General features: G+C 55.3%; 39 protein-coding genes, 1 tRNA gene and 1 other RNA gene (2 of these 41 cut by a window edge). 19 read left to right on the top strand and 22 right to left on the bottom strand.

Annotated elements, in window-relative coordinates; translation table 11 throughout:
- From HMPREF2554_RS08570 to HMPREF2554_RS08560, 3 genes are all read left to right on the top strand, one after another.
- A protein-coding gene (locus HMPREF2554_RS08570) for a DUF6531 domain-containing protein (RefSeq protein ID WP_070554743.1) crosses the window boundary here: on the top strand, nt 1–1,618 show its final stretch. It extends 4,691 nt beyond the left edge of the window; 1,618 of the gene's 6,309 nt are visible here — the last part of the coding sequence; its start codon lies beyond the left edge, outside the window; it ends in the stop codon at nt 1,616–1,618.
- A 22-nt stretch (nt 1,619–1,640) separates the two neighbouring features.
- Nucleotides 1,641–2,312 (top strand): hypothetical protein, encoded by a 672-nt coding sequence (locus HMPREF2554_RS08565; protein WP_141744380.1) that lies wholly within the window; start codon nt 1,641–1,643, stop codon nt 2,310–2,312.
- Nucleotides 2,313–2,384: 72 nt separating this feature from the next.
- Nucleotides 2,385–3,029, top strand: a complete 645-nt coding sequence (locus HMPREF2554_RS08560) for a hypothetical protein (RefSeq protein WP_070554740.1) — start codon at nt 2,385–2,387, stop codon at nt 3,027–3,029.
- A gap of 121 nt (nt 3,030–3,150) precedes the next feature.
- On the opposite strand, the gene HMPREF2554_RS08555 is transcribed toward HMPREF2554_RS08560, so the two are convergent.
- Both HMPREF2554_RS08555 and HMPREF2554_RS08550 read right to left on the bottom strand, forming a co-directional pair.
- On the bottom strand, nt 3,151–3,633 hold the full coding sequence (locus HMPREF2554_RS08555; protein ID WP_070554738.1) for a hypothetical protein: 483 nt from the start codon (nt 3,631–3,633) through the stop codon (nt 3,151–3,153).
- Between the two features lie 151 nt (nt 3,634–3,784).
- Nucleotides 3,785–5,647 carry an alpha,alpha-phosphotrehalase gene (locus tag HMPREF2554_RS08550; RefSeq protein ID WP_070554736.1) on the bottom strand — a complete coding sequence of 621 codons (1,863 nt, stop codon included), beginning with the start codon at nt 5,645–5,647 and terminating at the stop codon, nt 3,785–3,787.
- Nucleotides 5,648–6,023: 376 nt separating this feature from the next.
- Here HMPREF2554_RS08550 and ilvD point away from each other — a divergent pair, with 376 nt between their 5' ends.
- Entirely contained in the window at nt 6,024–7,868 is a 1,845-nt protein-coding gene (ilvD, locus tag HMPREF2554_RS08545) for a dihydroxy-acid dehydratase (protein ID WP_070554734.1), read from the top strand.
- Nucleotides 7,869–7,969: 101 nt separating this feature from the next.
- Here the strand turns inward: ilvD and HMPREF2554_RS08540 are convergent, their stop codons facing one another.
- Nucleotides 7,970–8,266 (bottom strand): putative quinol monooxygenase, encoded by a 297-nt coding sequence (locus tag HMPREF2554_RS08540; protein ID WP_070554731.1) that lies wholly within the window; start codon nt 8,264–8,266, stop codon nt 7,970–7,972.
- Nucleotides 8,267–8,534: 268 nt separating this feature from the next.
- Between HMPREF2554_RS08540 and HMPREF2554_RS08535 the strand changes: the two genes are divergently transcribed.
- Nucleotides 8,535–9,731 carry an RNase H family protein gene (locus HMPREF2554_RS08535; RefSeq protein WP_070554729.1) on the top strand — a complete coding sequence of 399 codons (1,197 nt, stop codon included), beginning with the start codon at nt 8,535–8,537 and terminating at the stop codon, nt 9,729–9,731.
- A gap of 256 nt (nt 9,732–9,987) precedes the next feature.
- On the opposite strand, the gene cls is transcribed toward HMPREF2554_RS08535, so the two are convergent.
- Nucleotides 9,988–11,466, bottom strand: a complete 1,479-nt coding sequence (gene cls, locus HMPREF2554_RS08530) for a cardiolipin synthase (RefSeq protein ID WP_070554727.1) — start codon at nt 11,464–11,466, stop codon at nt 9,988–9,990.
- A 109-nt stretch (nt 11,467–11,575) separates the two neighbouring features.
- On the opposite strand from cls, the gene HMPREF2554_RS08525 reads away from it, so the two are divergent.
- From HMPREF2554_RS08525 to HMPREF2554_RS08485, 9 genes are all read left to right on the top strand, one after another.
- Nucleotides 11,576–12,247 (top strand): TetR/AcrR family transcriptional regulator, encoded by a 672-nt coding sequence (locus HMPREF2554_RS08525; RefSeq protein WP_246826041.1) that lies wholly within the window; start codon nt 11,576–11,578, stop codon nt 12,245–12,247.
- A gap of 2 nt (nt 12,248–12,249) precedes the next feature.
- Entirely contained in the window at nt 12,250–14,016 is a 1,767-nt protein-coding gene (locus HMPREF2554_RS08520; protein WP_070554722.1) for an MDR family MFS transporter, read from the top strand.
- Nucleotides 14,017–14,155: 139 nt separating this feature from the next.
- The gene (locus tag HMPREF2554_RS08515; RefSeq protein ID WP_070554719.1) at nt 14,156–15,109 is read left to right on the top strand and encodes a phosphoglycerate dehydrogenase; all 954 of its coding nucleotides are present in this window, start codon (nt 14,156–14,158) and stop codon (nt 15,107–15,109) included.
- A gap of 526 nt (nt 15,110–15,635) precedes the next feature.
- Entirely contained in the window at nt 15,636–16,631 is a 996-nt protein-coding gene (locus HMPREF2554_RS08510; protein WP_013398417.1) for an ABC transporter permease, read from the top strand.
- Nucleotides 16,628–17,701, top strand: a complete 1,074-nt coding sequence (locus HMPREF2554_RS08505; RefSeq protein WP_004006524.1) for an ABC transporter permease — start codon at nt 16,628–16,630, stop codon at nt 17,699–17,701. The genes HMPREF2554_RS08510 and HMPREF2554_RS08505 overlap by 4 nt, the downstream gene beginning before the upstream one ends.
- A gap of 5 nt (nt 17,702–17,706) precedes the next feature.
- The gene (locus HMPREF2554_RS08500) at nt 17,707–19,821 is read left to right on the top strand and encodes an ABC transporter ATP-binding protein (RefSeq protein ID WP_070554717.1); all 2,115 of its coding nucleotides are present in this window, start codon (nt 17,707–17,709) and stop codon (nt 19,819–19,821) included.
- 241 nt (nt 19,822–20,062) lie between these two features.
- Nucleotides 20,063–21,778: an ABC transporter family substrate-binding protein gene (locus HMPREF2554_RS08495; protein WP_070554715.1), complete on the top strand. Its 1,716-nt coding sequence runs from the start codon at nt 20,063–20,065 to the stop codon at nt 21,776–21,778.
- Nucleotides 21,779–22,160: 382 nt separating this feature from the next.
- A complete protein-coding gene (locus HMPREF2554_RS08490) occupies nt 22,161–23,879 on the top strand; it encodes an ABC transporter family substrate-binding protein (RefSeq protein WP_070554713.1) in 1,719 nt (572 codons plus the stop codon).
- A 362-nt stretch (nt 23,880–24,241) separates the two neighbouring features.
- Nucleotides 24,242–25,960, top strand: a complete 1,719-nt coding sequence (locus HMPREF2554_RS08485) for an ABC transporter family substrate-binding protein (RefSeq protein ID WP_048753393.1) — start codon at nt 24,242–24,244, stop codon at nt 25,958–25,960.
- Nucleotides 25,961–26,049: 89 nt separating this feature from the next.
- Here HMPREF2554_RS08485 and HMPREF2554_RS08480 read toward each other — a convergent pair whose 3' ends face one another.
- Nucleotides 26,050–27,156 carry a hypothetical protein gene (locus tag HMPREF2554_RS08480; protein WP_070554710.1) on the bottom strand — a complete coding sequence of 369 codons (1,107 nt, stop codon included), beginning with the start codon at nt 27,154–27,156 and terminating at the stop codon, nt 26,050–26,052.
- 248 nt (nt 27,157–27,404) lie between these two features.
- Here HMPREF2554_RS08480 and HMPREF2554_RS11450 point away from each other — a divergent pair, with 248 nt between their 5' ends.
- Together HMPREF2554_RS11450 and HMPREF2554_RS08475 are read left to right on the top strand one after the other, a co-directional pair.
- Entirely contained in the window at nt 27,405–27,653 is a 249-nt protein-coding gene (locus HMPREF2554_RS11450; protein WP_141744379.1) for a hypothetical protein, read from the top strand.
- Between the two features lie 317 nt (nt 27,654–27,970).
- On the top strand, nt 27,971–29,677 hold the full coding sequence (locus HMPREF2554_RS08475; RefSeq protein WP_070554709.1) for an ABC transporter family substrate-binding protein: 1,707 nt from the start codon (nt 27,971–27,973) through the stop codon (nt 29,675–29,677).
- A gap of 108 nt (nt 29,678–29,785) precedes the next feature.
- Here HMPREF2554_RS08475 and HMPREF2554_RS08470 read toward each other — a convergent pair whose 3' ends face one another.
- The 6 genes from HMPREF2554_RS08470 to HMPREF2554_RS11950 form a co-directional block, all read right to left on the bottom strand.
- Entirely contained in the window at nt 29,786–31,861 is a 2,076-nt protein-coding gene (locus HMPREF2554_RS08470; RefSeq protein ID WP_041321676.1) for a glucose PTS transporter subunit IIA, read from the bottom strand.
- Nucleotides 31,862–32,325: 464 nt separating this feature from the next.
- Complete coding sequence (locus HMPREF2554_RS08465) at nt 32,326–34,887, bottom strand: HAD-IC family P-type ATPase (RefSeq protein ID WP_210396039.1); 2,562 nt, start codon at nt 34,885–34,887, stop codon at nt 32,326–32,328.
- A 247-nt stretch (nt 34,888–35,134) separates the two neighbouring features.
- Nucleotides 35,135–35,896, bottom strand: coding sequence for a heme ABC transporter ATP-binding protein (locus HMPREF2554_RS08460; protein ID WP_070554707.1), 762 nt, complete (start codon nt 35,894–35,896; stop codon nt 35,135–35,137).
- Nucleotides 35,896–36,978, bottom strand: coding sequence for a FecCD family ABC transporter permease (locus HMPREF2554_RS08455; protein ID WP_070554705.1), 1,083 nt, complete (start codon nt 36,976–36,978; stop codon nt 35,896–35,898). Before HMPREF2554_RS08455 ends, HMPREF2554_RS08460 begins: the two co-directional genes overlap by 1 nt.
- 12 nt (nt 36,979–36,990) lie before the next feature.
- Nucleotides 36,991–38,175, bottom strand: coding sequence for a heme/hemin ABC transporter substrate-binding protein (locus HMPREF2554_RS08450; protein WP_083297456.1), 1,185 nt, complete (start codon nt 38,173–38,175; stop codon nt 36,991–36,993).
- Nucleotides 38,176–38,375: 200 nt separating this feature from the next.
- Nucleotides 38,376–40,988, bottom strand: coding sequence for an HtaA domain-containing protein (locus HMPREF2554_RS11950; protein WP_041321677.1), 2,613 nt, complete (start codon nt 40,986–40,988; stop codon nt 38,376–38,378).
- A gap of 203 nt (nt 40,989–41,191) precedes the next feature.
- Here HMPREF2554_RS11950 and HMPREF2554_RS08440 point away from each other — a divergent pair, with 203 nt between their 5' ends.
- Complete coding sequence (locus tag HMPREF2554_RS08440; RefSeq protein ID WP_013398432.1) at nt 41,192–41,899, top strand: biliverdin-producing heme oxygenase; 708 nt, start codon at nt 41,192–41,194, stop codon at nt 41,897–41,899.
- A 288-nt stretch (nt 41,900–42,187) separates the two neighbouring features.
- On the opposite strand, the gene HMPREF2554_RS08435 is transcribed toward HMPREF2554_RS08440, so the two are convergent.
- The 9 genes from HMPREF2554_RS08435 to ffs form a co-directional block, all read right to left on the bottom strand.
- Nucleotides 42,188–43,513, bottom strand: coding sequence for a glycosyltransferase 87 family protein (locus tag HMPREF2554_RS08435; RefSeq protein ID WP_244864652.1), 1,326 nt, complete (start codon nt 43,511–43,513; stop codon nt 42,188–42,190).
- A 228-nt stretch (nt 43,514–43,741) separates the two neighbouring features.
- Nucleotides 43,742–46,060 carry a phosphoribosylformylglycinamidine synthase subunit PurL gene (purL, locus tag HMPREF2554_RS08430; protein WP_070554703.1) on the bottom strand — a complete coding sequence of 773 codons (2,319 nt, stop codon included), beginning with the start codon at nt 46,058–46,060 and terminating at the stop codon, nt 43,742–43,744.
- A 29-nt stretch (nt 46,061–46,089) separates the two neighbouring features.
- Complete coding sequence (purQ, locus tag HMPREF2554_RS08425) at nt 46,090–46,902, bottom strand: phosphoribosylformylglycinamidine synthase subunit PurQ (protein ID WP_070554700.1); 813 nt, start codon at nt 46,900–46,902, stop codon at nt 46,090–46,092.
- A gap of 4 nt (nt 46,903–46,906) precedes the next feature.
- The gene (gene purS / locus HMPREF2554_RS08420; protein ID WP_004006543.1) at nt 46,907–47,158 is read right to left on the bottom strand and encodes a phosphoribosylformylglycinamidine synthase subunit PurS; all 252 of its coding nucleotides are present in this window, start codon (nt 47,156–47,158) and stop codon (nt 46,907–46,909) included.
- A 1,014-nt stretch (nt 47,159–48,172) separates the two neighbouring features.
- Nucleotides 48,173–49,126, bottom strand: a complete 954-nt coding sequence (locus HMPREF2554_RS08415) for a 3-methyladenine DNA glycosylase (protein WP_070554698.1) — start codon at nt 49,124–49,126, stop codon at nt 48,173–48,175.
- Between the two features lie 9 nt (nt 49,127–49,135).
- Nucleotides 49,136–50,431, bottom strand: a complete 1,296-nt coding sequence (locus tag HMPREF2554_RS08410) for an aspartate kinase (RefSeq protein WP_004006547.1) — start codon at nt 50,429–50,431, stop codon at nt 49,136–49,138.
- A 189-nt stretch (nt 50,432–50,620) separates the two neighbouring features.
- Complete coding sequence (recR, locus tag HMPREF2554_RS08405) at nt 50,621–51,757, bottom strand: recombination mediator RecR (RefSeq protein ID WP_070554696.1); 1,137 nt, start codon at nt 51,755–51,757, stop codon at nt 50,621–50,623.
- Between the two features lie 42 nt (nt 51,758–51,799).
- Complete coding sequence (locus HMPREF2554_RS08400; RefSeq protein WP_070554695.1) at nt 51,800–54,673, bottom strand: DNA polymerase III subunit gamma and tau; 2,874 nt, start codon at nt 54,671–54,673, stop codon at nt 51,800–51,802.
- A 564-nt stretch (nt 54,674–55,237) separates the two neighbouring features.
- Nucleotides 55,238–55,332: signal recognition particle sRNA small type (ffs, locus tag HMPREF2554_RS08395), an RNA gene on the bottom strand.
- Between the two features lie 151 nt (nt 55,333–55,483).
- Between ffs and HMPREF2554_RS08390 the strand changes: the two genes are divergently transcribed.
- Nucleotides 55,484–55,568, top strand: a tRNA-Ser gene (locus tag HMPREF2554_RS08390).
- A 136-nt stretch (nt 55,569–55,704) separates the two neighbouring features.
- Nucleotides 55,705–56,013 carry a type II toxin-antitoxin system VapB family antitoxin gene (locus HMPREF2554_RS08385; protein WP_004006550.1) on the top strand — a complete coding sequence of 103 codons (309 nt, stop codon included), beginning with the start codon at nt 55,705–55,707 and terminating at the stop codon, nt 56,011–56,013.
- Nucleotides 56,014–56,132: 119 nt separating this feature from the next.
- Here the strand turns inward: HMPREF2554_RS08385 and HMPREF2554_RS08380 are convergent, their stop codons facing one another.
- A complete protein-coding gene (locus HMPREF2554_RS08380; RefSeq protein WP_070554692.1) occupies nt 56,133–56,819 on the bottom strand; it encodes a TetR/AcrR family transcriptional regulator in 687 nt (228 codons plus the stop codon).
- A gap of 142 nt (nt 56,820–56,961) precedes the next feature.
- Nucleotides 56,962–57,671: the 3' portion of an alpha/beta hydrolase gene (locus HMPREF2554_RS08375; protein ID WP_070536675.1), read on the bottom strand. 184 nt of this gene lie beyond the right edge of the window; only the last 710 of its 894 coding nucleotides appear in the window; its start codon lies beyond the right edge, outside the window; it ends in the stop codon at nt 56,962–56,964.

Raw genomic sequence — 57,671 nt, 5'->3', positions numbered from 1 at the left:
ACGTGAGTACTCGTGGGGTGTGTGGGATTCTCTTGCTGCCGTTACGGATAACGCCGTGGCAGGGCACTCGACGGAAGCATACTCTCATGTGCGCTTGGTGACGGATGCCGTGGGCGATCTTGCTCAGGTGACGGGGCTTGACGGTCGGTCCGTGCCTTTGCTCTGGGACCCAACCGCACCGATTCCTCAGATTTTGGGTGCCGGTTCTGTTCCTGCACCCGGTCATGACGGTGGGTTCTCGCAGGTGAGCGTTCCGGGCGGGTTTAACCCGTGGGGCGTGGGAGCTCCCTCACAGCAGGAACCTTGGGGACAGGCTCCTTCCGTGGTGGAGTCTCTTCTTCCTCAAGGCTTCGCCTTTTCGGGTGCCGGTAGCGTACATGTTGCCGGTCTGGACGTCATGGGTGTGCGTACCTTCGATGCTGCATCGAAGCATTTCCTCTCGCTCGACCCGCTTGAATCGGTCCCAGGTACCGGCTGGTTTGCAGACTCGTATTCCTTCGTTGGCAATAACCCCGTGGGTCTCATGGATCCTTGGGGCACGCGGCCCGTGTCGATTGAGGAATACGATAAGTATTTGGAGCATGCAGAAGAGCGCGGTCGGTGGAAAGCATTTTTTACTGTGGTAGCTGTGGTTGCCACCGTAGCTGCGGTAGCAGTGACAGGACCGGTGGCGGTTATTGCGTTGGGCGCGATTGCTGGTGCAGCTTCCGCTGCATCATCGGCGGTAGATAAGGTCGGACCTGATGGTGGTATTGATTGGGGTGCTGTCGGAAAAGACGCTCTCATCGGCGGTATAGTGGGTGGAGCCACCGGTGCCGCAACAAAGATCCTTTCGGTGGGTCGTGGAGGTTTCCTCTGGGAGAAAGGACAGGTTGCCCAGAAGGTTCAGGGATATCGTTTCTTGGCGAATAAAGCACCGGGTCGATGGGCAAATAAAACCATTGATAGTATCAAATCAAAAAATCCAGATATCTTGAAAAAAGAATATATCAAAGATCATACAACGTTCTTGGGGAAAGAAGGTGGTGAGATTACAGGTGATATGGTCTCGGGCGCGATTGAGGGGGCATATGACTATAGCAAGAACGCTGGGGACGACTGGAGTGTGCGTGGCATGATGCTGAGTGCTGCAACCGGAGGCACGATGAAAGGACTCGGATCTGGCATCAAGACAATCCCTAAAATGAAGCTTGATAGCACCGATTACACAAAGTTCCCCATAGTCCGTAATGCAAAAGAGGGGAGCAAATTGCAGCGCTGGGGTTCCGCTACCCTTAAGAATACGGCATCCGAAGGGCTAAATCGTATGGTCGATATTCCTCAGTCTGCAGCTACAGCTCCTTTACAGAATGAAATTCTGCGTAAGGACAGGGATGAATATATGGCAAAGCATCCAGGGGAAAATCCTGATGCCCGTAATCGTGCTCAGGTTAAGGATAAAAACGCGTGGGAGATTGCGAGTGATACAGCGGTGGATGAGTTGAAGAAGCAGTGGGATCCCAAAACCGTTGCCAAGTTTAATGCAAATATTAAGAAAGACTCTAAACCATCAAATAGTTCCAATTCTTCTAATACAATAGAAAGTCATAACGCAACTCCAGAGAGCACCTCAGAATAGGGATAAAAAGGAGTGATTCTACGTGGATAATGCATTTTTAGGTCCTATAATCTCTGCACTAGGTAGAAGTTTTCAGTCGAAACGTAATCGAGGGAAGTCTACAGGTAAAAAGAATATCCATCGGATGGGTTTTCTTCTTTTGGCTGCATACGGATTTTGGGCTGTTTCTCTTGTGGCATTAGTGTTATTTCTGTATTTTTATTTCCGTTTTAATCGTTTTGACGGTATATGTCAGGGAATTTTGATGTCATGTCCTGTAGCAGGTCTGTTGTTTTATGTGTGGTATCGGAATGCGTATGTGGAGATTACGCGTACGTATGTGTTGCGGCGTACTTTTCTCCGGTTTGTTGAAAAGGTTGAATATCGTCGTATTCGTGATTTTGGATACTATGAGCGGACGGATCGTGACAATAATTTTGAGGATGGATTATATATTGATGGTCCCTATAATGATGAAGGATATTTTGGTGAAGGGATAGAGCTTCATAGTAACTGGGTGAATATGTCGTATGTGTTGGGGCAGCTTGCGTTTCGTATTGTGAATGAGCGGTGGGCTGAGCCTGAGTCTGATGAGGATCAGAACTTGATTCAGGAGTATGTGTCGTCGGGTCGAGCGCGTGAGATTTGTTTGGAGCAAAGTGGTTTTGTTTTCCCTGAGAATGACAATAGTCCATACCGGGAAGGTAAGGAGTAATTTTATAGACGCACAAGATTACCTTACTGTCAATCCTTGCAATAAAAATGAATGAATAAAGGAATGTACGTCATGGAAGATTTTCAGCCTTCTAGAATGTCAAACGGTCTTAAAGCATATCTGTCGAAGAGTAGTCAGAAGAATGACCCAAGTAATTTTAAAGAACAGCGCATAAAACCTCTCGGTATCGCACAGATTCTGCTGAGTCTGCTGGGGATGTGCATTATGCTTTTTGCGTCCTCATATAGTTCTACGAACATATATATTTCTTTTGCCATTATGTTTGTTATTGCAATAATAGTTATTGGCATAACTTTAATTAATCTTAATACATACGTAATGATAACCCGAAGCTTTGTTGAAACTTGTACCTTCAAAGGGTATAAAAATAAGATAGAATATAAGAACATTACGGGATACAACGTCTATGATGACGGTTATGAAACCGGAATTGTTCTGCAGGGGAGCGGCAAAATAGTCAATAATGGGCGAGATATAAACTCTGTGCAGGCATCAAGCGTATGCGCCAACCTGGCCTATCTCCAAGCCCAGCTAACCTTCCGCATCCTGAATAACCGTTGGGCTAAAGCCCACTCTGAGGACGACCAGAAACTACTTTTCGACTACATTGACTCGGGCCGGGCGCAAGAAGTGTGCATGTCCCGCGGCGGAACCGTCTTTTCCAATGCGCAGGACGACCCTGCGCCTACGCACTAATTCTTCCGGGCGCATAAAAAGAGCCTTGACGATGAATAAAGAGTTGGAAATCCCGCTTTATTCATCATCAAGGCTCTTTTGACGGTTTGACGGTCGGAGAAACTGGAGAGGGGAGAGGACTCTAAACGGCCGGGAGTTCCGTGAGGGAGAGGCCCACCCGCAGGTCACCGAGCGCATCCGTCAGGTATTCGATGCCAGCCTCTAGGGAATCCAGCACATCCTCGCCCGCGCTAGAGACCACCACCGACGTCACGATGCGCCAGCCAGCCTTACCCTTCGATGGCACGCTGAACCTGCCTAACCCAACATCCTGTGCTCCCTCATGGCTCCCGGCGAGCGCCACCTTGCCCTGCCCGGATGCGGGCACCACGCCCACCGTAAACCCGCCCGCATAGTAGGGGCGCGCAAACCCCAGAACCGGGTCAATCGCGTGCCCATCGGCGGAATCGTCATGAGTGAGGGAGCCCAAGAAGGTGCGTACTGCATCCAAAATCTGCCGTTGGGATGCGCCGCCCGGCACCCGCGCCACATCAATCCGCACGCTCAGAAGCAAGTCAAGGTCGGCACGTTGGAAGGTTTCGGAGGGCATGTAATCAAAACTCATGCTCCCACTTTAACTGCGTTTTAAACCGCGAGCAGGTCATTTTTTGCCGAAAAGGTAGGATTTTCCTACCTGCTCGGACCAAAAAACCACCTGCTCGCGCATGTAACCATACCTGTAAATGCCCATGTAACCGAGCAATTAATCTGGCGAGCTAAGAAGAAACGATGGGCTCTTCCACGATCAAAGCCAACGATTCGTAGGGGCGCAGTGTAACCTCAACCTCGCGGGGATCGGAGCCGGAAACACCGCTAACCTGACTGAGCGGATTCTTGTAATTACACAAAAGCACCCGTGCAGACTGCGCTTCCGTCGGAGTTCGCGAGCCTTCACTGCCAGCTACCGCGTCCAGAACCTCGCCCGGCATGAACTCGGCAGGAACACGCACCGCCGTCTCATCCCCAAAGAAATTATTGAGCACCAACAGCCGCGTGCGCGTGCCTTTAGCGATATGTTCACGCAGGTACCCGAAGACCCGCTCATGGTCGAGCGCATAGGGCGCATAACTGCCCTCAGAAATCACCGGGTACTGCCCGCGCAGGCGAATCAGTTCGCGATAGTACGGCAAAATAACGCCGTCACGTTCCTCATCCGCCACCGAAATACCCGAGCCGGTTGCCGCATCCACACTGGGCGTGGGCGCCAGCCAGGGGGCGGCGGTACCAAAACCAACCGCGCCGCGTTCCCCACCAGAACCAGACTCCCACTGCATGGGAACACGCGAATTATCCCGTGCCTTGGCGCGCACAACCTCAAGCGCCTCGCCCTCCGAGAGACCCCGCGCACGCAGGGTCTTAAAAGCGTTATGGGCCTCAACATCCACGTAGTCGTCAATCGAAGAATACACCGGGTCAATCATGCCGATCTCTTCGCCCTGATAAATATAGGGAGTGCCGCGCAGCAGGTGAATCACGGTCGCCAGCATGGTCGCAGATTCCGCCCGATACCGCTGAACGTCACCAAAACGGTTGAGTGCACGCGGCTGATCATGATTATTCCAAAACAGCGCATTCCACCCGCCGCCCGCCTGCATGCCCAGCGCCCAATCGTTGAGCAGACCCTTCAGCTCAGCAAAGCGGAACGGCACCTTCGACCACTTCTCGCCGTCCTCATAATCCACCTTCAGATGGTGAAAACTAAACACCATATCGAGCTCGCGATTCTCAGGGTTGGAGTAGCCCACGCAGTTCTCGATGCTCGTCGAAGACATTTCACCCACGGTCACGGTATCCCCATACCGCCCGAACGATGCGCGGTTCAGCTCCCGCAGACGCGTATGCACGATGGGCGTGTCGGTATACAGGGTCTTATCGACAACCCCGGCGGGTGCATCCTCAAGCTCTTCGGATTTGCCGATCACGTTAATGACGTCGAAGCGGAACCCGCGAACACCCTTGTCATACCAGAAATTGACGACCTTATAGAGCTCCTCACGCACGGCGGGGTTGTACCAGTTCAGATCAGCCTGTGTGACGTCGTAAAGGTGCAGATAGTACAGCGGTGCCCCCGATTCATCCCGATAAACCTCACCCTCCGTATCGGTGAAAGGCGCCCAGGCCGAACCGCCAAATTTCGATTCCCAATTCGTGGGCGGAACCACCGTGCCGTCAGGCTGAACCCGCCCCGGGCGAAGATAGAAATAATCCCAGTACTCGCGCTCGCCCGCCTGCGCCCGCCTAAACCATTCGTGCTCAGTCGAAACATGGTTGAGCACCATATCAAACATGACCCCGATGCCGTGCTCCCCAAATGCGGCGATCATCTCTTCGACATCCTCCATCGTGCCCAGCTCGGGGTTAATGGCGTAGTAGTCGGAAATATCGTAGCCGTTGTCGTGCTGGGGCGAGGCGAAGAACGGGTTGAACCACACCATGCCCACCCCCAGCGATGCTACATAGGGCACCTTCTCAATAATGCCGCGAATATCACCGGTTGGCCGCCCGTGCGCGGAATAGAACGACTTCGGGTAGATCTGGTAGATCACGGTGTTGCGGAAGGAGGCGGGGGAGTGAGGCATCTATACATCCAATGGAGAAGATAACGGGGGACTCCCGTGCGAGTCTTCGTGCGCTTGTGTAGCGTTTGTTCGCTAGCTGGCACAAATCACGCGGCGGGAGTTCTTACCCCACCAGCATAGGGGGCATAATAGACTCATTCCACGCTGCACGGGGATATATTCTCAAGGGGGCAAATCTGCCGCAGATCCGGCATCCTTGCCCGCCCCGCGGCATAAGGTGCGCGCCGCATCCACACTCACCCTTCGGCGTGCCACAGGCACAGCTCATGACCAAGCATCACGGCATGCCAACATATGAAACCAAAGTAACCCTTCGATGATTGGGCGCACGCCTGCGCGTAGAATCTATAGATGCATCACAACGGAAGGTAAAGACATGCCCGAATTACGCTCACGCACCTCAACTCACGGTCGCAATATGGCGGGTGCCCGCGCTCTATGGCGCGCAACCGGCATGGGTGATGATGATTTCGGCAAACCGATTATCGCGATTGCCAACTCTTACACCCAGTTCGTGCCCGGTCACGTGCACCTGAAAAATATGGGCGACCTAGTAGCTGGCGCTATTCGTGAAGCTGGCGGCGTGGCGAAAGAATTCAACACCATCGCGGTCGATGACGGCATTGCGATGGGTCACGACGGTATGCTCTATTCCCTGCCCTCACGCGACCTCATCGCCGACTCGGTCGAGTACATGGTGAACGCTCACCGCGCGGATGCGCTCGTATGTATCTCGAACTGCGACAAGATCACCCCCGGCATGCTCTTGGCAGCAATGCGCCTGAATATCCCCACAATTTTCGTATCGGGCGGTCCTATGGAATCCGGCGAGGGTGTTGAAGGCGTTGTGGAGCACCGCCTGGATCTGGTGGATGCGATGGTCATGGCGGTGGACGATTCCGTGAGCGATACCGCGCTTGCCCAGATTGAGAAGAACGCCTGCCCCACGTGTGGTTCGTGCGCGGGCATGTTTACCGCAAACTCCATGAACTGCCTGAACGAGGCGATTGGTCTGGCGTTGCCCGGCAACGGTACCACGCTTGCGACCCAGATCGCGCGTAAAGAGCTGTTTTTACAGGCGGGTAATCGCATTGTTGGTCTGGCGAAGCGCTACTACGAGCAGGATGACGAGTCAGTTCTGCCCCGTTCGATCGCCACCAAGGAAGCCTTCGAGAACGCTATGGCGTTGGATGTGGCTATGGGCGGTTCCACCAATACCGTGCTGCACTCCCTGGCTATTGCGCATGAGGCCGGCGCTGACTTCACGCTAGACGATATCGACCGTATTTCGCGTAAGGTGCCCTGTCTGGCGAAGGTTGCACCGAACTCTACGAAGTATCACATTGAGCATGTGCACCGTGCGGGTGGTATCCCCGCGCTGCTGGGTGAGCTGAACCGTGCCGGGCTGCTGCACAAGAACGTTCATTCTGTTCATGCGGATTCGCTGGATGAATGGCTTGCCGAATGGGATATTCGTTCCGGTACTGCGAGCGAGCAGGCTCACGAACTGTTTCTTGCGGCACCCGGCGGGGTGCGTACCACGCAGGCGTTCTCGACCGCGAACAAGTACGAATCACATGAGACGGACGCCGAAAACGGGTGCATTCGCGCTGTGGAGCATGCTTACACGAAAGACGGCGGTCTGGCGGTTCTGCGCGGTAATATCGCCCAGAACGGTGCGATCATCAAATCCGCCGGTATTGATGAAGAACTTTTCCACTTCGTGGGTAAGGCATTCGTGGTTGAGTCGCAGGATGAAGCCGTGTTTGAGATTCTGTCGAAGCACGTGAAACCCGGCGATATTGTGGTGATTCAGTATGAGGGTCCAAAGGGCGGTCCCGGCATGCAGGAGATGCTGTACCCCACCTCATACCTGAAAGGCCTGGGTCTGGGTAAAAGCTGCGCGCTCATTACCGACGGGCGTTTCTCGGGCGGTACTTCGGGCATTTCGATTGGCCACGTTTCACCGGAGGCCGCCGCCGGTGGCGCTATCGGCCTGCTGGAAACCGGCGACGAGATCGAGATCGACGTACACAACCGCATCCTGCGGGCGAATGTGCCGGACGAGGTTTTGGAGGCGCGGCGCAAGGCGAAGGGCGCCCTCCCGTGGAAGCCCACCAAGCCGCGCGAACGTCAAGTCTCGAATGCGCTGAAGGTTTACGGGATGCTGGCCGCCTCTGCCGATAAGGGCGGGGTGCGCATCCTCCCGGAGGGAATCTAGTCGCCTATTGATCGGGCATAGAAAGAGCCTTGATGTGAATAAAGCGAGTTTTTCGCCTCTTTATTCACATCAAGGCTCTTTTTAGCAGGGGAGAGCTGGCGCTACATTTCGAAGATGCGCACATCCAGCTCCGCAGCGAGCAGGGGCTCCCAGGTTTTGATAGCGGTACCGAAATGCTCGGTCGCCATATGCGCTTCGAGTGCCTGCTGTGACTCCCAACGCTCAATGAACGCGAAAGCGCGCGGTTCACCCGCAGGGGTCTCACCGGCGGCGGAGCCGAAATCGTAGCTGATATTGCCCGCATCCTTGCGCGATGCCTCGACGAGGGCGGGGGCGGATGCCAGGAATTCTTCAACGTGCTCGGGCTTGACCGAAACACCTGCATAAACACCAATCATGGGGCGCTCCTTACTCAATTAGATATACCGAATAACTCCAACCCTACACCGTCGTACAGATGCGCGCCAGAGCGGGGTAAAACCTCTCATTCACCGCGCATAATCCCCGCCAAGAAACGGTTTTAGCTTCCCTTTTTAAGGTTCTTCGCTGACTGTAAAATAACCTGTTCAACGTTTGCGCACAGACACCGGCGGGCATATAAAAGATAGTGGAACAATTCCTCACTACACGAAAGAAGGAGACTATGCGGCAAGGGGGTGTACACACGTGGGATTCTCACCGGCTCATATTAAACGGTGCACCCTAACCTGGGAGGCGCCAGACTACAGCACCTCATACCCAGCGGGCTATACAACTCGGGGCGTGGCTGTGATTGCAGTTGCCGAATACACCCGTAAGACCAAGGGGTACTGTTACAGCACCCTCACGGCTCTTGTCTATATTTCGCGTGAAAACGGTGAGCGCATCGTCATCAACCAGGAACCGGTGGTTGAATCGTGTATGCATTCGCTTCTTGACCCGTGCGATGTGGTGCACCCGAAAACTTTGGGGCGCATTGTGCTTAATGCCTGGGATGTTATTCCTTCGGATTATACGCACCACCTGGTGACGGTTGCCGCCGACCGGCACGATTTGAAGCTTCTTTTTCGTAATTGTGAACAGCTTAAGAAGGCGATGGAGTACCGGGCGTTTGAGAAGGTACTTGACCCTTACGATAACCATTCGCTGGGTGAGGTGCATGTGCGTCTTGCCGGTACGGATGCCGCCGAGACCATGCGCTATTTCCAGGATCGTGCCGAGCAGCTGACCGAGCAGATGATCGCTGATACGCTGGCAGAGGTTCCCGAAAATCAGCTCGTGGACTATAACGTGTTCACCGACTGTTCCTTTCGCGCCACCCACAATAAGAAGTATTTGCGCGGTGGGCGCATGGGCATTGCCGGGGTGAGCGAGGACGGCTTTTATTTTCACACCCACTATGATGCCGTGAATATTATGACCGGTGAGCTTTCGGCGATGCTCGCGGCGTTTCACGTGTTTTATCATGGCGGTCGCCGCCTGATTATTAACACCGACTCCTTGGGCGCGCTGACCTTTCTTCTTCGGCTGGCGCACAGCCGTTGGGCTTTCGATTATTGGGTGCGTGAGGGCGTGCAGGATGCCCGGGTTATCGCCGAGATGGAGCAGCTGACCGCGGCTATTCGGGCGCATCGGGTGATTGTGAAGCATGTGCCGGGCCATACTGGGCACGGTCTGCAGGAGAGCAGCGATTCGGTGTCGAAGATGCACCGCCATTTTCCGGGGCAGATCGTGGATAAGCGGCATACGGTCGAGTTCAACCGCCGGTGCGAGTCGATTATCATGGCCCTGTCGGGGTGCAAGAAGGCCGTGCGGCTGCCCAGTCCAGAGTGGCTGCAGATTAAACCCTCGGCGATACACACGGGAAATCGCATGTGGCGATAGGCTATATACTATATTTTTGGGTAGAAATGGACGACGCGCGATGCGTCCGCGACGGGTGCGGGCGATCGTGCGTTTTCTGCATTCGTGGGGAAAACTTCGCGGATATGGCGAATCGGTATAAAACCCCATGTCAGCTGGTCTTTCAGAGGCGGCAGAAGGTGCACTTGCACGCGGTTATCACCACAGCCGCAGGTACCGCTTCGAGAGCGCGGTCGTGGCGAATTTCCTCATGTTACGGGCGTTTCCAGTCCGAGTTTTACAGGAGCGATGACCAGAGTCGGCAGATATTTTCGGTGACTTTAATGCGCTGCGGGCGTGAGGACCACGGGCCGTAACGCAGCTCCGTGCAGATACTTTCGTAGGTTTTCGCAACGTTGGCGAGCGCATCCACCATAGCGGGGTCTGCGATAAAGGTTGATACTTCGAGGTTGAGCGAGAATGAGCGGGGGTCCATATTTGATGAGCCGATAAACGCCATTTCGTCATCTACATACATGAACTTGGAGTGTAGCACCGTGGGGCTGGGGTATTGCAGAATGCGCACCCCGGATTGCAGCAGCGTCTCGTAGTAGGAGCGCTGCGCCATATTGGGGAGGAACTGGTCGCCCTTTTCGCAGACGATCACGGTGGTTTCGATGCCCGAGAACGCTGCGTTGGTGAGTGCCTGCAGCAGGGTTTCGTCGGGTACGAAGTAGGGTGAGCAGATGGTGATGCGTTTTTCTGCGTTGTAGATCATGTAGTTGATCAGACGCAGGTTGTTTTCCGTCTCGAACCCGGGGCCGGAGGGAACCACTTGGGCGCGCATCGATCCTGGAACGTAGGGGATTTTCGCCTCAATTTCTTCGAGGATCAGCTGGTTTGTTTCGGAGTACCAGTCGGAGACGAACACGGCGTTGAGTTCTTCGACGATGGGACCGGTGCACGAGAAGGTGAGGTCTTTCCATTCCAGACCTTTACGCACGTTTTCTTTGAGGTCGTAGGAGCGGTGGATGGCGTTTTGCGAGCCCGAGAATGCCACTGCGCCGTCGATCACGAGGACTTTACGGTGGTTGCGCAGGTCGGGGCGCTGCCATTGCAGCCGCCAGGGTTTGATGGGCAGCATCAGGCGCCATTCGATACCCGATTCGTTGAGCATTTTTGTCAGCTGCCGGTATGAGGGGTATTTGCGCGAGCCGATATGGTCGATGAGCACGCGCACCCGCACGCCGCGTTTTTGTGCGGCGAAGAGGGCATCCCAAAGTATTTTGGAGGCTTCGTCATAGGCGGTGATGTAGAACTCGAAGTGAACGTACCGCTGGGCTTTGTTGACTTCCTGCGCCATGATGCGCATGGCTTCGTGGTTGTCGTTGTGCAGGGTGAAGGAGTTCCCGCCGACGAGGGGGAGCGAACCGAGCTTGTAGTTGAGTTGGCTGGCGACCAGGGTTGCTTCGTTGAGCCCGTCGGAGTCGGTGAGCTGCGGGGCGCCGCCGGTGGTCTCGCGGATCAGGTCGTTCATGGCGTGTTGCCGGGCACGCCGGTATTGCGGAAGGTGAGAGGACCCGAAAATCAGGAAGGCTAGGAACCCGATGAACGGGATGAAGAAAATAGCCATGAGCCAGCCGAGCGCGACCACGGGCTTGCGGTTGTAGGGCAGCCAGAATAGGGACAGCACACGGATGCTCAGGTCTGCGAAGAACAGAATAATCCTGAGCCAATCGGGTAGGAAGTCGAGGTATCCGGGTGAAAAAAAGTTCACCTTATTATTATGCCTAGCATCTTGTCTTCTGTGGGGGAGAGACAGGACACGCTGCGTCGCCTGCATAGTGCAGTTGTGCAAAAAATGCAGAAATGCAATAATTGCAGTTATGCAAAAATCTGAGCCGAGTCGCACCGAGACAAGCCTGCGTGAACGCCGCCGCGAACGCACCTGGGTGAACATTCACGAAACCGCCCTGCGCTTAGCCCGCCAGCACGGCATGCGCGGCAGCACCGTCGAAGACATCGCGGCGGAAGCCGGAATCTCGCCCCGCACCTTCTTCAATTACTTCGGAACCAAAGAGGATGCGGTGCTCGGCCTGCGCGCCCCCGCCATCACCGACGACCTGCTCGCCAGCGACCGGGCGCACGAAAACGACAACCTCATCGTGCGTATCACCCATCTGCTGCTGTACATCGTGCGGCACAGCTTCAACTTTGCCAATCACGCAAAATTCCGGGAGCGCATCGACGAATTCCCCGATTTTAGGCACCGGCTGAAGGTACACCATATCAACTGCGAACAGGTGCTCATTGACTATCTCAATACCGTCGATTGGGATGCCTTTAACGCCGCAGGAAGGCGCGGCCCTTTGATAACCCGCCCCGAAAATATGCCGCTGACAGAAACTGCCGAAGAACGCACCCGTGCCACGGTCCAGCTCGCATCCGCGGTGCTGCGGCAGCTGCACTTCACCAAGGATATTGCCGACGAAGACGAGGTCGAGCGGCGCATCCACAACACCGTCAAAACTTTTCAAGCCCTGCTGAAGGAAAACTAGGAATGACGTCGCACTCAGACAAAACCGCTGAAGCCACCACGGCTGAAGCTAAAAAACATCAAATAGCGCTCATGTTCTCCGGCCTAGTCATCGTGATGCTCATGTCGGCACTGAACCAAACCATCCTCGCGCCCTCACTGCCGACCATTGTGGGCGAACTGCACGGCGTGGAACATATGAGCTGGGTAATTGCCACCTTCATCCTGCTCTCCACCATCACCATGCCGGTGTATGGCAAACTCTCCGACCAGTTCGGGCGTAAACCCTTCCTGATTTTTGCCATTCTCTCTTTCATGACGGGATCTATCATCGGCGCGCTCGCCCCTGATATGACCTGGCTGATCGTCGCCCGCGCGCTCCAGGGCGTCGGAGGCGGCGGTCTCATGATTCTTTCCCAATCCGTGGTCGCAGACGTGATCCCCGCCCGCGAACGCGGTAAATATATGGGTATTATCGGCGGCGTCTTCGCCTTCTCCTCGGTCGCCGGGCCGCTCATCGGCGGGTGGATCACAGAAGGCCCCGGCTGGCGTTGGGCATTCTGGCTTAACCTGCCGCTTGCCATACTGGCAATCTTCGCCGTCATTTTCCTGCTCCCGCACACCGCTTTCAAAGACCGCGAAAAGCGGCAGATAGACTACCTGGGCAGCATTATTCTCATGGCAGGAACCAGCGCGCTCGTGCTCGCCACCATCTGGGGCGGCAACCAGTACGCCTGGAACTCCCCGCAGATTATTGGGCTTCTCATCGCATCCGTCGTCGCAGCCCTGATCTTCATTCCGGTTGAAAACCGCGCCGTAGAGCCGATCATGCCCATGTACCTCTTCACCAACCGCAACTTCCTGCTCACCCTGGGCGCATCTCTCGCCCTCGGTGTTGCCATGTTCGGTGCCGTCGAGTACATCCCCACCTACCTGCAAATGTCCCTGGGCGTGAGCGCAACCGTGGCGGGTCTGCTCATGATTCCCCTCATGGGCGCCCTGCTCGTGGTCTCCATTATTACCGGACGGCTGGTCTCCGCACGCGGCAAATACAAGGCATATGTGGTCACCGGTACCGCACTCGTGGCGCTCGGGCTCTACCTAATCTCCACCATCACCCCGAGCACCCCCACCTGGATCTTCTGCAGCTACATGGCGGTCATGGGCGCGGGCCTGGGCATGTCGATGCAGTTCCTCACCCTCATCGTGCAAAACGCCTTCCCCGTCACCGTCGTAGGAACCGCCACCGCGGCAAACAACTTCTTCCGCCAAGTCGGCTCAACCGTGGGTGCTTCACTCGTGGGTGGTCTGTTTACTTCGCGCCTGAGTAGCCTGCTCAGTGAACGCATGCCCGCGCAAGCAGTAGCCTCGGCGGGGGAACACGGAACCTCCTCCCTGACTCCCGAGCTCGTCAGCCGGATTCCTGAGCCGATTCACGGCATTATCGTGAACGCCTACAATGATGCCCTGATTCCACTTTTCCTCTACCTGGCACCGCTCGGGCTAATCTCCGCGCTTCTGCTTCTCTTCATTCGTGAGGATGCGCTCGCCACCACCATCGAAACGCACACCACTACCGATGTGGCGCGTTCGGCAACCGGTGCCATTGAGGTAATCACGCCCGAAATGGCGGCGAAAGATGCCGAATGCCTGAAGAAAATGCAGGGTGAAGCGCATACCGTGATTGACCCGGAACTTGCCGGTAGTGCATCCGATGAAACGGCTGAAACCGAGCAGCACGTTCAGGGCCGAAAGGAAACCGGCGAACCTTCGCGCGGCACCAAGCCCTAACGGCTTCTTAGGTAACCCTATACAGTTATTCCCCTCTCACGCTATGCTGGAGGGGAATAACTGTTAACCCCCTCACACGGGATGCAGGTTGCCTTCGTTGCTGAACGCCAACCCGCAGGCACCATCCACAGGAGGACCCATGAAGATTTTGATCCCTACCTCAATTACGCTCGACGAAGAGAAACTAGGGCTTGAACCCGGCGATACCGTGCGGCATTACAACCCCACGGAACCTATTGCCGAGGAAGATACCGATGCCGAAGTTCTGATTGCTTGGGCGAATACCGCCGATCAGCTCGCGGATTCCGCTCGCCGCATGAAAAATGTGGGGCTTATTCAGGCGCTTCTTGCGGGACCGGATGCGGTGCGCGCGGCGGGATTCACCCCAGATGCCGCCATCTGTGCGGGTGTGGGTCTGCACTCGAAGACCGTTGCGGAACATGCGCTTGCGCTGACCCTGAACTTTGTACGCTTCCTGCCGACGCTGGCGCAGGCAACGGTCGAGCATCGTTGGGCTGAGGAGCTAGGCGGCGCGCAGGAACTTCACCCGAAAGACCAGATCACCACCTTGCTTGATGCCAATGTGCTTGTGTGGGGCTTCGGCTCGATTGGCCAAGAGACCGCGCGGCTCTTCAAGGCTTTCGGCGCGAACGTAACCGGCGTTGCGCAGAGCGCGGGGGAGCGCTCCGGTTTCCCGGTGATTGCTACCGAACAGATCGACGAATACCTGCCAACTACGGATATTCTCGTGATGGTGCTTCCCACCAGCGATTCGACCTTCAAGGCGCTCGATGCCCATAAGCTGCAGCTGCTGCCCAAGCGCGCCTACCTGATTAACGTGGGGCGCGGTACCACTGTCGATGAGGATGCGCTCATCGCCGCCCTAGACTCCGGCTCGATTGCGGGTGCGGCACTGGACGTGACGGCAACCGAACCGCTCCCCTCCGATTCGCCCCTGTGGGATGCGAAGAATATCGTGATTACCCCGCATGCCGCCGGTGGGCGCCCCGTAAATCCGGAGGAACTGATCGCCCACAATATTCGTGCTTTCCGCACCGGTGCTGCTGAGAGCGAGTACCGTAACCGGTTCTAGAATTTTCACGAACGTAGAAAGTCACGTGTAAAAGAGATGCATTCTCACCCCGCATCCTGTGATGCCATTCATAAATCACAGGATACGGGGTGCTTTTGGTATGAAATTCATAAAATTTTTTGCCCTAAATCCCGAAAATATAAGTTAGGACCTACTTATTTTAGATGTTGGTTTTGCTCCTGTTTACATGGTTTTTCGTGGATTTTTTGGGGTCTGGAGAGGGTTTGAGGCGTTGTGAAAAAATATGACGCCATAAATCTTCGGTGTGTGTAAATCTTTCGTAACTTTTCGCCAAACCATATTTTGATAGCGATACCAGGGATGCCGCCTCCCAACTCCTCGCAGCACCCCGCAAAATGGTGTTTGTCGGCTGATTTTAAGGCGATGTGGGTTTGGTAGATACCCGAATGTAAATATAAGATAAAGGGACTACGCTTCTAGTGACTGTAGTCACTGGATTATCCGATGACGGAAGCTGTAACACACATGCCTACGAAACCAGAATATCTAGGAGGGGAACCGCCCCATGTTTAGGTACATCCTCCGGAGGTCGCTCACTTACCTCGTGATGGTTTTCTTAACCACAACTATGGGTTATTTTGCGGCTGTTACCACGCTAAAACCTGCCCTTTTGGAGCAAGAAAAGGTGCCGCGCCCCTCGCCTGAACAGGTGAACCGCACCCTTGCATCCCTCGGACTCGACCCCGAAATGAGTGCGTGGGACAGATACATTCAATGGCTGACGAATGTTGTCACCAAATTTGATTGGGGACGCAGCCCAAACAGCGGATATATCAATCAGGAATTCGGTCAGCGTCTGTGGGTTTCTACCCGATTGATGCTCGCAGCGACTATTTTGACCATTATTATCGGTGTGGCGCTGGGTGTTTACTCGGCAGCGCGTCAGTACAAGTTTTCCGACCGGGTTATTACCGGGTATTCCTATCTCGTCTATATTATTCCTGCCCCCGTGGCATACTTCGTGGTGCAGCAGGGAGCGACCGCCATTAACAACATTGTGGTTGAAAACGGCGGCGAAAAGATTTTCTATGTGACCGGTATTTCGACGCCCGGTGTAACAGGCTTCTGGGATACCACCATAGACATGGCGGCGCACTATGTGGTGCCGACCTTCTGTATGACGATTTTCGGATGGGCCAGCTATCAGATTGCTCAGCGGCAATACCTGCTCGATAACGTGAACGCAGACTTCGTGCGTACCGCTCGCGCGAAAGGACTCACCCGTAACCAGGCGATTACCCGCCACGCCCTGCGTGTGTCCTTTATCCCGGTGGCACAGTCGATTGCATACACCATTCCCACCATTTTTGCAGGTGCCTTCTTCGCGGAGTCCGTGTTTGCATGGCCCGGCATTGGTAAATGGTCTATTGACGCGATCGGCCAGCAGGATGTGAACGCTGCGACCGCTACTCTCGCCTACGGTTCCGTGCTGTTCGCCATCGGTGCCATTATCGCCGATATCGCGACCACGATCGTCGACCCCCGAGTGAGGATCTCATGAGCCAGGTAACTGAAACAAGCACGGTACCTGTCGTGCAGAATGGTGACTTTAAAGTTCTCAACAAGAACGTGATTATCCTCCGCCGCTTCCTGCGCAACAAGGCTGCGGTGTTCGGGCTTATCGTCTTTATCTGTGTGGGGCTTTTCGGGTACTTCGGCAAATATGTTTCCAAGTACTCCGCAACCGAATCTGACTTTATGACCCTCGGCGGTGAAGGCCCCTCCGCAGAGCATTGGTTTGGCACCACCGTGGGCGGTAACGATCTCTTCGCCATGATGAGCGAAGCCGTGTGGACCTCAATGGAAATCGGCCTGGTCGTGGGTATCGCCACCGTCATTATCTCCGCGATCTACGGTTGCGTAATGGCGTACTTTGGTGGCTGGATCGACAGGGTTATGCTCTTCCTCTTGGAAACCATGATTATGGTTCCCTCGCTGTTGATTTTGGCGATTTTCATCAACGGTCAGATCGGTAAGCAGATTCAGAAGACCGTTCCCACGTGGATTGTGCTCTCCTCTGTGCTGATTGTATTCGGCTGGATGGGACCTGCCCGTGTGATTCGTGCGATGGCGCAATCCCTGATTGGGCGCGATTACGTGAAGGCAGCACGCTACATGGGCGTACACCCCTTCAAGATCGTGCTGCGGCACCTCGTACCGAATATCGGCTCGATGCTCGTTCTGAACTTCACGACCGGCATCATGATTGCTGTGCTCTCTGAGGTTGCGTACTCCTTTATCGGCATTGGTATTACCTACCCGAACTACTCGCTGGGGTCGTTGATCTCCGATGCTGCACAGCAGCTTAATACCCTGCCGCATATGTTCTGGTTCCCCGTTATCTTCTTCTTCCTGCTGGTGGGGCCGCTCTCGCTCATGAATGATGGCCTGCGCGATGCCTTCGACCCGACTTCCATGTCGGTCGGTAAGATCAAGAAGTCAAAGAAACCTAAGAGCCAGAAATCGGCATCTAAGATCGAGGAAGCGGAGGCTCAGGAAGCCGGCGCTGCAGCACCATCAACCGACCCCAATCCCGATGCTCAGGCATCCACCCAGAATGAGGAGGCATAAAACTCATGAGCACTTCTCCCGTTCTGAGTGTTAAAGACCTGCATGTTAGCTTCAATACCGAAAACGGTGTTGTACATGCGGTGCGCGGTGTTGATTTTGACCTTTACGCCGGTAAAACCCTAGGTATCGTTGGCGAATCCGGTTCGGGTAAATCCGTGGCATCTATGGCGATTATGGGGCTTCACCCCACGACCGCCGATATTACCGGGTCTATCACATACAACGGCACCGAACTGCTGGGTCTGAGCGATAAGGAAATGTGCCAGTACCGCGGCAAGCACATCTCCATGATCTTCCAGGATCCGCTGTCTTCGCTGACTCCGGTGTACACTATCGGGGATCAGATTGCCGAAGTCCTCAAAATCCACAATAAGGGTATGAGCAAGCAGGCGATTAAAGATCGCTCTATCGAACTCATGCGCCTAGTGGGTATTCCTTCCCCAGCCGACCGTCTGCGTTCTTTCCCACATGAGTTCTCCGGCGGTATGCGCCAGCGCATCATGATCGCAATGGCGATTGCCAACGATCCGCGCGTGCTTATTGCGGATGAGCCTACTACCGCGCTTGACGTCACCATTCAGGCGCAGGTGCTTGAGGTTATGGATAAGGCGCAGGATGAAACCGGTGCGGCAACTATCATGATTACCCACGACTTGGGTGTTGTCGCCGGTATGGCCGATGACATTCTGGTGATGTACGCGGGTAAACCGGTAGAAATTGCTAAGGCTGAAGACCTTTATAAGTACCCCAGCCATCCCTACACGATTGGCCTGTTGGGTGCGGTTCCCCGCGTGGATCGCTCGCAGAAAACCTCTTTGGTGCCCATTGAGGGTACTCCGCCGAATCTGCTGTACCCGGTGGATCACTGCTCGTTCCGTGAGCGTTGCCCCGTCGCCAAAAACGGCGGTCAGTGCTGCAAGGACGATGCTGGTGAGCCCGAGCTCGCTCCGCTCAAGGGCGCTGGTGAGGGGCACTACTCCTCCTGCACTATCTCGCAGGACCTCATCAGTAAGACAGCCGAAGAACTCTATACCGTTCCTGAAACTCCCGTTTCGAAGTTTGAAAGCACTCCGCGCGAAGATCGCGCGCCGGTGCTTGAAGTGCGCAACGTGAAGAAGCATTTCCCGCTCATGAAGGGCTCCCTCATGAAGCGCCGCGTGGGCACCGTGAAGGCCGTGGACGGCGTATCTTTCGATATTCGTGAGGGTGAATGCTTCTCAATCGTGGGCGAATCTGGGTGTGGTAAAACCACCACGCTGCTGGAAATTATGGAGTTCAGCAAGAAAACCGATGGCGAGATTCTGATTAACGGTGTCTCTACGCAGGATCATAAATCTGTCAGTGAGATTCTTGAACTGCGCAAGAACCAACAGATGGTTTTCCAAGACCCCACGGGTGCCCTCGACCCGCGCTTTACCGTCTACGAGATTCTTGCTGAGCCCCTGGAAAACCAGGGCATGAAGCGTCCGGATATTAAAAAGCGTGTGGTTGAGCTGATGAAGATCGTGGGTCTGCAGCCCGATCACGTGAACCGCTTCCCGAACCAGTTCTCGGGCGGTCAGCGCCAGCGTATTGGTATTGCCCGCGCGCTTGCCGTGAACCCGAAACTTGTGGTGCTGGACGAACCTGTCTCGGCGTTGGATGTCTCCGTTCAGGCGGGCGTGATTAACCTGCTTGAGGAACTCCGGGCGAGCTTGGGTCTGAGTTACCTGATGGTGGCGCACGACCTCGCCGTGATTCGCCACGCTTCTGACCGGGTTGCGGTTATGTACCTGGGGCGCATCGTCGAGATTGGTCACGTGGATCAGGTCTTTGATAACCCGATTCACCCGTACACCAAGGCTTTGCTTTCGGCTATTCCCGTGCCAGACCCGGAGGTTGAGGCTAAGCGCCAGCGCATCATGCTGGATGGCGACCTGCCCACCCCGGTTAATGCACCGGTAGGATGCGGCTTCTCCAGCAGGTGCCCCATCTTCAAGCTGCTTCCTGAGGATAAGCAGAAGCGGTGCCTGGAGGAAAAGCCCGAGGTTATCACGCTTGACGGCGAAGACCACGGTTATGCTTGCTACTACCCGGATGGTGCAGACCTTCCCGATGTAGCGCTAGAGTCGGTTTCGTAGAACCGCATGTGTGTTGCGGGGGTGATTCTCATAGGAGAGTCACCCCCGCAACGTTTTAAAGAGCTAAAAATTTATATTATGCGATAAAGCGAAATAGTGATATGAATTACCAGTATTTGAGATTGCAGGAAATAAATTCTCGCTCTGTAATTCCATGAATACAATTAAGGTGTATCAAACGCCGCTACCACGGGCGGTAGCGCTAGACTGTGCGTTTGTCGGTGATAGAAAGAATACGCTCGTGAAAGCTCACTCCACTCTGAACCGCCGCACCCTGTTCGCAGGTGGTGCTGCGCTGGGCACCGCTGGTATGCTTGCGGCTTGTTCCGGCAAGAACAGTGGTTCCGGTTCTACTCAGGCTGCAGCAACGGCAGGTGCGAATATCGCAGACCTCGTGAAAATTAATAAGCAGGATGTTTCTGCCCTCAAATCCGGCGGAAAGCTGCGTCTGGCGGTCACCAGTTTGGGACCAAATTTCAACCCTCTGCATACTCAGGGCGCCGTTGGCGATAATGCTCGTGCTATCTCTTCGTATAATTCTTTGCTCACGAGTGGTCTGTGGCAGCAAGATTACGAAGGCAAAACTTCACCCAACCCCGACTTCTGTACCGAGTTCACCTCCGCGATGGAGAACGGCAAACAGGTTTTGCATATCACGTTGAATGAAAAGGCAAAATTCAACGATGGTACCCCGCTCGATATTGAAGCTCTGAGAGCGACTCATAAAGTTCTTTCAGACAACAAGACTTATCAGATTCAGAGCACGGGTTTGTACCCAAATATTGAGTCTATTGAAGAAGACGGCAGCGCAACCCGCGTGAAGGTCACGATGTCGAAGCCTTCATACCCTATTGCCAGCCTCTTCAGCTATGTGGTGCATCCGAAAATGACGGATACCGATTTCTTTGCCAATGGTCTAGTGGATAAGCCGAATTCCGATTATGCGGCAGGGCCGTTTAAGGTTGCCGAAGGCGGCTGGAACTCAACCGAGAAAACGCTGACCGTCACACGAAATGACAAATGGTGGGGCGAAAAACCGGTTCTCGAATCCATTACGTTCCGTCTGCTCGATACCCCTGCGCAGCGTTCTGCCTTTGCCAATGGCGAGCTTGATGCCGTAAACGCTAATGTCGTGAGCGTATACAAGGAACTCGAAAATGTTAAGAATGCCGAGTTCCGCCAGGGCCAACGCCTCTTTGCAGGCGGTGTGGTGATGAACCCCGTCAAAGTCGATACTCCGCTTCGCCGCGCCATTATGGTGGGCTTGGATCGTAAGGCGCTTTCCGATACTCGCTTTAAGGGTTTGCCGTTCAACGAGGCCCTGCCCGGATCGAGGATCCATATGCCGTTCTCGGAGTACTATGCCGATAGTATGCCGCAGGCAGCCGATCGGAAGGCTGCGGCCGCTAAGATTCTTGAAGAGGCCGGATACGCTAAAAGCGGCGATTTCTATGAAAAGGATGGAAAACGCGCGAAAGTAGTGGTGAACAACTTTAGCGAGGATAACACCATAAAATCTCTGGCGCGTTTCCTCTCTCAGCAGCTTCGTGATCTGGGCATTGAGAGCGATGTCGATCAGCAGCCTGTTAGTAACTTGGGTAAGGTGATGTCTGCCAAGGAGCACGAACTGAGCTTCATTGGGTACAGTGTAAACAGCGACGATGGTACTGAAGGCACCAAGCAGTTCTACTCCCGCGAAGACAACGATGGGGCTGGTTCCGAAGAGATTGACGCCATGATTGAAGAGCTCTTCTCCATTGAGGATGCTAAAGAACGTAACCTCAAGTGCAACGAGATCGAGAAGAAGCATATGGAGGAATTTGCTACGAGCAGCGTCTTCTACAACGGTCCGCAGATCGTGTGCTGCCAGAAGAACCTGGCGAACTACGGTGCGTTTCTCTTTGATGATCCGCAGTACAACCCTTCGGCGTGGTCGCGTATTGGATTCACAAACTAGTCGGTTGAGCTATAGCCCTTAGAAATTAGGGAACGTTTTACAAATATGTATAAGGCGCATCCTGCATTCCCTCGTGGGGGAGTGGGGATGCGCCTTGTCTGTGCCCTCATAGCCACACATGATATTCAGTAAATATTCTAGATTATCGTAAGTTATGCTCATTATTTCCTGAAAGATACGGAAATACATACTCAAATTCTGCGTAAATATGCATAAAAATATGTAATATACAACACATTATTGCTGTTTTTCTTAACTTTCACATGAAGTTCGGTGTATGGTTTTGGATATGGATAATTTATGCATGACACCGCATAAGTTATCTCAAAGTCTCTGAAACACCAAGCCCATCGCAGGGCGCATACACGTAAGGAAACACATCATGAGCATCAGCAAAACCCCAGCAGCGTTCATTCCTCATGCACTGACTCGCCGGTCTCTGCTGGGCGTAGCTGCGGCAGCTGGAACCGTCGGTGTGCTTTCCGCATGTGGCGGCGGTGCGAAGGACGGAAAAACTACCGCTCCCGGGCAGGGCGCAAACCTTAAAGACCTCTACGACATCAATGCTCACGAGGTTTCTGAGCTGAAACAGGGCGGAACCCTGCGGCTGCCGGTCGGGTCGATGGGGCCAGATTTCAACCCCCGGACTACGTCGGGCAATATGACCGATACCCAGACCATCATGAGTACTATTCATGATGCAGGCTTGTGGACCCTAGACTTTGACGGTACTACGACCCTCAGGAAAGAATATGCTCAGTCTTTTACCCCCGGTAAAGAGGGTGAGAAGGTTATCGTCAAGATCGTGCTGAATCCCCAGGCCAAGTTCAACGACGGAACGCCTATTGATGTGAAAGCCCTGCAGACCACCTGGAAAACTCAGCAAAAGGCTGACGGGGAATACAATATTGTGGCCTCGGATATTTATGGATATGTTGAAAGCGTGGAAGCCGAAGAAGATAACTTCCACGTAAAGGTGACATTCTCGAAGCCTTTCTACCCCTTGAACGCCCTGTTCACCTTTATTCTGCATCCGGCGCTGGAAGATCCTAAGGTCTATAATGAGGGCTTTGTGGATAATCTGCATCCCGAGTGGGGCTGTGGACCCTTCACGATCAAAGACGGCGGCTTTAACTCTTCCGAGAAGACCATTACGGTGGTGCCGAACGATAAGTGGTGGGGCGATAAGCCCGTGCTGGAAAAGATTATTTTCCGGCAGATGGATGAACCAGCGAAGAAAGCGGCCTTCAAGAATGACGAAATTGATGTCGCGGCTGCAGGGACTGCCTCTGCCTACTCCGAGTTTAAGGCGGTGGCAGGCACGGAACTCCACAAGGGAGTGCGCCTGCATGTTTCCGGTATCGATGTGAACCCCCGGCGGGTCAAGGATGCCGCCGTGCGGAAGGCTATTTTCTATGGGCTTGATCGGGAGGCCCTCGCAAAGATTCGGTACCAGGGCTTGCCCTATGAAGAAGAGATACCCGGATCAATGCTCCACATGCCTTTCTCGGAGTACTATCAGGACGCGTTCCCCAAGGTAGAGGGCAGTCCCAAAGATGCCATCAAGAAGGTGCTTGAGGACGCCGGATACACCAAAGACGGCGAGTTCTACGCGAAAGATGGGCAGCAGATTCACTACAAGATCGTGATCTTTGGCGACGATCCTGTTGATAAGGGTATGGCTCAGACCTTTACGCGGAATATGAAAGAAGCCGGGCTCAATATTGAGGTCGATCAGCATCCCGAAGGCGATTTCGGTAGGGTCTTGGGCAACTGGGAATACGACATCACGTTCGCGGGATACGAGGCGAATAACCCCGATGCTACGGTCGCCACCCAACAGTTCTTCCACTCGTCCAATAGCGACGGTATCGGCAGCCCTGAGATCGACGCTATGATCGAGGAAATGCTTTTGATTGAGGACGATAAAGAACGGAACCTCAAATGCGACGAGATCGAGAAGAAGCATACCGCCGAACTTGCCTTCTTAGGGTGCGCCGCTAACGGTCCTCACTACGTCTTCACGAAGAAGGGTCTCGCTAACTATGGTGCGTTCCTGTTCAAGACCATCGACTGGACTAAGGTTGGTTGGGTGAAGTAGTTTTGCTCGTTTTCTGATGGATGGGGTGGGTGTTATGTACATTCGCACTCACCCTAACCCCGGCGAGCAGATAATATTTTGTCGAGCAGATAGCGGGTTGTTATCTGTTCGACAAAATATTATCTGCTCGCGCCTTATCGCATTTGCGGATAAAAATTAGTTTTATTCTAAAAAAGCGAATATATGACGAGGGAGAATCTACAGGTTTACACGGTAGAAATTCCGTAGATTGGTAAAGGAGTGAAAACTATTTGCGGTGGGGTAGGGGGTTCTGTACTATAAAAGCAACATTGTTGCATGTGCCTTGAATCATAGATGATGTCTCACATCATATGGGGTCAAGGTAGTAAAGGAGAATCCTCATGAACGTTCAGAGAACCTTCAACCGCCGCACCCTGCTGACGGGCACTGTCGCCCTGGGAAGTGTTGGCTTACTGGCTGCGTGTGGCGGTTCAAAAGATGACAAGCTAAGCGGCAAAGCAGCTTCTAGCGCGGAAGAAGTTGTCAAGAATCTGCAGATTAACAAGCAAGACTACTCTTCACTGAAGAAGGGTGGCGAACTGAAACTTTCCGTAAGTGCTTTGGGCCCGGACTTCAACACCATGACTCAGAGCGGCTATACCACAGAGAACCTAGCAGCTTTTGGAGGCCCTTGTAACATACCAGCCGTTGTTGGTTTTTATAATACGGACCCTGCAGGCGAACGCTCTATCAACAAAGATTTCTGTTTGGAACACAAGATGGAGACTAAAGATGGGGTTCAGACCGTAGAATTCAAGATTAACCCCAAGGCTGTCTTTAATGACGGTACTCCTATTGACGTTGAAGCAGTCAAAGCATACTGGGAGATCTATAAGGGTGGCGGAGACTCAGGCTACAACATCATCCCCAACCCTTCATGGGAGCAGATGGAAAGTATTGAAGCTGTCGATGGTGACAAGTTCCATGTGAAGATTACTCTCTCAACTCCATACTATCTATCGGATGACCTGGGTACGTTTGCTACACATCCTGCTCTTGTCGATAAGAAGCTGTTCAACGATGGTTTTGTCGATAAGCCTATGGATCAATACTGGGCTGGTCCTTTTAAGGTAAGTAACTGGAACTCTTCTGAGAAGGTTATTACTTTGGCTCCGAACGATAAGTGGTGGGGCGAGAAGAAGCCATTGCTGGAGAAGATTATCTGGCGTCAGATGGGTATCGATTCTCTTCGGGCTGCGTTTAAGAACGGCGAACTGGATGCCGCAGGATTTACCGATGCTGCAACCTATAGCGCTGTTAAGGGGCAGAACGGTACTGAAATTCGTTCAGGTCAGAATACTGGTGTGCAGAACTTGCAGTTTAATGCTACTCGCGTTACAGATCTGGCGGTTCGCCGTGCTGCTTTTGCGGCGGTTGATCGTTCTCAACTAGCAGATGTTACCTTTAAGCAGGTTGGTTGGGAAGAACCAATGCCCGGGTCTATGCTCGCTATGCCTTTCCAGAAGGGATATGAGGATAACGTTCCGAAGGATTCGGGAGCAGATGCTGCCAAGAAGATTCTGGAAGAAGCAGGATACACCAAGAGCGGTGACTTTTACCAGAAGGACGGTAAGACTGCAGGATTCTCGATTACTACTTTCGGCAGTGATACCGTCACCCAAGCAAAATTCCAGCGAATAGAGCAACAGCTTAAACAAGCTGGTATTAAAGTAACCAACGATAATCAGCCAGAGTCGAATTTTAACTCTGTCGTGGGTACGAAGAGTTACGATTGTACGCTTTCCGGTTGGGCTGTAGGCGCGATTATGGCAGATAGCCCCCAGTACTTCTACACCAAGGATATTAACAACGGTGTGGGTGACGACGAAATCGATAAGCTGATTGCTAAGATTTCGGCAACTGAATCTAAAGATGAGCAGATTAAGCTTGCCAATCAGGTAGAGAAGCTCCACATGGAAAAGGTTGCTATTTACTTGCCCTTCGCTAATGGTCCGAGCTACTCGGCTGTGAAGAGTAAGCTGGCAAACTACGGTCCTCGCTTGTTCCAGACAAGTTATACAGATGCTAATCTATGGGTCAATGTAGGCTGGCAGGAGTAGTCAATCTTGCAGCATTGTTGAGCCGAAGTGCCCCTGACCGATATGCGGTTGGGGGCATTTGCTTTTGCTGGGCTGTTTTCTGAAAGATACTAGTAGTCGCTGAGATGAAGCCCTTGAGGGTCTGTGCTGGTCCTATGTAATTCCAACCAGTGAAGGCGGTATATACCTCCGCCGCCGACAGCCACCGGCAAGATTAGCGTGGCGAAGATTAAAAGAGTGAAGGGTGTTGCGAAGGCGAAGAGCAGGGCATCATCGTGAATAGTGTGGGCGTAGGTCATGCCCACCAGAAACGCCACATAGATGGTGTTGCCCACAATAAGCCCCCATCCTGTGCGAGTCGCCAAGTAGATAAAGGCAATGGCAATAGTCCAGAATATCCCGAAAAAACGGCTAAAAGAATCGTAACGCAGCCAGGGGAGGGCCCCCGCCACGCAAGTGATAGTCAGAATCGCCCATAGAGGCAGCCGTAGCTTGATAAGCACGTTTTCAAGGTACACGGTTAGGAATAACCCTGTCAGGGTGAGTGTGCACCATATGTAGAGGGGCAGTGCGCCGTCTGCTGAATGCTGCACACTCAGCCACCCCTCATACACATTGGCGGTGAGGTGGGGAGGCAGGGCATAGCGATCCATAAGAATTCCCGGCGCAATAGCCCCAAAGCATGCAAAGGTTGCAAATATGAGGGCTAGGCATCCTCGAAAATTACTGGGCTTCCGCAGTCCGAAACCGACGGACTTAAGATTCAACGTGCGATAGGCGATAGATATCAGAACCGCGCCTAGCCCGAAATATGCGATAGTCATCCAGTGCTCGGGAATACCGTGAGCGGTTTTTGAATCTAAATCCGCATAGATACCGGCGGGAAGTAAGAGAAACGGGCGGTGGCCCTCAAGGTCTCCAAAAAGATACTGCCAGAAGACGTAGAAGTACAGGATGATCGTCCAGGTGAAGACAAAGATATAACGTTTCAGGGAAGAAGTGCTTACCGATGAAGTGGCGTCTTCTGAACTTGCCGAGTGTGCAGGTCGCGGCTGGGGATCGGGGCGCTGCTCATTGGTATGAGGCGTTTCGACCGTCGTGGTGCGAGGGCGTGTACTCCCTCGATCCTCCCGGTGAGAGATCTCGGCAAGAGTCGCCTCAACGTTGGTTCCGTTGCATGATTTGCGGTTTTTGAAGATAAGAACGGCTCCTGACATTGTGACTGCGTGAACTTAGATCCTGCGTATCTTTACACTCTATATGGTGACGTGCATCATGTAAAATATGAAGGACTAGATTCAGAAACTTTACATTTTAAGTGTATGAAAGATTCATTTAGTACTTGATATTTATTTGCATCAATATGTAGACTGTGTATCTATGGCATATGCTAAATGCTGTAGATCCTGAAAGCTAGATACTGAGTCTTAGTATCATATTCTGTTTAGTACTAAGGAGGGACTCCGTGAAGAAAAAGTTGACTACGTTAGGTATTTCGACTGTGCTGGCGGTTACTTCTATCGCCTTTACCGCTCCGGCAGGTCACGCTGTGAATGATGAGAGTGAAATTGATTCTTTTATCCAGTCAATATTTCATCCTCCTGCTTGGAAGGGACCTGCGGGTAACCTGGGGGCTTTTGGTGCAGGTTCTTCATATCTTGGAGGAGGCCCAGGAGGTCCAGGAAGGCCCCAAGGTCCGCCTATGAGTTTTTAAATATATGAATTCAGAAGGATCCGCACACCATTTATGGTGTGCGGATCCTTCTGAGTGAATTGCTACGTTAACCAAACATCTAATTGGTGACTTCCAGAGTGTTATTTTTTTGTTCGAACTCCTACATGTCTCCTGATATGTTGAGCTTATAAATGTGTTTTCCTCATATGAAACCGCATGAAATAAGCTCAAAAGGCAGGATAGCCGGGATATAATTAAGCAGGGATGTTTCACTGTTGTGCATCCGGTATGTTTTACCCATCCACGGTGAACTAGCTCACCCGGCACAGATTCTCCCCGGAACCTCAGGAGCTTCGATGAAGAACGTATCTGTCTCTCGCAGAACCCTGCTCACTGGTACTCTTGCGCTCTCAGGAATCGGCGTGCTCACCGCCTGCCAATCCGGAACCAACGCTTCAGAACTGCCCGGCTCGGGCTGGGGAACAGACTCTCAAGAAGCAACAGCAACCAATCCGCGCGATAGAGCCGAGTTGCGCGAAGGCGGCAACCTCAACCTGTCATATCCCGCTATCGGACCAAACTTTAACATCACCTCCGAATCCGGGTACGGCATCTCAATGCTCACTATTCACGCGGCCGTGAACTCGGCGGCCGCCACCGGAGGATGGATAAGCGACTACTCCGGGAACCTCACCACCAATCCCGACTACGTTACCGAGTTCAAAGCCGAAACCGCGCACGGTACACAAACCATCAGCATCAAGCTCAACCCAAAAGCCACGTTCAACGATGGAACTCCTATTGACATTGAGGCACTGCGCACCACCTGGGAAATCCTGCGTGGCAAAGACGACGGCGGCAACGACTACCGAATACACGACGGGGGAGCCTGGAAACAGATAGCCTCCATCAAAGAAGCAGGTGACAAACACACCATCAGCATTACCATGAAAACCCCGTGGTACCCAGCCGATGGAAGCCTCTGCATCTTCCTGCACCCGGCGCTGAAAGACCCCGAGCTCTTCAACAAAGGCTTTGATAAACCCCTTGATAAATACTGGGCAGGACCCTACAAAGTTCAAGAGTGGAATACCGCCGAAAGATACCTGAGAGTCGAACGAAACCCAGCGTGGTGGGGCACACAGCCTCTTCTTGATAGCATCACCTGGTACGAAATAGAAGACAGCGCCGAGGAACGCGCATCCTTCAAAACCGGAGAACTCGATGTTGTCAACGTGAGCACCGTGAGCGCCTACAACGACATCACGAGTGTTGCAGACATCGAAATTCGCCGTGGAATGGCGCTCTACGCGGGCGTTTTACAGCTCAACCCCCGCAAAGTTCCGCTGCCCATACGCCAGGCCGTGGTCGCCGGAATCGACCGCAAACAGATTCAGCACATACGTTTCGGACAGCTTGGCTGGAAAGAAACCCTGCCCGGCTCGCTCTGCTTCCTACCGCTCCAAAACGGGTACCGCAACAACTATCCCAGCAGATCAAGCATCGAAAACGCCGTCAAAATCCTTGAGAAAGCCGGATACACTCGCGCAGGTATTTACACCAAAGGCGAAGAAAAAGCCGCCCTGACCATCACCAACTTCACGACCGAGCCGACGGTAGCTTCCATGAGCAACTTCATGATGGAACAACTCAAGCGCATGGGGATTGACGCCAAGGTTGAAACCCGCCCAGCCAACGAATACAGCACTGCGCTCGCCGCTGGCGACTACGATGCGGTTTTCACTGGGTACAGCATCACCCCAACCCCCGTGGAGGCGGTCAACTACCTGTACGCTTCCGCCACGGAAGGCTGGAGCACCGAAGAAATCCGTAGCATGGCGGCGCAGATGCTGGGAACCGAGGATACACACCAGCAGTTAGAACGCGTCAACGCCATTGAACAGAAGCATCAGCAGGATGTTGCCACCTATATTCCGCTGTACAATGGGCCCAACTATCTTGCGGTGCGCAAAAAACTCGCCAACTACGGCCCCGCGCTCTTCGCAGCGCCCTACTACGACCCCAATGTGTGGATTAACGTGGGGTGGGAGAAAAAATCGTAGTAGGAACCGAGGCTTAAGAGGCTCCGCCGCCATGACTAAACAACGGAATATCACAAAAGCCCCACGTGCAGCTGAACTGCACGTGGGGCTTTTGCCGCATCGAAAAACCTACTTGGTGGTCACCTTCAAAACGGTGGATGCGTTATTTGCATTACCCACAACGCCCTCAACCGAGGCGAACTTGCGGGTATTGGTCACAATCACCGGAGTGATGAGCGGGTAACCGGCCTTCTTAATAACCGCCGGATCGAACTCGATCAGCGTATCGCCAGCGGCAACCTGCTCGCCCTTCTTTACCTTGACGGTAAAGCCTTCACCGTCGAGGTTCACGGTATCCAAACCGACGTGCACCAAAAGTTCCACGCCGTTATCCAGCTTGAGGCCCACTGCGTGACCGGAGGGGTAAGTAGCTGCGACTTTACCCGCTGCGGGTGCAACCACGGTGGTGCCGGTCGGCTCAACCGCAACACCCTCGCCGAGCTTACCGGCAGCGAAAATCGGGTCTGGAACCTCGGAAAGCGCCACAGCCTTACCCTCTAGGGGAGAAGCCACCTCAAGAACGGTACCTGCCTCTAGTGTGGGCGCTGCAGCGGTTGCAGCTGCGGATGCTGACCCGGCCTGATCGGCGGAGTCTTTCTTCGCCGATGCGCTTGCCGCCGCATCCCGTGCGGAATCTGCAGGAGTATCGGCAGTCTTTGCTGCGTTCCTGGACTCATACCCGAAGAGCAGAACACCCGTCATTGCACCACCGAACGCAATTGACAAGCCCAGAGCGTACAGGGCGGAAGGCTGCATTGCGGGGATCGACAGGAGCGAGGTGAAGGCGAAAGCGTGCGACTTGACCCCCAGTAGTGAGATGGTGGCACCACCGGCCACAGCCGGTACAAGGATGAGGGGAATAACTCGCTTGTAGCGTAGAACCACACCGTAGAGAGAAGGCTCCGAAATACCACCGAGCAGGCCGGACATAGAAGCACCCACCGCAGTCTGGCGAAGCTCCTTATTCCGTGAAGCCCTAATAGCAACACCGGTTACCGCGCCGAAGACGGCGAAGTTATAAGCACCCATGGGGGACTGGATGAAGTCGGTGCCCAGGGTCTGCAGGTTGTTAATCATTACGGCGTTCAGCGGCCAGTGCAGGCCCAACGGAACCATGAACAGGTACAGACCCGCGATTAGCGCACCCACAGCTCCCGGAGCTACATCGTTAACATTCTTCAGGAAGTCGGAGATACCCATAGCCACGCCAATACCGATGGGACCCACCACGAAGGCGGTTACAGGTACCAGAATAATAACGGACAGCATGGGGACGAAGACCATCTGCAGCATATTCGGAATGATCTTCTTCAGCAGGCGCTCCAGAGGTGCCAAGAGGGCAACCGCCAGCAGGGGCGGGAATACCTGACCGGTGTAATCGTAGGCGTACAGCGGTAGGTGCAGACCCATAATGGATACGTCAAGCATCTTAGTAGCCGGGTCAGCAAGTTTAGTGAGGCTCTGGAAGGTGCTGGTCATCAGCGCCGCCGGAATAGCCGCACCAACCCACATATTCGCGCCCAAACGCTTTGCGGCGGTTGCGCCAAGCATAATGGGCATGAAGTTCAGCACCGACAGAGCGGCGGCCTTAAGGATGTACCAGAAAGCGAACTGCTTCATCCATTCGGCTTCGAGCGCCTTACCGGCGGCTTCATCGGAAAGTCGCGGCCCGTTCACAATATCGATGTTCACGCTCTGGCCGGTCAGGTCAGTGTATTGACCGAAGAAACCGAACTGCTGCAAGAACACGATCAGGGTCAGGATCATGGAGGTGCCCAACAGCGCCCACAGCAGAGGACGGAAGGAATCGGAGAGCACATCGAAGATATTGGTGAGCCAGCCAGCCTTCTTGCCCCCGGAAGCCTTCTTGGACCCAGAATTATCTTCGCCAAGGTTCGCCATGCCGGGCAGGGTCTGCATCTCGTTGTAGACCCCCTCAACACGGTCGCCGAGCACGACCTGAGTCTGGCCGGACTGCTCAATGACCGAGAGCACTCCGGGGATGCTCTTAATCTGGTCCGTATTAACCTTGCTCCTGTCGGCGGGAGTTACGCGCAAACGGGTTGCGCAGTGCGTAAAGTGGGCGATATTCTCGGAACCGCCAAGTCCCGTCAGAATCTTCTCGCCAAGTTCGTGGTTTTTCACGTTGTTATCCTTGCACGGTGAATGGTGTGTTAGGGATGTTACCGGCGGCATCCTCAGAGCAAAACGCCCCGAGGGAAACAAAAAAGACCCGAGCTGCATGCCGCCGTACCGTGATGCATTAAAGCATCGTGGGTATAACGATGAACCCTAGGGAATCTATTCCCTCAAGGGATTCAGCAACTCAGGTCTTGCCTGCCTTACCAGTAACAACCCTGTGTTCTATGGTTGTGTGATTCTAAGAATCACAATGTCTGCATGTAACTCTAGGCTTAAACCTGCGCGAGCGCAAGATGAGGTTTTGAAAGTTCAGAAAGTGTAAATTGTGCCGTTCAGGTTTGCGGTGGGTATCGTCTTAGGGCGAGGCAGAGCATCCGAAGAGGTTAAACGCCGAACCGGTGTCGTTCATTAGATGTTACGGCACCGGTTCTTAGACGAGATTACTGAGGGGAAGATGCGATCTTGAGCTATTTCGTCGCGGACGGGAAGAAGCTCAGCGAAGCCACCTCAAGCTCAGGGTAGCTACGTTTCTGCCAGCGGCGACTACGATGCGCGTTCACCTCAATCAGCACGGCACCCAGTACTCCGGCGCCGATAGAGAGCATAAGAAGTTCCGTCGACGGCATCTCAAACTGGTGATACTTGACGAGAAGCGGTACCAGAAGAGCCGCGAAGAAGACACTCAGAAGCGCTCCGAAGAGAAGCATCCGTGCGGTATTGAGTGGGCGTGCTACCGCTGCAAGGTTCCACAGCCCCATAATCACCAGAGTGATAAACGACGCCGTTTGAACCTGTCGTATATCGCCTTCCGGACGGAAAATAAACAGCGCCGCCAGGTTTACCAGAACCAGCATCGCCACCACGATAATAGAGTTCGGAATCGTGTAATTCAGTACGCGGCGCAAGAATCCGGGCACATACCGGCGCGAGTTCGGCAGCAACGCCAGCGCGAAGGAGGACGCGCCCACAATCAGGAAATCTGCGGTCGAGTATTGGCGAGGCAGGAACGGGAAGATCAGCCCCATCAGACCGAAGACCACACCCAGCAGGATCGCAAAGCCGGTCTTTGTTAGGAATAGGTTTGCCACCATTTCGATATTCGCAATCACCTGGCGACCCTGCTCCAAGGCGGCGGGAAGCGAAGAGAACTTGCCATCCAGAAGCACCAGGCGCGAGACGGCTTTCGTCGCGGGTGCAGCGTTGCCCATCGCAATGCCGAGGTTGGCGTGTTTGAGGGCGAGTGCATCGTTAATGCCGTCGCCGGTCATTGCCACGACGTGTCCTTGCTCTTTGAGCGAGATCACCATGTTCTTCTTCTGCTCGGGCGAAACGCGACCGAAAATATTGTGGGTTGCGGCAGCCTCGGCGAGTTCGGGGCCGTCTTCTGGCAAGGTAGAGGCATCAATCGCCCCCGCAGAAATATCCATACCGGCGGTCTTCGCAGCTGCCTGCACGGTGTACGGGTTATCGCCTGAGAACACCTTGAGGGTTACGCCCTGGCGATTGAAGTAGTCCACGATTTCGGGGGCATCGGAACGCACATTTTCGCGGAAAATCACGAAGAGCACGGGGGCATGGTCGGCGGGGATGTGCTGCACCGGGTCTCCGTCATCGTTGCGTACCACGGCGGATGCATGCGCGAGTACCATCGTGCGCAGACCCAATGATGCGAGTTCACGGGCCCGTTCACGTTCCTCGGTGCCCTGGTTCAGCAGAGCCTCGGGAGCGCCGAGAAGCCAGGCTCCCGAAGACTTAAACTCGATAGCGCTAAAGCGTAACGCCGATGAGAACGGCACAATGCCGCTGACCTGCTCGGTGGGTGCCTGCTCGAATCCGCCGGTGAGTGCTGCTGCGGTCGGGTTCGCGTTTTCATCATGACCGAACCACGCTAACGCCTGGTCCCAGCCCTGCGGCAGGGATGCGCGCCACGCCTGATTTTCATCGGGTGCTTTTGCTTCGGCCGGAGTCGTCAGCGGGCGTACCGAATCGAAAATCACGCCGCCCTCGGTCAGGGTGCCCGTCTTATCGAAGCACACCGTATCCACGCGGGCGAGCACCTCAACGGCGGGCTGTTCCTGCACCAAAATATTGTGTTTACGTCCCAGAGCCACAGCCGCCGCCGCGAACGCCAAAGTTGTCATAAGCGCCAAACCCTGCGGAATCATTGATGCCACTGACGAAACTACCGCAATAGCGACGTTCTCCCAGAGACCGTCACGATTGACAACCTCAAGACCTCCCGCCGCGCGCACCTGACCCCACAGCACGATCGGGATAATGATCGCGAGGCCGAAGGTAATCCACCGCACCACGCGGTCGAGCGCATCGCGAAGCTCAGACTGGATGCGCGAGAACTGTCGGGCCTCATCAGAAATTTTGCTTGCACGGGACTCGGAGCCCACCGCTGAGAGCAGTACACGCCCGGTGCCGCCGAGCACGCTCGATGCCGAAAGCACCATATCGCCCGGACGTTTCGGAATCGGGTCATTCTCGCCGGTCAGCAGGGATTCATCCAGCTCTAGCGAGTCGGAGGTTAGGACCACCGCATCCGCAGGAACCTGGTCGCCGCGTTTGAGCACTACCACATCGCCCTCAACCAGGGACTCCATAGGGACCTCGATCATAGCACCATCGCGTACCGCCGTGATCGGGGATCGGTCAAGCAGAGAGATACGGTCGAGCTCAAGTTTAGCCTTGTACTCCTGCACAAAACCGATAATCACATTCGCCACCACGGCGAACAGAAAGAGCAAATCAGCCCAACGCTGGTACAGAATCACAACCAGACCGCACAGCCCAAGCACCAGGTTAAATACCGTAAACAGGTGTGCCCGCATAATGCTCCACAAGGTGCGGGAAGACTTATTATTCTGAGCGTTGACCTTACCGGCGGCGGTGAGCTTAGCAACCTCATCGCTGCTGAGCCCGTGAACAGCAAGCTCTTGGGAACCGCTGTGTGCCTGAGCAGAATATTCGGGAACATAACCGGAGGCTTCAGACAGCATTGTCTTGTGCTGGTCAGAACTCATGGATGGGGTACTCTCCTTCGTGGGATAGGGGAAGAGTAATACATACGGTTTGGGCTGCACCCGGGCGAGTTTAGACTTCTTATCACGAGAAATAACCCTGCGCCGGGCATTACTTTATTCTAACAAGTAACCATGGCACAGGGCTTATATGCCGAACTGGGAATATACTGAGAATCCGTCGGATACCGGCATGAAATATTCGGGGTAGCAGCCCCAGAAAAAGGACGACTCAAAGCACGGTGCCGCTCTATCGCCGCGGTAGAACCAGAGGGCGCTTCGTTACCGGATGCTCCAAGACCTCAATCGGATGCTGATACACACGGCTCAGCCGCTCCTCGGTACACACCTGAACGGGGGCGCCGTTGGCAGCCACACGACCCTTATCCAGCAGCACGATCCTATCCGAATATGCCGCCGCCACATCTAAATCATGCAGAACCGCCAACACTGCCGTACCCTCGGCGGCAAGCTCCCTGCTCATCTGCAGGGTCTGTTCCTGATGTTTAATATCCAGCGCCGCCGTAGGCTCATCCAAGAGCACTAGGGGAGTCTGCTGCGCAAAAATACGAGCCAAATGCACGCGCCCGCTTTCGCCGCCCGAAAGGGTTGTCACATCGCGATTTGCCATCATCTCTGTATGCGTGCGCGCCATCATCTGCTCGATCACGGCGTCGTCCTCATGCGCACGCTTGGTACCGCGCCACGGGGTGCGCCCCATCGCCACTACCTCGTGTGCCAGGTACGAAAACGCCACCTGAGTTTTCTGCAGCAGCAGGGCACGCAGGCGCGCAAGCTCAAGATATGAATACTCACCCACCGGCTTATCCTTGAGCAGCACCGAACCGGAATCGGGCTTAATATCGCCTGCAATAACCCCCAAAATCGTGGACTTACCGGCACCATTGGGACCGATGAGCGATACAACCTCGCCCGCCTGAACCTCAAAAGAGACATCCTCTAAGATGCGCCGCCCGCCCACTGACAGCGACACCCCATCAACAGTAAGCATCAGAGACCTCCCTTCCCCATCGAACGGCGCAGCAGGAAGAAGAACGTAGGGCCGCCCACGAGCGCCGTAAAAATACCGATCGGCAGGTCAGAGACCGGAATGAGAGTGCGCGCCCCCAAATCGGAAAGCGCAATTAACAGCGCCCCACCCAGCGCTGAAGCGGGCAGCAGCAAACGGTTAGACGGCCCCACAATAAGCCGAAGCAGATGCGGAATAATAAGCCCCACAAAGGCAATAATGCCCGCATGAGCCACCGCCGCACCCGTCAAAAGCGCCGTAGCAGCAATCGCAACACCGCGCAGACGCTCAACGTTCACCCCGGAATGCTGCGCTGCGCGCTCGCCCAGCGCCAACAGGTCAAGTTTGCGTGAAATCATCAAGCACATGATCAACCCCGCCACGATCACGAACCACACGCTGGCAAGAGCCTTCCACGTAGACCCGTTGAGCGATCCCATCTGCCAGAAGACGATGCGGTCGCGGCTGACATTATCGGCTAAGTATAGGCAGAACGCGATTGCGGCGTTTGCCACCGCAGTTACCGCAATACCTGTCAAAATCATGGAAAGAACTTTCGCCCGACCTGAGGAACGCGAGAGAAAATAAACCAGTGCTGTTGCCGCGAGGGCACCGCCGAAGGCGAAAGCTGGAACCGTGTAAATATCGAAGAATTCGAGATTGAAAACAACCGCTACACATGCTCCCACCGCGGCACCCGAAGACACACCGATAACCCCGGGCTCGGCCAGCGGGTTGCCGAAAACCGCCTGCATGACCGCGCCCGAGCATCCCAGGGCAGCGCCCACGAGCAGCCCTAAAAGCACACGCGGAAAACGAATATTCCACAGGGTGCTGTCTTCAAGATAGGCGGTCGGATCCTTGGGAATCATACCCAGGCGGCGCCCCAGCGAAGCCACCACATGATCGGTCGGAATATTGTACTGACCCAACCCCGCAGACACCACGGTTATGACGATCAGGGCAATACTCAGAAAGCCAAAAGTTGCGAGAATACGGATGCGGCGTTTGCTGCGATAATCCGCGCTGGGCGCCGCCGCATCGGTGTGGTTGGACGAATTCACAGGTGGAGCCTCTTAACGCTGGGGTGCGTAGATAGCGCGGGCTAGAGAAAGCAGAACGGCGGGGGTGTTCGGGCCATAGGATAGAACCTGCCCGTCGTTCATATCAACCACGCGCCTGCTCTTTCCCGCGTTCGTTTCGGCAACACCCGGGCGTGCCAAGAATCCATCCAAGCCGCCGGTGGATTCCACGCCGTGAGTCATGGTCAAAATGACATCCGGGTTCACCTTGAGCAGCGCCTCGCTATTCGCGGGAACAATGTTGCGCGCGCCCTGCTCGGAAGCCACATCCCTGCCCTCAAGCGCGGCAATCAGATCATCCGCACCGGAACCCTTGCCGAGAATGAAGAACACCCCGGCATTACCACGCACGTACAGGAACGCCATCGACAATTTCTTATCGCCTGCAGGGGCAACTTCTTTGATGGTATTCAGGGCATAATCAAGGTCTTTCTGCACGCGCTCGGCAACCTTATCGCCCGCCTCCTGCACACCTAAAGCCTGTGCCACAGCCTTGAGCTGGGGAATGATTTTATCCATGCGCCTCTCATGGTCGAACACCACCACAGTCACGCCCGCATCGCGCAGTTGTTCAACAACTTCTTCGGGGCCATTGCTCTTATCCCAGAGCACAAGGTCGGGGTTGGTCGCGAGAATCGCATCCGCGTTCAGATCGTGGCCGTTCTGAGTGACGAGCGGCAGCTTCGCTAACGAAGACTCGGTTGAAGACGTCACACGGCCGACCAGACGATCACCCAAACCCAGCGAGATAACCTCTTGCGCGAGAGTGCCATACAGGTCAAGAGCCAGGATGCGATTCGCCGACTTAACAGTCACCTCATCGCCCTTGAAATCCTTGAAAGTCACGGGAAGCTGCGGGGTTGGAGTCTCAACCATCGGCTGAACTTCGGGGGTGTTCTTCGCGCTGCTGGGACCCGTCAGCGATTTCGGGTCGGAAGAAACATTGCTCTTGAGCTCCTGCGCAAGGTTCTCAAGCTCAGACTTGGTGGTCTGTTCATCAACCACAGAATGCGAGGATGCGCTCGTGCTGCCCGGATTTTGGGTGCCGATGCCGCATCCGGAGATAAAAAACATAGATGCCGCTAATAGTGCGGCGGTAACCTTCTGCGATGCGCTCGTTCTGCCGTGCCGGTGTTTGGAGCGTGTTGTTGCGCCGGGGTGTGAGAGACGAAAAGCCATATGAAGAGTTCCTATCGGCTAAAACTGTGAGTGTATGTATTCGCGATGAGAGCGTGTGCTTAGGGTGAGGGTGCGGGCAGTCGATACTACCCGCACCCTAGCGCATCCGGTGAGTTATGAGGTGCGGATGCTGCACCGAGGAATAAACCCGAGCCTAAGAACCGCCGCATATGCCGGTGGTTGATAGGCCGATCTTAGGTTTATTCGGAGCGCTCAGACATCCTGGAGGACTTGCGACGGCGCGTGTACAGCACGGCACCAATACCGGCGACCAGAGAGGCCAGACCACTAGCAACCCCAACCTCTACACCACTGGCACCGGTATGCGCCAGACGACCATGAGAGCCGCGTGCGTTGAGGGATTCGCATCCCTGACCCTGATATACGGTTTCGGTCACAGTCTGGGTGGCCTGGGTCTTGGTGGTGTTGCCCGCGGGCTGTGCGCCCGAAAGCGATGCCGAGAAGCTCAGCGGAGCCATATCCTTACCCGCCTCGTAGAAACCTGCAAACGCTTTGGCACCCTCAGCGGTAATGGTGGTGCCCGCACCGCTGATGGAAATCTTATCGCCAGAGACCTGCAAGCCGCTTACATTAACGTTGAGCAGAGCAACTTCACCGTAATTATGCGATTTGCCGTCCATATCGTTGCCGACCATCGTTGCGTAGAGAACGGCGGTCTTGCCGTTGATCTCCAGACGCGGGTTTGAGATGGTGGTGTCCAGAATTCCGTGGTGTCCGGTGAAATGCACCGAGCCGGTGAAGGAAATCGAGCCCTTACCATCCTTGAAGGAACCCGTGCCCTTCGCCCACTGGAAGGCGTTATTGGAATAGGTGGTGCCGTTCAGATCCCAGCTGCCGTTAGCGATGCCGCCGCGAATGTAGTTGCGGAAGGAATCGCGCACGCCCCACCCGAGGTCTGCGCTGGCAACCTTACCATCTGCGGATGCGGCCGGTGCTTTGTTCGCTGCCTTAACGGGAACCTGCTTGGTCACGGTCACCGGGGTGCAGACGGGCTGGGCGGGGTTCTTTGAGACGCTGCTGAAGGAACCGTTCTTACCGCCGTTGGGGTGTGTTGCCGGGGTGGAGCCGTTATGGGAATGGGAGGAACTGCCGCCGCCATTGTTCACGGAACCGCCAAAGTTCGTGCCGCCAATACCCGCATTCGCGTTATTACCTAGGTTCGCCGAACCGCTGCCGGTGTTAGAACCCTTAACCGTGGTGTCGGTAACCTTATTTTCCACCAGCTGAGAACCGAGTTTTGCGCTGAAGGAGAGCGGAGCCATAGCGCGCTTGTCGGCGTCATTGTACTGCCCGGCGAAGATTGCCTCGGACCCCTCGACGGTAACGGTAACGGCTGCATTCTTAGCCGAGAGCACGTTATTCTCTAAGGTTGCACCGCTCAGATCGACCTCGGCGAGTACAAGATCTTTGAAGGTACGATTTTCGCCCTGCATGTTGAGCGCTTCGGCGTCGACAACCAGGTAGCCCTTGCCCTCTTTGATGACTAGGCGGGTGTTCTCGAAGCTGCTGTTGAGCTGGCCGTGATGCCCGCTAATATGCACCTTGCCTGCGAAGTTGATCTGACCGGTCTTCGTTGCCTCATCGTACGAGCCGGATGCGCTGGTAAAGTCCAGCCCGCCCGCCGCGTTCTTCGACAGACCCTCGACGGTGATGTTACCGCGCGCAATGGTGTTGAGGTAGTGCAGGAAGGAAGCACGAATATTCCAGGTCAGGTTGCCGGATTCAATAATGTGCCCTTGACCTTTCGGCACGTCGGTTCTCGGCGCTGCATCGGTAGCCGGAGGCTGAGCCGGTGCGGGCTTAGCAGCTTCCTTGCTTTGTGAGGGCTGCGGTGCCGGTTGAGAGCTGGGTGCTTCGCTGGGCTTTGAAGGGGTTGAGGCAGGTGCCTCAGAAGTCTGAGAGGGCTGTGGTGCCGGAGCCTCGGAACTCTGTGAAGGCTGCGGAGCCGGTGTTTCAGCAGGTTTACTCTGCTCTGGCGCAGGCTGAGATGGCTCAGGAGTAGGATCGGCAGGCTTCTCCGGTGCTGGTGCAGGCTGCTCGGGTTGAGTCGGCTCAGGTGCAGGTTGAGTCGGCTCCGGGGTCGGATCGGCAGGCTTCTCCGGTGCCGGTGCCTGCTTGGTAACGAGCTTCGCGGAGAATGCCAGCGCATCCAGCTCTTGACCTGCCTGGTAGAACCCAGCAAACACCGAGGTTGCTTCTGCACTGAGTTTTACCTTGGTTGCATCAGATGCTGCCAAGGTCAGCTGCCCGCCCTCGTTTTTCAGGGAGGAAGCATCGAAAGTACCAATCAGCGTGTGATCGTGCTGTACGGGCGGGTTCGGGGTGGTGTTGCCGTTATAGGGGCGTTCGCTGATATTTGCGTATAGGCTGCCTTGCCCGTCTTTGATGACAAGTTCCAAGTCGCTGATAGTTACTTCGAGCACGCCGTGGTGCCCGGTGTACTTCACTCTGGAACCGGTGAATTTAACGTGGTACGAACCGTCTGCCTCGACGGTACCCTCAGCGGCGGTGAAGTGATAAGAACCATCCGCATTGGAGGTAGCACCGGTTAGTTCCTGCGAACCACCGGCGACAGGACCGGTGATGTATTTGCGGAATGAGGATTTGACGCCCCAATCTACGGATGCATCCTGCAGGCTTTGTGATGCGGCAGCTGGCGCCTGCTCAGAGACGATCTGCGCGGTCGGTGCGGGTTGGTTCGCTAGGGCGGGAGTGGCGGCGATGCCACTGAGGCCAACGGCGGCAGACGCTAGAAACGCCCATGAGCGCTTCGCGTTATGCGACATAGACATGTGTGTCCTCTATTCGTGGTTTTAGTAATGAGCAGTCTTAGTCTAGACCTATTAGCTAAGACTTGTGTAGCTTAATTGTAGTACTTTGCTTAATGATGAGGTTCCCCTTAATAAAATTTTTTGGCAGCGGTGTTGCAAAACCAAAAATTTAGTGACACTATGTCATTTATTGATTTGGTGACACTGTGTCATCAAAAATATTCATGACTCTCAACTCAATCAGGAGGCGTTCCGTGACCGCCATTATTACCCCCGAAACCACCTCTCCCGATGCTGTCGAACAGCGGTTTTCGGCCCGGCTAAAAGCTAGCACCAAGCGTGTGCATGATAATGCTGAGCACTCTACCTTTATGGAAGATTTGATGGGCGGGAAACTCGATACTTCCGCGTATTTACGCCTCATCAACCAGTACACCTATATCTATGAGGCTTTGGAGGAAATCTCTCAGAATCTGCGTGAATCCGGTAACCCACTGACCGATCCTTTCACGCTGGAAGGGTTGGATCGTACCGCCGCGATTCACCATGATATTCGTGCTCTAGGGCAGACCGAGATTGACGTCCCGTTGCCAGCGACTATCGAATATGTGGCGCGTATTAAGGCGACCGCGCAGGCTCCCGAGCGGTTCTTGGCGCATCATTATTTGCGCTATCTAGGAGATCTCTCGGGTGGGCAGGCGGTGGCGGCTCTAGTGGCGCGCCATTACGGCATTGCACGGGATGCGCTGACCATGTACTCGTTCCCGCAGCTTCCTAAGCCAAAGGTCTTCAAGGATGAATATAGGGAGCTTCTTGATCGCGCTCCTTTGAGCGAAGAGCAGCGTGAAGCCCTGATTGACGAGGCTATGGAAGGATTCCGTATTAATGCCGCGCTTTTTGCTCAATTAGGCGAGCAGAGTGGCCGTCTGTAAGCATCTCGATAGATGTTCAAAGTTCGCGTTTGAGGTATATCGCGAGCATTTGTGACAGATTGTTACACTTGTGTAGACAGCGCCTCAGAGTGTTTATTATCACTGAAAAATATACGTAAATAACCGTTATATGACACTTATAGGGCAGATTTAGACACGCGCTTAGGCATTCATCCTGTGACGCGGACATATAAGGGTGCGGTGGTTCCCCAGAGAGGGGGAACCACCGCATCCTTTGTTACCACCGTATGCGCGTTGCAACTCAACTGCACATGACACTACCTGCTGCTACGCGGCCTGAGGCTCGGGTTTGGGACCCGCCGTGACCGCGCGATCGCGATTCTGCGCTATGCGTACGGCCGGGGTGAGCGCCGAACCTGCCCAAAGAGCCATGACCGCATAGAGACACAGGATCGGCACGGTCGAAAACAACAAGGCATACTGCGCAAGATGGTTGAGGCTGTTGAATCCGCCACCGATGGCGGCACCCAGCCACATTGGCGAAATATATAGACCGATAAACGCCACCCACGTCAAAACACGTGCGGTACCGGATAACCAGGCGGGCAGGTGTGTGAAAAACAGAGGGAAAGCATCAAGAACAAGCGTCATGATAATCAGCGGGAACATGACGTTATGATGCGACCAGCTGATGGGGGAGATGCTCACCATCAAAAACCCGCCGACCGCCACCTGAGATAGCACAAGATTACGGCGAATAAGCTGGCGCAGAAGCACCGCACAGAGACCGATCGTAGCAAGAACAAGGGCGTAATATACGGGCCTCAGGGTAGGCTCACGCAGACCCAGGTGCATCAACCAGCCTTGAATCGAAATATTATCGGCGAAGTTAATACCTCCAACGCGGCCGGAATCCGAAACGGCGCTCGTCCAGAACGTAACTGCCTGCTGCGGAAGGAAGATAAACCCAAGAAGAATGGTAGTGCCGAAAGAAGCGCCTAGGGTAAGGATGCCGCGCCAGTCTTTGCGCATGAGTAGAATAAGGCCGAAGGCAAGCGGGGTGAGCTTAATACCGCCCGCGATGCCGATAAGCGCACCCCGGGGAATGCGGGTTGCCGGTCGTATAAAATCGGCAAGCACCAGCGTAAGAATGATGGGGTTGATTTGTATCAGCGAGAGCCCGCGCCGCCATGGCCCGGTCATAATAATGATGAACGTGAGGGCAGCAATGACGCCGTATGTGCCGAGTCTTTCCTGGAAAGGGATGCTGTAGCCGCGGTCGGTGGCATAGTTATAGATAAGGGTTGCCAGCCACCATGCAACACCGATGCTGATCGCATACATGATGGCGATGCCCACCCACGCGGGCAGAAAAGCGAACGGTAAGAACACGAGCGCGGCAAAAGGCGGGTAGGTGAAGGGCAACCTAAAGTCGCCGTACTCCAGGAGATTGCGGGCGTAGAGATCTTTGTGCATGCCGTCGTTATCGAAGATGGTCATGGCACCGAAACGGTAGACATTGAAGTCTAGTCCGCCCGTGAATTCGATATAGATAAGCCAACCGATAACAAAGAGAGCGAATGCCGCGAGCGTTATTCTGCCCGCCTTAGGTATGTCTGGCGCAAAGACCTGCACGGATGGTGCTGCGGTCATGGTGATCTTTCTGTTGTGTCTGTGCATTTTTTGGGATGCGGTTCGGCGGGGCGAATGTGTTATCGGTGTGAACGGTTTATGTAACCTATCCTCCAGTCTAGCGTGTGAAAGCGCAGGTGGGGAGTGCCTTGAAGCAGAAAAAGCTCTTGATGTGAGGAAAGCAGTGGAAACTCTGCTTTAGTCACACCAAGAGCCTTTGTACGGGAAAGGCAGTGCCGATAGGGGAACTTAGCCCTGCGCCACCTCACCAAAGTGAGCTGCCATGGTGCCTTCGTGAGCGGCACGCAGGTCATCAAGGTTGATGGAAACCTCGTTTTGGAAGTCAAGCGCGTTCGAGAGCGCATCCACTACGCCGATGCGCGCGAACGGGAACTGTCGGGCGGTGCACATATCCTTGAAACGTACCTCCTCAGAACGCGGGACGGAAACCACCACGCGACCTAAGGACTCCGAGAACAGCAGGGTGAACAGGTCGAGCCCGTCGCGTTCGGCAACTTCGCCCAGCCCGATGCGCGCCCCGGTGTTGAAACGCAGGCAGGCTTCCGCGAGTGCTGCGGCAAGACCACCGGCGGCAACGTCATGTGCCGCATCGATCATGCCGTCACGCGACATATTCACGAGCATATCGCCAAGCTGACGTTCAACCGCCAGATCAACCTTCGGGGGCAGACCCCCCAGGTGGCCCTTGAAACGCGCCCATTCTGAACCGTCCAGCTCGTCACGCGTAGTACCCAGCAGGTAGATGGCCTGACCGTCGTGTTCCGGGGCCCAACCCGAGGGGGTGCGCCGGGTAACGTCGTCCATTACGCCCATCATCGCGACCACAGGGGTCGGATTAATGGCCTTACCTCCGGTCTGGTTGTACAGCGAGACGTTACCACCGGTGACCGGAACACCTAGCTCCATGCAGCCGTCGGCAAGACCGCGCACGGCTTCCGCAAACTGCCACATGACATCCGGATCTTCGGGGGAGCCGAAATTCAAGCAGTCCGAAACCGCGACCGGGCGGGCACCCACGGTTGCCACATTACGGTAGGCCTCCGCCAGAGATGCACGCGCGCCCTCATACGGGTCAAGGTAGGTAAAACGTGGTGATGCGTCAGTCGCCAGCGCGACCCCCAAATTGGTGTGCTCATCCACACGCACCACACCTGAATCATCCGGCATAGAGAGGGCTGTGTTGCCCTGCACGTAGCGGTCGTACTGGTTGGTGATCCAGGACTTGGAGCACATATTCGGGGACGCCATGAAAGCCTTGATAGCCTCGCCCAGCTGTTCGCCGCGCGGGCGTGCATCGTCGGCAGCGGAGCCTGTGAAATGGTCTGCCTGGAGTGCATCCTGACCAGCCGGGCGCGCATAGGGGCGCTCATAGGTGGGACCATCGTGCGCCACAGTACGCGGGTCTACATCAACGATCACCTGGCCGTCCCATTCAATGGTTAGGCGACCGGTATCGGTCACCTCGCCCAAGAAGGAGTACTCTACGCCCCATTTCTTCATAATCGCCTCAAAACGCTCGACGTTCTCGGGCGAAACGACCGCCATCATGCGTTCCTGCGATTCCGACATCAGAATTTCGCCGGGGGTTAAGGTGGGGTCTCGCAAGAGTACTTTGGTAAGGTCTACATGCATGCCGCCCTCGCCGTTGGAGGCGAGCTCACTGGTTGCACAGGAGATACCGGCAGCGCCGAGATCCTGAATGCCTTCGACCACGGAACCCTTGAAGAGTTCCAGGCAGCATTCGATCAGAACCTTCTCGGCGAAGGGATCGCCTACCTGCACTGCGGGTCGCTTGGAGGGCTTGGTGTCGTCAAAGGACTCTGAAGCCAGCACGGATGCGCCGCCAATACCGTCGCCGCCGGTGCGTGCCCCGAAGAGCACTACCTGATTGCCCACGCCGGATGCATTTGCCAGGCGAATATCTTCGTGGCGCATAATACCGACTGCCAGGGCATTGACGAGGGGGTTTGCCTGGTAGCAGGCGTCAAATTCGGTTTCGCCGCCAATATTGGGCAGACCCAGAGAGTTGCCGTAGCCGCCGATGCCCGCAACCACACCGCCGACCACGCGGGCGGTATCCGGGTGGTCGATAGCGCCGAAACGCAGCGGATCCATAACCGCGATCGGGCGTGCACCCATCGAAATAATGTCACGCACAATACCGCCCACGCCGGTTGCCGCACCTTGATAAGGCTCAACATAGGAGGGGTGGTTATGTGACTCAATCTTGAAGGTTACCGCCCACCCGTCGCCGATATCGGTTACGCCAGCGTTCTCGCCGATGCCGACCATCAGATCTTTTTTCATCTCATCAGTGACCTTGGCGCCGAATTGCTTCAGGTGCACTTTCGAGGATTTGTAGGAGCAATGCTCGGACCACATGACCGAGTACATGGCCAGCTCGGCCGCGGTCGGGCGGCGGCCCAGAATCTTCTTGATGTCTTCGAACTCGTTTTCCTTTAACCCCAGCTCTGCCCAGGGGAGTTCGGTATCGGGGGTTTCCGCCGCGTGCTCGACGGTATCGAGGTTAAACTGCTTCTCGCTCATCGCTTGTGTCTATCCTTGTCGTCGTGCGTCTAGCGGGCGTTGATCAGGTTGGAAAGAACGGAGGTGAAGACGCCCAAGCCGTCGGCACCGCCTCGTAGTGAAACATCACCGAATCCGGAGGATGAGGGACCAAAACCGGGCTCAACCGCGTGTTCTGGGTGGGGCATCAGACCGACGACGTTTCCGCGTTCGTTGCTGATACCGGCAATATCGTGGCGTGAACCGTTCGGGTTGAAACCCACGTATCGGAACACCACGCGATTCTCGGCTTCGAGCCCCTCTAGGGTTTTGGCGTCCGCCACGTATTGACCGTCCTGGTTTTTAAGCGGAACCACAATCTCTTGCCCAGGTTCGTAAGATCCGGTCCACGAGGTGGCGTTATTTTCGATGCGCAGGGTTTGGTCACGGCAAATGAACTTGCGGTGATCGTTCTTAATCATGGATCCGGGGAGCAGATGCGACTCGGTAAGAATCTGAAAACCATTGCAGATGCCCAGCACCGGCAGGGGAGCAGAGCCCGATGTTCCCGCTGCGTTTGCTGCCGCGATGACCGAATGCATGACGGGTGCTTTCGCGGCGATAGCGCCCGCACGCAGATAGTCGCCATAGGAGAAACCGCCGGGAATAATGACGGCATCAACGTTTTTGAGGTCTTCCTCGTCGTGCCAAAGTTCGACGACGGTTCCGCCCGCTAACCGTACTGCACGCGCCGCATCGCGGTCATCGAGGGTGCCGGGGAAAGTAATAACGCCGATGCGCGCATCAGCAAATTCGGGGTTAGGTGCCGAGACGCTGAAGTCGCCAACAAGGGGAACTTCGTGTGCTGCGAGTGATTCTGCCATGCTCTTAGTCCTCCAGAACCGAGACGTTCACAACGTCTTCGATGACGGGGTTTGAGAGTAGCTCTTCTGCCGCTTGGCGTGCCTGCGCAAGATGCTCTTCGGTAGCTTCGCCTTCGACGGTCAGCTCAAAACGCTTGCCTTGGCGAACGTCGGTGAAGGAATTTAGACCGATACGGGGCAGCTCGTGAGCGATAGCTTTACCCTGTGGGTCAAGAATTTCGGGCTTGAGCATAACATCAACAACAATACGGGCCATGTGCGGGCACTCCTTGGGTGCATGAGTTCTGATTGAGCCGTCTTAATGTTACCGCAAACACGCTTCTTGACGCCCGCTCGGCGAGCGAATTTTGACCGCAGTATTCAGTGAAAGAGCGGCGGGTACGGGAACGTGAAACTAGATGTGCAGAAATATGAAGATACCCATGGTGAGCTATGCCTTACCAAGAAGAAAGTGTGGAATCAAAACTCCTTGTAGAAAAGCGTAATAATTCTTCTCAAAAATCGTTCTCTGTGAGCGAACATCGGAATTTTGAAGTCTCTAGCAGGTGATGTTTCAGAATTGCGGATTAAAGAATAATTTTGGAGATTATGCATATCAGGATGCGCGCCTCAGCTAGTTCTCAAGCGTCGTGTCAATGTTTAAAGTATGCTTGAGCGGTAAACTAATCTCAAAGTTGCTGACTTCACATAAACTATTTACATGTAAATTATAAAAACCAATCTCGCATGCTGTATAGTATATTTCCGTTGTAAACTTTTGCTCCAGAAAAGTGACATCAACGATTCATTTTGCTCACATTTTGTTTAAAGTGATTATGTTCATAGGGGATGCATGATTACAAATTCTCTAAGAGCGTGTATGATGTCGCGCCAGTTTTCCAATGGCGCCTCATCGCACTCCTGCCATCACCACTGGCAGAAAACAAAACGGGCAAACCCTGAGCTGCATCAACCGCATAACCACCGTGGCTTGAAGAGGCATAGCGCGCGGCTATGTTAATTCACTCCGTTCCACCGAGCGGAATGAGCCATCATTTCCGGGGTGGGCGGTGATGCACCGCGCTGAGTCACCGCACAAGCCGTGCAGGACAATCACCACTAAGTAAATAACGATCGCTGAAAATATTCACCGAATACATGCGAGCTTGAAAAGTTTGGCACTTCAGAAAAGCTCGAAGATGCTCCTCGGGACGAAAAAGACAGGCTATCGCGATAGATAAACTCAACCACAAGTATTTCTCCCTCGTTTTCCGGCGGGGGAGAAATTAGTTTAAGCCACGGCGGCGCGATCGAGAGCGCCCTTAACCCGGCTCAAGACGCAACGGCGCAGCGTTACCGAACGCTCCGAAAGCTCGCGTTGATACCGCACATACTCGGCTTTACCCTCGGGGGTCTCTACCTTAATAGGCTCATAGCCCCAATTGAGAAGGTCGTACGGTGCGGCGCGCATATCGAGTTCGCGCGCATCCCAGGCAAGCTCAAAACAGTCCATCACGAGCGCCGAATCGATGAGCGGGATCAGCTTGTATGCCCACTTGTAGACGTCCATATTGGCGTGCAGACAAGCGGGCTGCTCCAGAGTGCGCTGTGCTTCACGGGTGGGCTGCAGCTCGTTCATGGGCGCCGCCTGAGGCATGAAAAACCGGAACGCATCGAAATGCGAACAGCGGATGCGGTGCGACTCAACCACCCGGTCGGTGCCCTCAGCACCCAAACGCAAATCCAGGTAGTCGTGACGAATGTTGTTCTGAACCGATTTATACGCCATCGCCCATTCGTGCATACCAAAGCATCCAAAAAACGCTTTTTTATCGGCTGTATTTGACAGAATTTCGCGAGTGAACGTGAGGGCGGTGCCGCGTTTGTCCACGAATTGGGGTATATCCACGAGAACCGCGTCGCCACGTTCGGCATGGGTGCGTGCATCGTCGGGGGAGAGCCCAGCTGAAAGGAGCTCGTCCTCGGTTGCAGCGCGGTAGAATTTCCAGTTGGCGCGTTCGGCGGCATCCAGCAGAATGACGCCAGCCCCCGGATGCCAGCGCTTGAACTGACCGGGCTTGAGCGTGTAGTACGTAAACAGGAAATCCTCGACCGGATGCGCCTGACCGCGCTCGCGCCTGCTCGTAAACGGGTCCGCAAAGCGCCCTGACCGGCGCTCATGCTCCTTCGCATAAGCACGCCAGAGCGAGCCGTCAAGTACTGTCACAGAGTGACTTATCTGCATTCTCCGAAACTAGCGGCCTGTTCCGCCGTATACGGTGGCCTCGCCTTCGGCATCGAGCTCGAAGGCGGTGTGTACCGCGCGGACCGCCTCATCAAGCTTTGAAAGCTCGGTGATAACCGAGATACGAATCTCGGAGGTCGAAATCATCTCGACGTTCACGCCCGCATTGCTCAGCGCCTCAAAGAAGGTAAACGAGACACCCGGGTTGGTCTTCATGCCCGCGCCCACAAGCGAAAGCTTACCCACCGCCTCGTTATAAATAACCTCTTCAAAACCGATCTCGGCCTGGGTCTTCTCAAGTACCTGCAACGCCTGCGGACCCTGCGCCTGGTTGAGCGTAAAGGAAATATCGGTCACGTTCGGGCGGTCGGTCGAGACGTTCTGCACGATCATATCGATGTTAATCTTGGCCTCATTGAGCAGACCGAAAACCTTAGCGGCAGATCCGGGGATATCGGGCACGCCCACCACGGTAATTTTTGCCTGTCCACGGTCGTGCGCAACGCCAGAAATCAGGGGCTGTTCCAAGGGAATCTCCTTCACATGGGTGGGGGTTAGTTCCGCGGAATTTTCCGGGATAACAAGAGTGCCTTCAAGATTCGAGAATGACGAACGCACATGCAGTTTCAGATTGAAACGGCGGGCGTACTCCACGCTGCGCAGATGCAGAATCTTTGCGCCATTTGCCGCCATCTCAAGCATTTCTTCACTTGTGACAGTATTGAGTTTATGCGCGGTTGATACGATGCGCGGATCGGCTGTGAACACGCCGTCCACATCCGAATAAATCTCGCACACATCCGCATGAAGCGCCGCCGCAAGAGCGACCGCCGTAGTATCTGAACCGCCGCGACCGAGGGTCGTAATGTCACCGCTCTGGCGGTTAACACCCTGGAACCCCGCTACAATCGCGATGTTTCCGGCCTCAACAGAGCGGCGAATACGGTCTGGATTGACCTCCACAAGCCGCGCCGCGCCATGCACGCCGTCAGTAATCATGCCCGCCTGGGAACCCGTGAAAGACTGCGCCTTCGCGCCTAGATCATTGACCGCCATCGACAGAATAGCCGTCGAGATGCGCTCACCCGCAGTCAGGAGCATATCGAGCTCGCGCGAGGGGGTAACGGTAGCGGTTACTTCAGCGGCAAGGTCGAGTAGTTCATCAGTGGTGTCACCCATCGCGGAGACGACCACGACCACATCATTGCCCGCTTTTTGGGTGTCCACGATGCGCTGGGCGACGCGTTTGATACCCTCGGCATCCGCGACGGAAGAACCGCCGAACTTTTGGACGATCAGGCTCATTGAATTCTCCAGGTCAGTATTGAGTATGCCACCGGCTAGTTTACCGGCTCTTTACATAGTAGGCGGATGCGGCGCGCGGTGGGAATTGTGCACGTATGTGTATTAGAACGTGAAATATGAAGAACTGTTACGGATGACTCAGCGGAACCGAGCGGTGCACATCCCACTTTTACATAACGACAGGGCTTATTAGCTCCACGGGTTAACGTATTTGGCACCGGGCAGAGGCGGAACCTCCGGGGTAGGCGTGCGTAAGGGCTCCTCCTGTATTTTACGGATGCGCGCCTCATAATCCTCCGACCGGTGCGCGTGGATGCGGTAGGCATCAGCGCGCGTAATATCCACCGGAATCTGCTCAGCCTGAGCCGCCGATTTATGGGACTCGGGCGGGGTCTCTTGAGGGGAATCTGGCGTGTCTTCGGAACTCGGGGCATCTGCATGGGCAGAATCATCGAGTGCCTGCTCGATAAGCGCCTCATCAACGGTAGTCTGCGTGCCAGGTGAGGGGGAACTATCTGCACGAGAATTATCGTTCTCCGCGTCGTGCGGATTATCAGAGGAAGAATCCTCGGGCTCACCCTGGGAATCGTCAAGGTCGTCGAACATGCTCCCGCTCCAGCGTTTACGCGGCGCCCTTGGCTCAGTATCTGCGCGCTCACGTTCCGCCTGCTCTTCGTCAACCACCTGCTCAAAATCTTCGGCGGCATTCCCCTGAGCGATACCCGCGCCTTCGCTGATCACGCGGCGCCCCTCAAGCGCGCGCCCGAGCGTAATTTCGTCCGCATATTCCAGGTCGCCTCCGACGGGCAGACCGGACGCCAGCCGTGAGAGGCGAATGCCCAGTGGAACCAGCATTCGCGAAAGGTAGGTTGCGGTCGCTTCGCCCTCAAGGTTAGGGTCCATCGCCAGAATAATCTCTTGAATACGCTCATCTGCCAGGCGCGAGACCAGCTCACGAATGCGCAGCTGCTCGGGGCCAAGCCCCGCCAACGGGTTAATAGCTCCGCCCAGCACATGGTAACGCCCGGTGAAGGAACGGGTGCGCTCAATCGCCACCACATCTTTGGATTCCTCAACCACGCAAATCAGGCCCGGGTCACGCCGATCATCACGGCAGATAACGCACTGCTTCGTCTCCGAAACGTTGCCGCATATTTCGCAAAAGCTCACACTCGATTTGACCTTCGAAATCGCGTTGGTCAGGCGTGCCATGTCTGAGGCGTCAGAGTTGAGAATATAGAAGGCGATGCGCTGCGCCGACTTGGGACCCACCCCCGGCAGGCGACCAAGTTCATCGATGAGATTTTGGACTGCGCCCTCGTACATGCTTCTCCTCGTCTGTGTGTGCTGTGAGCGCGTTGTGCCGCGCTAAATCTGATGGAGTGGCCGTTCGTCGATCACCTTGCCGCCAATAATCTTTTCGATGGCGCGCAAACCGATATGAACGCTGTTCTCAATTCTTTCGTCGTCATCAGAAACGACGTCTTCTTCATCGTTCTGCTCCTGCTGTGCGCGTTGTCCGCGTGCTGGGGCAGATTTTGCGGGTTTCTCAGCGGGCGGCTCTTCGGGTTTTGTGTCCGCTGAATCCGGCCGCTGAGCCAGGGGTGGTAAAGGTGAGACCGGGGCGGATGCGGCAGCCTCCCGAGCCGGCTTATTCCCCGTGGACAGCGGCGCGGATGCGCTCGGTGCCGGAATATTGCTGAACTCGGCGTTCTCGGCGGTATCTACAGACTCAAGGGAAACTGAGGGGTAAGAGCCCTCACCCTGCGTCTGACCCGGATCCGGCGCGGAATCGTCCACCGGTTCATTGCGGCTACCAGCATCCTGGGGATCTGTATTACCGCTATCCTCACCCTGTTCGTGCGGACTCGGAGAATTCTGCTGCGGAATCCCGCTGCCCGAGGCCGCGAAGGAATCGCGCTCGCCAAAACCGCCCTCGGGAACCCGTGTATTCCCGCTATCTTCGGGTATTTCAGGGGGTACAGGCTCGGTTTCGGGAGGCAAGTTCGCTTGCGCCTCCGATGATGTGCTGGGGCGAGACGGGGAATCTTGAGGCGCTGTATCTTGCGGGGAAGAACCGGGCTGTGATGCTGCGGCGGGCTGGCCCTCAGCCGCATCATCCGGATAGGAATCCTCGGAATCTTGCGGGATAGGCGCGACCTCCCAGGCCGTAATGGGCGCATCCACGTTGGTTGTACCCTGTGATGCCGCCTCTTGCCCGGACGAGACGGGCTGCCCGTGACGGTTCCACGCATCCACGCCGCCACGCGGGCCGTCAGCAATCGGCGCGGGATCAGAAGACTTCTGGTTCGCGACGGGTGCCTGGGCAGGGCGCGCATCTGGCTGGGTTTGGGGACGCGCAACCTCGGCACGCACACGCACCTGCTTGCGGAGAAAATCGCTTACGCGCGCGCTCAACTCCGGCACAAAAGAAGCAACCGCCTTGAGCGTAGGCATATCTGCCCGCACATACAGTTCGCCGCTAATCAGACGCACGGGCTCAACCTGCAACAGTTTTTCGGATGCGCCCGGCGCACTCACCCGCGCGATCACGGCACGCCAGTTGGCACGCACCGAGGCAAGCGGGTCTTCTGCATCCGCGACTGTAACGCGCTTGACGGGAGTTTCCTGCGCGGCCGATGGTTCTGAGGGAACCGAACGGGACGGTTTGGGCTCCGAAGGGGCACCATCGGACGAACCTGTACCTTCTGCGGCAGAGGCCAATGGCGCGGAATTCTGAGGCGCGGAACCCTGAGACTTCTGAGTCTGGGGCGTCTCTTTTTGCTCGCCTTCAGTTTCAGACTTAGGCACCTGCTGATTCGTGTTCTGCCCTAAAACGGGGCCGCGATGCTGTGCCGATGCGTTCGTAGCCTCGGCACCAGCCGCCTTCTTTGACGCTCCGCCGCCTGCCGCCAACGGGGGAGCGGCATGCTGCGCGGGAGGTTGACGTTCGGCGGAACCGCCAGCGCTGGGCGATACGCTATTCTGCACGGCGGAAGGCACCCCCTGCCCCGCTGCGGGATTCCCCAAGCGTCCCCCACGTTGAGGCGCACCCGCACCACCGGCGGCAAGACGACGTTCGAGCGCATCCAGCCGAGAGGTCAAGGCTGTAAGATCGCCGCCAGCACCGCCCGGGCTATCCGCAGGAACCAGCAGCCGCGCGCATAGCAGTTCAAGCTGCAGCTGCGGGTTGGTGGCACCGGTCATAGAATTAAGCACTTCGTTAACGGTGCTCGCCGCGCCGGTCAGCTGGGCCGTGGTGAAGGTTTGCGCCTGCGTTTTGAGGCGTTCTATCTGGTCGGCGGGAACGCCTTGCAGAATCTGCGCGGCATTCTGTGGTACCGCCTGCACCACAATCAAATCGCGCAGGCGTTCGAGCAGGTCTTCGACGAAACGGCGGGGGTCTTGCCCGGTCGCCACCACCCGCGAGACCGCCTCGAAGAGGGAAGGCGCATCCTGGGCGGAAAACGCATCAATCACGTTGTCGAGAAGCTGGGCGTGCGTATATCCAAGCAGGGCGACCGCGCGGTCGTAGCTAATGCCGGATTCGGTGTTGGCACCGGCGATAAGCTGGTCAAGAATGGAGAGCGAGTCGCGCACGGAGCCGCCGCCAGCACGGATGACGAGTTGAAGCACACCGGATTCGACGGGTACGTTCTCTTCGCCGCAGAGCTTTTCGAGGTAGGGCAGAAGAACTTCGGGCGGTACCAGCCGGAACGGGTAGTGGTGGGTGCGTGAGCGGATGGTTCCGAGAACCTTATTTGGCTCTGTGGTGGCGAAGATGAATTTGATATGCTCGGGCGGTTCTTCCACGATTTTGAGCAGGGCGTTGAACCCTTCGCGGGTGACCATATGCGCTTCGTCGATGATGAAGATTTTGTAGCGGTCGCGCACGGGTGCGAGGGTTGCACGTTCACGCAGGTCGCGGGCATGGTCTACGCCGCCGTGGGATGCCGCATCCATTTCGATGACGTCGAGGGAGCCGCCGCCGTCGCGGGAGAGTTCGCGGCAGGAGTCGCATACGCCGCAGGGGGTGGGGGTTGGTCCTTGGGCACAGTTGAGGCAGCGCGCCAGGATTCGTGCGGAGGTGGTTTTGCCGCATCCGCGCGGACCTGAGAAGAGGTAGGCGTGATTGACGCGGTTGTTGGTGAGTGCGGTAATGAGCGGTTCGGTGACGTGTTCTTGCCCGATGACTTCGGCGAAGGTCTCGGGGCGGTAACGGCGGTAGAGTGCTGTGCTCACGGGTGACCTTCTGGTTGACGACGCGGGGTTCTACACTATTTTAGTTCACGGATGCGCGCTTGGGGTTTGGTTTCGTTACTGGCGTGGGATGGTTTATGCCTAAATTCTCGCCTGTGAGAAATGGCAGGCAGGTTATCTCAGATAAGTCTCTTGAAGAAAACGCTCCCGAAGTCTAGAAGAACCTAGAATCCACCTTCGACGCTGAAACGGAAAACATCATTTTGCCAAAAAACACTAGAAACCCAGAGACACTTGCCCCTCCCGCCCCAAGGGAAACGAGATGCAGGTGCATCATGGCTACAGGATTTCTAAGCGCCTAGGGATGTCAGCAAGCGAGGAACGAGCGTAGCTGACAGGGTCCCTGTAAAGCTGGGAAATCCTGTCAGCCTGATGCACTGTGTAATGCATCCGAAGTTTAACGATAAAACCTCTTACGCAACCGCTGAAGCCTCAGATTCCGAGCGCGCGAGGAAATAAATCTGAGGTTGAAGCCGCGAAGCGTGAGCGGCGCGGGCGCGTGAGCGCACTATGACGGTGTGTTTCTGCTGCGAATGTTTTTGGATATAAAAAACCTCTTACGCACCCGTCATAGCTCGAATACCCTTGCTACCTTCCGGTCCTGGGGGAGTTTTCCAAGATAACGCCACGTAAGAGGCACGTACCAGTCTACCTGATTTTGTGGTGGTTGTGAACTTGGTGCCGGGGCCTTGGGGTACCTAGTGGCATTGGGCACTTTCGTTGGGGCAGAATTGCCTTAGTGTTGGGTTCCCTGTATAGTTTTATCCGTTCGCCCTTTTTGGGTGTTTTGTTGGAGGATTCGCCTAGCGGCCTATGGCGCACGCCTGGAACGCGTGTTGGGTTCACGCCCTCGGGGGTTCAAATCCCCCATCCTCCGCTCTTTCCCCGGCTTTGAGTTTTCGAGGTCGGGGATTTTTGTTTTTGGTGTGTTGACCGGGTTTTATTGTGGCGTTGTGCCGTGTGTTGTGGGAGTGGCTTTTCGGCCTGGGGGAGCAGCATTTTAGAATGTAGATATGATTTTCAAGAAGGTTGGTTCTTCGCGCCCGTATCCTGAGCATCATTTGTCGCATGCTGATTGGGGTAATGTGCCTCCGCAGCAGGTGCGTCTTGATGCGCTGATTACGACGCAGAAGACGCTTGACCTTGAGACGCTGCTTGCGGAGGATTCCACGTTTTATGGGGATTTGTTTCCGCATGTGGTGAAGTGGCGTGATGATTTGTACCTGGAGGATGGGGTGCATCGGGCGTTGCGCAATGCTTTGCATCGGCGTGCGGTGATGTATGCGCGGGTGCTTGATTTGGATCAGGTTCCGGGTTTTTAGCCGGATGCGCACTCGCTCCCGCAGCTAACTTGTGGAGATGAAGAAAGCCCCTGACGTAGCGGTCGGGGGCTTTCGCGTTTAATGCTGGTTCGTTTTCTGCCGGACGGGGACGAGCGCCTTTAGGATGCGACGGTCAGGTCGGTCGTTTTCTCGCTTTTGTTTGCTTGAGTTTCTTCGATTTTGAGGGGGTTTCCGTCCGCATCAAACCGGGCGCCCAGCCCCATCTGGATGAACCTGATGGTGCTTTGAATCTGGCGTTCGCGGGTTTGTGCGTCGGGGGCATCTTCGGCGCGTCCGGCGCTTGAGGAGAGTGAACCGTGTACGAGCATCGCGAGTTCGCGAATGTCGTTTTCGGGTATGTATTTTTCGGTGATGGCATCGGAGAGGATGTTTGCCAAAACCATTTGCAGTTCGCTCACGTGTTTGCCGAGGCGCGCGTATGATTCGGGTGAGAGCATGGAGCGCATGGCGGGTCCGGGGGGAAGGTGCCTGCGGGCGAGGTCTTCGATCTGCAGGCGAATGTATACGGCGAGCTGATCGATGGGGTTGGTGACTCCGGTGATCCCTTCGTCGAGTTCGTGCAGGAACCGTTCGGTTTCGTCAAGGGCGTAGGCAACCAGGAGTTCGCCCATGTCAGCGAAGTAATTGTAGACTGCTGTGCGCCCAATACCGGCGTTTTTGGCGACGTCGGTCATGGTGAGTCCGGGGAGTCCTCGGGAGTAGAGGAGCTTCCCGAAAGATTCGAGGATGGCGCGTTTGGTGTTTTCGCGCTGAGCGGCGTTTGTTGCGGCGGAAATACGAGGCATAGTGACACTTTACCGCAGAACGTCAATAAATTGCGACTGTGGCACAAAAAATTACCGAAAAACTTGAGATATTTCTCAACGAGCGCATCGTGCACTGACTAGGAGTAAAAATACTGTTCCCGAAAAATTTAGAAGCCCCGGCTCAGAGGTAGCCCAGTCGTGTGGCGGCGCGCAAATCGTCCCGAATCAAAGAGGTTAGCGGATACCCCCGATGCCCCTGCTTTGGCAGAATACGCAGCATGGTGCGTGCCTGCCGTCCCCGGTAAAATTCTTCACCCTCATGGGCTGCACGCTGCGCTGACCAGATCTGGCCCGCAGAAGCCGGTGCTTTGCCGTCGCGATCTCCCACATGCCAGCTGAGCAGCATCCCGTTTAGGGAACGGCTGGGCCCGCGGAAGCGCTGCGGAATACCGTCGGAACCGCCTCCGCCGATCATGGATGCGCCCCCGCCCAGCAGCCAGTCGTTGGAATGCGACAGCAGTTCGTAGGTAATAAATTCCGCTCCGCCCGAATACCCGGCAAGCCAGATGCGCGTGCGATCGTATCCGTAGCGTTCGGCGAGGTCGGCGGCAAGGGCACGAAAAACACGACCGTTCCTGCGGGCACGCACCCACCAGGTGGTTGTGGGGTCATTGAAAACGGGTGCTTCAAGGGTTCCTGGTGCCAGCACGGGCACGCACAGCATACGATGTTCGCGGGCAATATCGGCGAGGTCGCGGCGCAAACTGGAGGTGCGGCTGAGCAGCCTGCTATTTGAACGAAGCAGGTAATCGCCGTCGAAGAAGAAAAGAATTCCGGGTGGCTCGGTCTGGGCAGCCTCAAGATAGTGTGCGTTATCAACCCGATAGTGCA

It is taken from the genome of Rothia sp. HMSC071F11, assembly GCF_001809115.1.
In the GTDB taxonomy this organism is placed as follows: Bacteria; Actinomycetota; Actinomycetes; order Actinomycetales; family Micrococcaceae; genus Rothia; species Rothia dentocariosa.
This window is presented reverse-complemented; position numbering and strand designations above follow the sequence as displayed.

Bases quoted from the DNA above. Each gene is read 5' to 3' on its own strand.
- HMPREF2554_RS08560 (WP_070554740.1), top strand. From the start codon at position 2,385: ATGGAAGATTTTCAGCCTTCTAGAATGTCAAACGGTCTTAAAGCATAT.
- HMPREF2554_RS08555 (WP_070554738.1), bottom strand. From the start codon at position 3,633: ATGAGTTTTGATTACATGCCCTCCGAAACCTTCCAACGTGCCGACCTT.
- HMPREF2554_RS08550 (WP_070554736.1), bottom strand. From the start codon at position 5,647: ATGCCTCACTCCCCCGCCTCCTTCCGCAACACCGTGATCTACCAGATC.
- ilvD (WP_070554734.1), top strand. From the start codon at position 6,024: ATGCCCGAATTACGCTCACGCACCTCAACTCACGGTCGCAATATGGCG.
- HMPREF2554_RS08540 (WP_070554731.1), bottom strand. From the start codon at position 8,266: ATGATTGGTGTTTATGCAGGTGTTTCGGTCAAGCCCGAGCACGTTGAA.
- HMPREF2554_RS08525 (WP_246826041.1), top strand. From the start codon at position 11,576: ATGCAAAAATCTGAGCCGAGTCGCACCGAGACAAGCCTGCGTGAACGC.
- HMPREF2554_RS08520 (WP_070554722.1), top strand. From the start codon at position 12,250: ATGACGTCGCACTCAGACAAAACCGCTGAAGCCACCACGGCTGAAGCT.
- HMPREF2554_RS08515 (WP_070554719.1), top strand. From the start codon at position 14,156: ATGAAGATTTTGATCCCTACCTCAATTACGCTCGACGAAGAGAAACTA.
- HMPREF2554_RS08510 (WP_013398417.1), top strand. From the start codon at position 15,636: ATGTTTAGGTACATCCTCCGGAGGTCGCTCACTTACCTCGTGATGGTT.
- HMPREF2554_RS08505 (WP_004006524.1), top strand. From the start codon at position 16,628: ATGAGCCAGGTAACTGAAACAAGCACGGTACCTGTCGTGCAGAATGGT.
- HMPREF2554_RS08500 (WP_070554717.1), top strand. From the start codon at position 17,707: ATGAGCACTTCTCCCGTTCTGAGTGTTAAAGACCTGCATGTTAGCTTC.
- HMPREF2554_RS08490 (WP_070554713.1), top strand. From the start codon at position 22,161: ATGAGCATCAGCAAAACCCCAGCAGCGTTCATTCCTCATGCACTGACT.
- HMPREF2554_RS08485 (WP_048753393.1), top strand. From the start codon at position 24,242: ATGAACGTTCAGAGAACCTTCAACCGCCGCACCCTGCTGACGGGCACT.
- HMPREF2554_RS08480 (WP_070554710.1), bottom strand. From the start codon at position 27,156: ATGTCAGGAGCCGTTCTTATCTTCAAAAACCGCAAATCATGCAACGGA.
- HMPREF2554_RS08475 (WP_070554709.1), top strand. From the start codon at position 27,971: ATGAAGAACGTATCTGTCTCTCGCAGAACCCTGCTCACTGGTACTCTT.
- HMPREF2554_RS08465 (WP_210396039.1), bottom strand. From the start codon at position 34,887: ATGAGTTCTGACCAGCACAAGACAATGCTGTCTGAAGCCTCCGGTTAT.
- HMPREF2554_RS08460 (WP_070554707.1), bottom strand. From the start codon at position 35,896: ATGCTTACTGTTGATGGGGTGTCGCTGTCAGTGGGCGGGCGGCGCATC.
- HMPREF2554_RS08450 (WP_083297456.1), bottom strand. From the start codon at position 38,175: ATGGCTTTTCGTCTCTCACACCCCGGCGCAACAACACGCTCCAAACAC.
- HMPREF2554_RS11950 (WP_041321677.1), bottom strand. From the start codon at position 40,988: ATGTCTATGTCGCATAACGCGAAGCGCTCATGGGCGTTTCTAGCGTCT.
- HMPREF2554_RS08440 (WP_013398432.1), top strand. From the start codon at position 41,192: ATGACTCTCAACTCAATCAGGAGGCGTTCCGTGACCGCCATTATTACC.
- HMPREF2554_RS08435 (WP_244864652.1), bottom strand. From the start codon at position 43,513: ATGACCGCAGCACCATCCGTGCAGGTCTTTGCGCCAGACATACCTAAG.
- purL (WP_070554703.1), bottom strand. From the start codon at position 46,060: ATGAGCGAGAAGCAGTTTAACCTCGATACCGTCGAGCACGCGGCGGAA.
- purQ (WP_070554700.1), bottom strand. From the start codon at position 46,902: ATGGCAGAATCACTCGCAGCACACGAAGTTCCCCTTGTTGGCGACTTC.
- purS (WP_004006543.1), bottom strand. From the start codon at position 47,158: ATGGCCCGTATTGTTGTTGATGTTATGCTCAAGCCCGAAATTCTTGAC.
- HMPREF2554_RS08415 (WP_070554698.1), bottom strand. From the start codon at position 49,126: ATGCAGATAAGTCACTCTGTGACAGTACTTGACGGCTCGCTCTGGCGT.
- HMPREF2554_RS08410 (WP_004006547.1), bottom strand. From the start codon at position 50,431: ATGAGCCTGATCGTCCAAAAGTTCGGCGGTTCTTCCGTCGCGGATGCC.
- recR (WP_070554696.1), bottom strand. From the start codon at position 51,757: ATGTACGAGGGCGCAGTCCAAAATCTCATCGATGAACTTGGTCGCCTG.
- HMPREF2554_RS08385 (WP_004006550.1), top strand. From the start codon at position 55,705: ATGATTTTCAAGAAGGTTGGTTCTTCGCGCCCGTATCCTGAGCATCAT.
- HMPREF2554_RS08380 (WP_070554692.1), bottom strand. From the start codon at position 56,819: ATGCCTCGTATTTCCGCCGCAACAAACGCCGCTCAGCGCGAAAACACC.